At 58.7% G+C, this 57,671-nt stretch carries 24 protein-coding genes (1 of these 24 cut by a window edge); 12 read left to right on the forward strand and 12 right to left on the reverse strand.

Annotated features, from left to right (window positions below; all coding sequences use genetic code 11):
• Positions 1–582: 582 nt before the first annotated feature.
• The 6 genes from J3U88_RS15155 to J3U88_RS15180 all read right to left on the reverse strand — a co-directional run bounded on the left by J3U88_RS15155 (position 583) and on the right by J3U88_RS15180 (position 9,821).
• The gene (locus J3U88_RS15155; protein ID WP_207859712.1) at positions 583–2,256 is read right to left on the reverse strand and encodes a carboxypeptidase-like regulatory domain-containing protein; all 1,674 of its coding nucleotides are present in this window, start codon (positions 2,254–2,256) and stop codon (positions 583–585) included.
• Between the two features lie 181 nt (positions 2,257–2,437).
• On the reverse strand, positions 2,438–4,636 hold the full coding sequence (locus J3U88_RS15160) for an ATP-dependent helicase (RefSeq protein ID WP_207859713.1): 2,199 nt from the start codon (positions 4,634–4,636) through the stop codon (positions 2,438–2,440).
• Positions 4,620–5,588 carry a threonine ammonia-lyase gene (locus J3U88_RS15165; RefSeq protein ID WP_207859714.1) on the reverse strand — a complete coding sequence of 323 codons (969 nt, stop codon included), beginning with the start codon at positions 5,586–5,588 and terminating at the stop codon, positions 4,620–4,622. The genes J3U88_RS15160 and J3U88_RS15165 overlap by 17 nt, the downstream gene beginning before the upstream one ends.
• A gap of 131 nt (positions 5,589–5,719) precedes the next feature.
• Positions 5,720–6,130, reverse strand: a complete 411-nt coding sequence (locus tag J3U88_RS15170; RefSeq protein ID WP_207859715.1) for a response regulator — start codon at positions 6,128–6,130, stop codon at positions 5,720–5,722.
• Positions 6,131–7,230: 1,100 nt separating this feature from the next.
• Positions 7,231–9,129: a PAS domain S-box protein gene (locus J3U88_RS15175; RefSeq protein ID WP_207859716.1), complete on the reverse strand. Its 1,899-nt coding sequence runs from the start codon at positions 9,127–9,129 to the stop codon at positions 7,231–7,233.
• Between the two features lie 455 nt (positions 9,130–9,584).
• Complete coding sequence (locus J3U88_RS15180) at positions 9,585–9,821, reverse strand: hypothetical protein (protein ID WP_207859717.1); 237 nt, start codon at positions 9,819–9,821, stop codon at positions 9,585–9,587.
• Between the two features lie 191 nt (positions 9,822–10,012).
• On the opposite strand from J3U88_RS15180, the gene J3U88_RS15185 reads away from it, so the two are divergent.
• The 3 genes from J3U88_RS15185 (at position 10,013) to J3U88_RS15195 (ending at position 13,843) form a co-directional block, all read left to right on the forward strand.
• Positions 10,013–11,362 (forward strand): class II 3-deoxy-7-phosphoheptulonate synthase, encoded by a 1,350-nt coding sequence (locus J3U88_RS15185; protein WP_207859718.1) that lies wholly within the window; start codon positions 10,013–10,015, stop codon positions 11,360–11,362.
• 925 nt (positions 11,363–12,287) lie between these two features.
• Positions 12,288–13,262, forward strand: coding sequence for a phosphate acetyltransferase (gene pta / locus J3U88_RS15190; RefSeq protein ID WP_207859719.1), 975 nt, complete (start codon positions 12,288–12,290; stop codon positions 13,260–13,262).
• Positions 13,259–13,843: a DNA-3-methyladenine glycosylase gene (locus J3U88_RS15195; RefSeq protein ID WP_207859720.1), complete on the forward strand. Its 585-nt coding sequence runs from the start codon at positions 13,259–13,261 to the stop codon at positions 13,841–13,843. The genes pta and J3U88_RS15195 overlap by 4 nt, the downstream gene beginning before the upstream one ends.
• A 20-nt stretch (positions 13,844–13,863) precedes the next feature.
• Here J3U88_RS15195 and J3U88_RS15200 read toward each other — a convergent pair whose 3' ends face one another.
• A complete protein-coding gene (locus J3U88_RS15200) occupies positions 13,864–16,566 on the reverse strand; it encodes a TonB-dependent receptor (RefSeq protein WP_207859721.1) in 2,703 nt (900 codons plus the stop codon).
• A gap of 283 nt (positions 16,567–16,849) precedes the next feature.
• On the reverse strand, positions 16,850–20,635 hold the full coding sequence (locus tag J3U88_RS15205; RefSeq protein WP_207859722.1) for a UvrD-helicase domain-containing protein: 3,786 nt from the start codon (positions 20,633–20,635) through the stop codon (positions 16,850–16,852).
• Positions 20,636–20,725: 90 nt separating this feature from the next.
• Between J3U88_RS15205 and J3U88_RS15210 the strand changes: the two genes are divergently transcribed.
• Positions 20,726–21,328, forward strand: coding sequence for an HAD family hydrolase (locus tag J3U88_RS15210; protein WP_207859723.1), 603 nt, complete (start codon positions 20,726–20,728; stop codon positions 21,326–21,328).
• Between the two features lie 172 nt (positions 21,329–21,500).
• Here J3U88_RS15210 and clpB read toward each other — a convergent pair whose 3' ends face one another.
• The 3 genes from clpB to J3U88_RS15225 all read right to left on the reverse strand — a co-directional run bounded on the left by clpB (position 21,501) and on the right by J3U88_RS15225 (position 26,817).
• Positions 21,501–24,080, reverse strand: a complete 2,580-nt coding sequence (gene clpB / locus J3U88_RS15215) for an ATP-dependent chaperone ClpB (protein ID WP_207859724.1) — start codon at positions 24,078–24,080, stop codon at positions 21,501–21,503.
• 477 nt (positions 24,081–24,557) lie between these two features.
• Complete coding sequence (locus J3U88_RS15220; RefSeq protein WP_207859725.1) at positions 24,558–25,634, reverse strand: hypothetical protein; 1,077 nt, start codon at positions 25,632–25,634, stop codon at positions 24,558–24,560.
• Positions 25,635–25,641: 7 nt separating this feature from the next.
• The gene (locus J3U88_RS15225; protein ID WP_207859726.1) at positions 25,642–26,817 is read right to left on the reverse strand and encodes a type IV pilus twitching motility protein PilT; all 1,176 of its coding nucleotides are present in this window, start codon (positions 26,815–26,817) and stop codon (positions 25,642–25,644) included.
• Between the two features lie 410 nt (positions 26,818–27,227).
• Here J3U88_RS15225 and J3U88_RS15230 point away from each other — a divergent pair, with 410 nt between their 5' ends.
• The 6 genes from J3U88_RS15230 to J3U88_RS15255 all read left to right on the forward strand — a co-directional run bounded on the left by J3U88_RS15230 (position 27,228) and on the right by J3U88_RS15255 (position 49,317).
• A complete protein-coding gene (locus J3U88_RS15230; protein WP_207859727.1) occupies positions 27,228–27,974 on the forward strand; it encodes a hypothetical protein in 747 nt (248 codons plus the stop codon).
• Positions 27,971–29,359, forward strand: coding sequence for a formimidoylglutamate deiminase (hutF, locus tag J3U88_RS15235; protein ID WP_207859728.1), 1,389 nt, complete (start codon positions 27,971–27,973; stop codon positions 29,357–29,359). Before J3U88_RS15230 ends, hutF begins: the two co-directional genes overlap by 4 nt.
• A gap of 465 nt (positions 29,360–29,824) precedes the next feature.
• Positions 29,825–30,985, forward strand: a complete 1,161-nt coding sequence (locus J3U88_RS15240; protein ID WP_207859729.1) for an efflux RND transporter periplasmic adaptor subunit — start codon at positions 29,825–29,827, stop codon at positions 30,983–30,985.
• On the forward strand, positions 30,982–34,119 hold the full coding sequence (locus tag J3U88_RS15245; RefSeq protein ID WP_207859730.1) for an efflux RND transporter permease subunit: 3,138 nt from the start codon (positions 30,982–30,984) through the stop codon (positions 34,117–34,119). Before J3U88_RS15240 ends, J3U88_RS15245 begins: the two co-directional genes overlap by 4 nt.
• Entirely contained in the window at positions 34,116–37,208 is a 3,093-nt protein-coding gene (locus tag J3U88_RS15250; RefSeq protein ID WP_207859731.1) for an efflux RND transporter permease subunit, read from the forward strand. The genes J3U88_RS15245 and J3U88_RS15250 overlap by 4 nt, the downstream gene beginning before the upstream one ends.
• A 637-nt stretch (positions 37,209–37,845) precedes the next feature.
• The gene (locus J3U88_RS15255; RefSeq protein ID WP_207859732.1) at positions 37,846–49,317 is read left to right on the forward strand and encodes a pre-peptidase C-terminal domain-containing protein; all 11,472 of its coding nucleotides are present in this window, start codon (positions 37,846–37,848) and stop codon (positions 49,315–49,317) included.
• 383 nt (positions 49,318–49,700) lie between these two features.
• On the opposite strand, the gene J3U88_RS15260 is transcribed toward J3U88_RS15255, so the two are convergent.
• Positions 49,701–50,588, reverse strand: a complete 888-nt coding sequence (locus tag J3U88_RS15260; RefSeq protein ID WP_279382544.1) for a MotA/TolQ/ExbB proton channel family protein — start codon at positions 50,586–50,588, stop codon at positions 49,701–49,703.
• A 246-nt stretch (positions 50,589–50,834) separates the two neighbouring features.
• Here J3U88_RS15260 and J3U88_RS15265 point away from each other — a divergent pair, with 246 nt between their 5' ends.
• Together J3U88_RS15265 and J3U88_RS15270 are read left to right on the forward strand one after the other, a co-directional pair.
• Positions 50,835–54,353, forward strand: coding sequence for a serine/threonine-protein kinase (locus J3U88_RS15265; RefSeq protein ID WP_207859734.1), 3,519 nt, complete (start codon positions 50,835–50,837; stop codon positions 54,351–54,353).
• A gap of 252 nt (positions 54,354–54,605) precedes the next feature.
• Positions 54,606–57,671, forward strand: partial view of a protein kinase domain-containing protein gene (locus tag J3U88_RS15270; RefSeq protein ID WP_207859735.1) — the 5' portion only. 375 nt of this gene lie beyond the right edge of the window; the window shows 3,066 of its 3,441 coding nt (coding positions 1–3,066); the start codon lies at positions 54,606–54,608; its stop codon lies off the right edge, out of view.

Below are 57,671 nucleotides of genomic sequence, written 5' to 3' on the forward strand. Positions count from 1 at the left end.
GGCCGGCACCCGAAAACACCCGGGTATGGATGGGCGTCGACCTGGCGAACCCCAACATGGGTTCGCACACCGCCATCCGTGGACCACAACTAATTTGATCGTGAGCCGGAGGCGAGCCACCGCCGGTTGCGCTGAAGGCGCGTAGGCGCCTTCGGCGCCGGTGATTTCAGCCCAGATCAAATGGTTGTGCAACAACCGTTTGCTCTGGGTCCCCGGGGGTTCCCGTGGTGCAGACGCTGAAGGCGTCGGCCTCCCAACCATCAACCGCAACGCCCGGTTGATGATCCCGATCAAAAACGGACCGGAATGATCCCGATCAAAAACGGACCGGAATGATCCCCATCAAAAACGAACCGGAATGATCCCAACCAAAAACGGACCGGAATGAGCCCCACCAAAACCGAATCGGGCTGGTCGCCGCGAATTCGAACCGCGTCCCACCTGTGCCCCGAAAACCGAGGCGTGCCGAATCTGCACAGGGCGCAAGATCTGTGAACAGGCCAATGGGTTGCACACGCCCAAACAGAAAAAGCACAGCGCTTCCAGCGCTGTGCTTTTCGGGTAGAGGGGTTTGGGCCGGTCTCAGAACTGTAAGCGGACCTGGCCTTCGAACCATGCACCTGATTCAAGGTGTTCCCATGGTACGGTGTCGAGCAACCACCAAGCCGGAATATGGGGATGATTGCTTGCTTGGATTTCGATATGGACGTTGAGGTCCCGGTCACTGAAGGGGGACAGCTCTTGGGCGACGGTTAGTTCGGTCATCCGAAAGGCTGTCTCGTCGTTGTCGTGGTGACTGTACCGCAGGCGAATTTTGGAGCCAAGGCGCTGCGATACCAAAGCGTAATCTAGACTGCGAATGGTGAAGTCCACCTGATCTTTAAACAGGTGATTGGATGGTGCGACCTGGTCGGCAGAACCTCTTTGCTGCGACCAAGTGAGTTGGCTGTTCCAGTTACCGTGTTCCGTTTCAGCTTGGAACAGGGCGGTGCGGTCATGTTGTCGGTAAAAGCCGTGATTCACGAAGAGATGCACGGGGTTCTCGAGGTAAGGACCAAACACATCGTGCGTGGCCAAGGCACGGGCGTTCCGATCGTCCGTGTAGGAGGCACGCAAGGTAAAGAACCGCCCTTCCGCGGTGACCTGGTAGCGGTGAACCCAAGCGGACCACGTTTGCTCGTGGTGGTAGCCGAGTTGGGCGTCGATAGCCAGGGGGAGATTCGGTACCTGACGATGACCCGTCACCCACAGTTTTGCCGAGCTGTGCTCATCTTGGTCAACTTGAAGATGGTCGACCTCGCCGGCAAGTCCCAAAACAGCATGTTCACGAACCTTCCACGCGGTGTGAATGTTGCTTTGGCGTGCGAGACGGTTGCGGTTACGCTGCCATTCGCGGAAGCGTACACCGTGGGTCAAGGACTGTTCATTGAGCGTGTAGCTCACTTTCTGTGCCACGTCGAATTCTTGGTGTCGGTCCGCGGCGGCCCTTGTATCCGTTAGGGCGAGTTGGGTGTGAAACACCACTTCTTCGCCGTAAGTTCCATTGAATTTAACTTGTTCGCTGCGGTCCTGGGCCACCCCGTTTTGGTTGCGGATCGTTTGTGCTTCCAAATCGAAGGCCAGTGACGCGTAAAGGTAATTAAAGCCGGCGCGAATCGCCTGGGCATGGGTTTGACTGCCGTCGCGACGTTCGTCGCTCAAGCTGGAGTTCACCGAAAGGTTGTCGGAGAGCTGGGTTTGGATGGTAACCGAGGAGCTTTGCTGTTGATCGCCGCCAAGGCCGCGCCGTGCGCCGGTTTGGACTTGGGCGGTTAAGCTGTCGTCCCCCATGCCGTTCAGGTCGACGGGGGCTAATTGTTCGTGCGATAGGTCGCGGTAAGGTGCGCGGTTTGCGCCGCGGATCAGGCGTTTGTAGCGTTCGCCTGGGGCGTTGCTTTGGTAGAGCTCCAAGTCGGGCGGCAATTCGTGGCGCAGGGACACTTTTTCTTTGTGGTTGCGCAGGAGCGTTTTGGTGCGGACCGGGGCGTACCCTTTTTTGAGCACCAGCAAGGTGTAGTTGCCGGGCTCCAGTTTAAAGGAGTATTGACCGCTGCGGTCGCTGACGCCGCGTTGAATCAGGACTTGGGCCATCTCATGGAGCACAACAATTTTGGCACCGCTGATCGGCCGGCCGTCTTCGGACTGCACCAAACCGGACAGGTTGTTCGCCATGCATGACAAACTCGCCAAAAAGATGATAGAACACCACTTGGTCATGGTTGCTCCTGTTAGGACAATAACCCTTTCCTAAAATTAGGACCTTTGGGTCTTCAATATAATCGATATTGGGCGAAGTTGCAAACCGCGGGACCTTGTTCGGCACCCGATACAGCGCGCCGGCAACGGCCGCCTCCCCTCATACGCAAAAGCCAACTGATTGGCTTTGGCGGGTTTGGGACTACAGCTTTTTGAGGCCGGCCTTAATGACCAACAAAGTGCGAATTCCTTTGCCTGGAAAGCGAACGCTCACCTTTCGTTGCGCACCTTGGCCCATGACCACCGAAACGGTGCCCTCGCCGAAAGAGGCGTGTTCGACGCGGTCGCCCGGTTCCAGGTGCAGTTCGTCGCCGTCTTCGCTTTTGCCAAAGGTCTTTTTGATTTGGCGCGCATCAACGCCCAGTCGTTCCATCTGTAGGGTGAGGCGTTTTTGCTGGGTGGCGCTGTCGCCCCAGGGCGAGGGTTTTCGGGGTTTTTCCGGGAGCGGCCCACTGTCGGCGCCGGTTTTGGGAGGCAACAGGAAACGCGATTTGATGTTGCGCACGGTTTTTCCGTAGGTCTGTCGGCTGCGCGCGTAACTCAGGAACAGGCGCTGTTTGGCGCGCGTGACGGCCACGTAAAACAGCCGGCGTTCTTCCTCGACGGCATTGGGATTGTCGTCCAGGGCTCGTTGGTTGGGGAAAACGCCGTCTTCCAAACCCACCACGAACACGGTGTCAAATTCCAAACCTTTGGCCGCGTGGACGGTCATCATGTTGACCCGTGGTTCGTCCGGGTTCAAGTCGTCCTGGTCCGAGACTAAGGCGCTGAAGTCCATGAACTGCGAAAGTGTGGTGACGCCCTGGGCTTCTTGTTCCAGCATGCCCGTCATCAGTTCCTGCAAGTTGTCGAGCCGGCTGTCGGTGGTGGTGATGTCCAGCTTCTCAAGGTAGGCTTGGTAATCGAGGCGGTCGACCAACTTTTTCAACCATTCGCTGGGCTTGTCGGTTTCGGCCGAGGCGACCAGATCGCGGTAGAGGATTTGGAATTCCTTTAGCCCCTTCATCCCTTTGCCACTCAGGCGTTTGTCCTTTATGGCGCGCGCCATCACATCGGGGATTGGCGACCCTTCCTCGAAGTAGCTGTACAGCTTGTCTTGGCTTTTGGCGCCGATGCCGCGGGTGGGTACACCCAGGGCGCGTACGAAGCTGGTCCAATCGCGCGGGTTCACCACGATGCGCATGTAGGACAGCAGGTCTTTTATTTCCTTGCGGTCGTAGAACTTAAGGCCGCCGATGAGCTGGTAGGGGATGCGGTAGCGGCGCGCCGTTTCTTCCAAAACCCGCGACAGTGCGTTGGAGCGGAAGAGAATGGCGAACTGGTTATAGGCCAAGTTGTTGTTGCGCGAAAGGGATCGGATCTGTTGGATGATGTTCTCGGCTTCGATGCTCGCGGTGTACTCGTCTTTAATGATGATCGGCAGGCCTTCACCCGCGGCGGTCCACAGTTTTTTGGGTTTGCGCAGCTTGTTTTTGTTGATCACCGCGTTGGCGTAATCGAGAATCGATTGGGTGCTGCGGTAGTTTTGTTCCAGCTTAAACACCCGCGTGTTGCGGAAGTTTTTGTCGAAGTGCAGGATGTTGGTGATGTCGGCACCGCGCCAGCCATAGATGCTTTGGTCCTCATCGCCGACGACACACAAGTTGTGTTGTTCGTTGAGCAAAAGGTTGATCAGTTTGGACTGGATTTGGTTGGTGTCCTGGTATTCATCGACCATGATGTATTCAAAGCGATGGCGGTAACGTTGTTGGACTTCACCCCAGCGCTCGAGAATTTGGCAGGTTAGGTGCAGCAAGTCGTCGAAGTCGAGCGCGTTTTGCGCCAGCAACTCTTCCTGGTAATTTTTGTAGATCAACTGTTCCACGGGGTTGTTGAGTTCTCCGCCGAGGTCGCCCGCGTTTTTTAGGTAGCTGATGCGGCTTCGCAAGCGTTGGGCCGGGTAGTTCTTTTCTTCCAGGTCCATGTTGCGGATGACGCGTTTGAGGCACGAGGTTTGATCGCTGGTGTCGTAAATGACGAAATTGGAATCGCGGTCGAGGTAACCGATTTCACGGCGCAGGAACATGGCACAAAAAGAGTGGAAGGTGGTAATGGTCAAATCGCGGGCGTCGCTGCCCACGGCGCGTTCGATCCGCTCGCGCATCTCTTGGGCGGCCTTGTTGGTAAAGGTCATCGCCAGAATTTGGTAGGGGCTGACCCCTTTGTGAATCAGGTACATAATGCGCGTGGTGATGACCTTGGTCTTGCCGGACCCCGCGCCCGCGACCACCAGAACCGGGCCGTCGACGGCCTCGACGGCCGCGCGCTGCTGGGGGTTTAGTTGCTCAAGCTGATCCTGCATATTCACCTGCCGTCAATGTGCTGTAGGTATCCATGTTGATGTTGCCGCCGGAAAGCACCACCACCACTTTTTGGCCCGCAAATTGTTCGCGGTTGGCCGCCAGGCAGGCCAATGCCAGCGCGCCCGAGGGTTCCACGATCAATTTGAGGTAACGCGCCAAATCCCGCATCGCTTCAATGATGGTGGGATCGTCGGCGACCAGGCCGCCCGCCACGTGTTGTTGGATCAAAGCCCAGTTGCGATCACCCAAACACAGGGCACGGGTGCCGTCGGCAATGGTGGCCGAGAAGTTTATTGCGGTCAGGGTGCCGGATTCAAGGCTCTGGCGGGCGTCGTCGGCGGTTGTTGGTTCACAGGCGTAAACCCGTGTGGTTTGGCGCAGGGATCGAATGGTGAAGGCGTTGCCCGCGCACAAACCGCCGCCGCCGGTTGGGAGCAGTAGCGCGTCGAATTGGGGGAGTTCTTCCAGGATTTCCAGGGAAACCGTGCCTTGCCCCGCGATGATCGCCTCGTGGTCGTAAGGGGGGACGATCTGCGCACCGGTCCGTTCGGCGTAAGCGTGACAGGCATCGTGGCGATCCTGGGTGGTCAAGCCGGCAAACTGGACCTCGCCGCCGTAGTGTTTGACGGCCGCGACTTTGGCCGGGCTTGCGTCTTCCGGCATGAACACGGTCGCACGGCGTTGGTGGCGCGCCGCGGCCCAGCTGGTCGCCTGGGCGTGGTTGCCGGAACTGTAGGTGGTGATTTCATCCGCGATCGCCTCACGGGTCGCCAAAAAGTTGCTGACCCCGCGCGCTTTGAAGGAGCCGGTCTTTTGCAGATTCTCCGCCTTCAAAAACACCTCGCAGCCGAGTTGACGGTTCAGCGTTTGCGAACTGAAAATGGGTGTTTTGTGAATGAACGGTTTGATGCGGATGCGTGCCGCCAGGACGTCTTCCAGTTGGCGTGTCATACGAGCCCCCTTGGTTGGTCGGCCCATCTTACCTGAGGCGGTGGACAATTCCCCCAAAAATCGGGGCGCGGCCGGTGAGAAAAGAAAAAGCCGCACAAGGCGGCTTTGTTCGTGTTGCGATGAAGCGGTGGTTAACCGGCGTCGGAGCGGCGCTCCAGTTTTTCAAAGTCGGCGGTGTCGGCCAAATGAAGTTCGGCGACCGTGGCCAAAACCAAATCGGTTTTAAAGGGCTTGCGCAAAATGGCTTTAACGCCCGGCCATTTATCCATGTTGTATTTCGCGGTGTCGGTTACCCGCGTTGCCAAGATGATGGGTATGTGTTGGGTCTCCGGGCGTCGGGCCAAGTATTCGCAAATCTTGCGCCCTTTACCACCGGAGATTTCGGGTTCCAGGATGAGGATGTCGGGCATGATTTGATTGATTTGGGCACTGACATCGCGAGCATGTTTCACGTAAAAGACGGAAAAGCCTTCCTTTCCGAGAATCCGCTCGACCATGAAGTGCGTGATGTTGGCGGAATCAGCCACCAGAATTTTTCGCAATCGCCACCCCCTGAGTCGAACCCCTTCACGAAAATCGAGGAAAAAACGGTCTCCCCGGATCCCGTGCCAGAGTTCAATTTTAAGCCCGCTCTCTAGATATTGTGGTCACATTTTTATGGAATACTATATGTAGAGAATAGTGCGTGCTTAAAGCTCGGTTTCAATCAAGTTTAGTTTGTATATCGTCTTTTGGAAAGAACAAATCAAGGTATGGGACGTGATTTTTCGCATAAACCGATGGGGCGAATCCCGGAGGGGGTGGTCATTTTTGCTTTATTGGCAGGCGTTTGGGCGCGGTGTGGAAAAGGGAATGGGGCCATTGGCGCAAAGAATAGGATTATGCAGCATTAACAGACGGCATGTTTTTAATAGATTCAAAGACGGAAGGTTTGGAATAAGGAAGGGAGGAAATGGGCGGAAATATGAATCGGCCCGACGTACCCCGACGGGGAAGCCCGCGGGCATGAAACCCTGCATAGGCGAACAGCGTTCGTGCGTGTAGCAACGCGGGCGCGCACCCAGGAAAAGAACACCGGGCATGGACGGACGTTGTTCGGAAAGGTTGGAACGGGGGAAACGAACCCTGAAAGAAAAACGGTATGGATGGTCGTCATTCGGGTGGGTTGGCACGCGGGCACGCACCCTGGAAACAAAACCGGGCATGGACGGGCATTGTTCGGATGGGTTGGAACGGGGGACCGAACCCTGAAAACAAAACCGGGCATGGACGGGCATTGTTCGGATGGGTTGGAACGGGGGACCGAACCCTGAAAACAAAACCGGGCATGGACGGACGTCGTTCGGAAGGGTTGGAACGCGGGAATGAACCCTGAAAACAAAACCGGGCATGGACGGGCGTTGTTCCGGCGTACCCCAACGTGGGTACGCACACCCACATCTGTGGACCACAACTGATTTTAAACGGCGAGCCAAGGCGAGCCACCGCCGGCAGCGCTGAAGGCGCTGAGGATTTCAGCCCAGGGTAAATGGTTGTGAAACAACCGTTTACCCTGGGTCACCGGGGGTTCCCGTAACGCAGGCCGCTGAAGGCGCCGGCCCGACAAGACTGGACATCACCCTAGGGCCGTCCCCACAAGAACTCAGTTCGCTTTAAAGCGCAGGGTGGCCTTGGTGCCTTTGCCGGGGGCGGAGTCGATGCGCATCGTGGCGTCGTTGAGCCGCAAGATGTCCTTGGTCGCGTTGAGGCGAATGCCCGGGATGGATTTGCGGTCGTCGAAAACGGGATCCAGGATGCGGTCTAGCTCCTCGGGGGCCATGCCGCTGCCGTTGTCGATGATTTGCACCAAAACTTCGCCGTTGGCGAAGTGAGAACCCACGGTGAGTTTGCCGTTGGGTTGTTCTTCCAGCGAGTCGATGGCGTTTAACAGAAGGTTCAGAATGGCTTGGGTGATTTGCTGGCGGTCCAACAGCAGTTGCGGCATGTTGGGGAACAACTGGGCCATCCAAGCGATGCGGCGTGATGCCAAGCGGGCGTGCAGCAGGTTGTGCGCCGTTTCGATCAACTGATTGATGTTGGTTGGTTCGGTGGTGTTGGCCGGCGGGCCGCTCAATCGTTGCAATTCCTCAAACAACTGGTTGGTGTTCTCCGGGATGGCGGCCTGGTCGCGTGCTTGTTTGAGGAGGTCGGGCAGCAGGTTGGCGGTGGGTTCGTAACGTTGCAGGGCGTAAAGCATGGCGTTCATTTTGGTCATGAACGACAGGTCGCGTACGATTGCCGTAAAAGCTACGATGGTGTTGTTCTGGTTTTTGATGGGCGAAAAGGTGATGTTCACGGGGATGACCTCGTTCTTTTCGGTTTTGAGTTTGGTCTCAAAACCGCGCACCACTTTGCCGCTTACCACGAAGGTTAAGACGCGGTTCAAATCGGCCATGGACTCGTCGGGGAACAGAATGTTGATGTTCTGGTTGAGGACCGCCTCGCGCGGGTAACCGAACAACTCTTCCGCCGCCTGGTTCCAGTTTTGAATCAGCCACAGCTCGTTAAAGGTGACAATCGCCTCGCCGGCGAAGTTCACCAAGCTCTCCAGGAAGCGGCGGATTTTGAGGTTGTCCGCGTTGGATTTCTCCAGCTTCTTGTAAAGCGCGTTGAGTTCTTCGTTTTTCTTAGCAATGGCTTCTTTGCTTTTCTTGAGATCGCCGAACAGACGGGCCGTGTCCATGTTGGAGGTCAGCGCTTTTTTGAGCAGCTGCTCCTTGCCTTCCTCGTCGTCCTGGTCAATGTTGTGGGTGTATTTGAGGACGGTGCGGCCGGATCGTTCGGTATTGGTGTTTTCCACGTCGGGAATCTGGGCCGGGTCTTTTTTGACACCGACCACCTGCTTGGCATTGGCCAACAGCGAGGTTTCCAGCTTTTCGATTACCGAATCGATGTTTTTGATGCCCTTGGATAGCTGGTATTTTTCGAAAATGTAGCGCACCGTCTGTTTGACGGTTTCGGAAAAGGTTTCCAGAACGCCGAGCCCGTTGACCGCGACCCCCTCGAAGTAGGGCACATTGCGGAAATTGAGCTTTTGGTTGAGGGCGTCCACCGGCATCGCGTTGGGTAAGTCGCGTTTGTTGTACTGCAACACCAGAGGGACTTCCTTGATGTTGAGCCGGTTGGCCTGGAGGTTGTGGTGCAGGTTGTTAATGCTCTGCACGTTCTCCTGAATCTTGGCGGGATCGGAGTCGGCGATAAACACCACGCCGTCGGCGCCGCTCAACACAATCCGACGGGTTGAATCGTAATGGACCTGACCGGGGACGGTATAAATCTGAAGTTTAATGGAATTGCCGTAAACGTAACCGAGGTCCATCGGGAGCAGGTCAAAGAACAGCGTGCGGTCCTCCATGGTGTTGACACTGAAGAGATCGGTGCGCTGGTTGGGCTGCATCATCTCGTGTAACTTTTGGAGGTTGGTGGTTTTGCCGGAGAGGCCTGGGCCGTAAAAAACGATCTTGACCAGAATCTCGTTGTCTTTGGTATTGAATTGAACCATGAGGAACCTTAGCAATGAAGAAGTTGGGCATCGAGTCGTCGTGAAAAGGAAACAGGGGTGCGATCATGTTTCAGTGTCGCCCTGAAACAAATCAAGGGGCGCGGCCCGATTGATCGAACCTTGGTTCGGCGTCATCCGGGACGGCACGCCTGCACCTAAATGGTTGGAACCGAGACCTAATCCTAACCCGCGTCGTCAAAAAGATAAACGATGAACCTTTGGGTGAAACGCTTTTCACCGGGGCGCTTATTTCGGCAAACGTGGGTTCAAAGGGGATTTGGCGCTCATTAACCCTTTAATCTGCCAGTCTTTTGTGGGGGAGTCAAGCCTTTAAACCACTTGTGCACAACCGCTTGGAGACCTTGGCTGATCACCCTCCCACCCGAGTCGCCTTCCCCCGTGCAGGCTTCTATTTGGGCGGGCCTTGACGTGGGCCGGCAGCGGGCGACATGCACTTATTTTTTCCAGGAACATCGGCTCTTTTGGTGATTTTTGGTTTTGGAAAAAGGTGTCTTTGTCGTTATTTCTTTTTGGCTGCACCCGACAATGCCGATCTTTTCCCGTTGTTGGCCGGGGCGCGCCTTGTTTTCTTTTGATGTCGCCCCTTTTCCCACTTCGGTGGTCCCGCCCGCTGTTTGGTGAAAACCCTGTGAAACCGCGAATGATCCCATGACATCGCCCTTCTTTTTCACTATAATGGCGCCTCAATTTAGGCCGCTCGCAATCGCAAGCGCGGACCGGTGCGCCGAACACGCCGTGGGGATGGTGTCACTTGGGCTAGGAATACCCGCCGGGACCGCTGATGTTTGTGGGATTGGGTCTATGGTCGAGGTGGTGTATTGGGGAACCATCGCGGTCGATCAAACACTGAAGAAGGTGATCGATGAGTAACCAATGGCATTTGGATTCTTGGCGCGATTTTCCCGCGGCACAACAGCCTGAATACCCGGATCTTAAGGAAGTGGAGCAGGTTTTGGCTGAATTGCGACAACAGCCACCTTTGGTTTTTGCCGGGGAGTGCCGCAAGCTTAAAAAGAAACTGGCCGATGTCGCCGTCGGCAAAGCGTTTTTGTTGCAAGGCGGCGATTGTGCCGAGCAGTTTTCACAGAACCACGCCAAAATTATTCGGGAAAAATTACGCATTATCCTGCAAATGGCGGTTGTCCTGACCTATGGCTCCTTGAAGCCCGTTGTGAAGGTCGGTCGCATCGCCGGTCAATACGCCAAACCTCGCTCCAAACCCATGGAAAGGGTGAACGGCGTGGAAATGGCCTCCTACAAAGGCGATTCCATTAACTCGGTCGAGGCTGATTTCGATGCGCGCGTGCCCGATCCACAACGCATGTTGCGCGCCTACCACCAATCGGCCTCCACCCTGAACCTATTGCGGGCCTTTACCCACGGTGGTTACGCCGATCTCAACATGGTTAACGCGTGGAACCTGCAATTTGTGAAAAACAGCCCGCTCGGACAGCATTACGAGGATTTGGCCACCGAAATTCACCGCACGCTGAAGTTTATCGAAGCCTGCGGCATCGATTCTCGCCGCTTCCCGCAACTGAACCAAGTTGACCTTTACACCTCCCACGAGGGTTTGGTGCTGGGTTTTGAAGCGGCGCTGACCCGCTGTGATTCCCTCACGCAAAACTGGTACAACGTCGGCGCCCACATGGTGTGGATCGGCGACCGTACCCGCCAACTGGACGGCGCCCACGTGGAGTACTTCCGCGGCATCAACAACCCCATCGGCATGAAGGTCGGTCCTTCGTGCAGTGCCGACGAATTGATGAAGCTGATCGACGCCCTGAACCCCAACAACGAGGCCGGGCGCCTGGTCCTGATCACCCGCTTCGGTGCTTCCAAAATTGAGCGCATGCTGCCCAAGCTGATCCGCAAGGTTAAGGAAAACGGGCGCAAGGTGGTCTGGACCTGTGACCCCATGCACGGCAACACCTTTAACGCGGATACCGGCCACAAAACGCGCCGGTTCTCCGACATTCTTCAGGAACTCACCTTGTTCTTTAAGCTGCATCGTGCGGAGGGCACGGTGCCCGGCGGCGTTCACTTCGAACTAACCGGTGACAATGTCACGGAATGTTTGGGCGGCGTTGAAGACCTCAAGGAAGAGCATTTGGCCAACGCCTACGAAACAGCTTGTGATCCCCGTTTGAACGCGGCGCAAAGTCTGGAAATGGCGTTTAAAATTGCCGAAATGCTGCGTGAGGATGCCTAGGGTTTTTTGAAGGGGTCGGTTTCCCGGCGGGGTGAATCATCCGTCACGCCTGGGGTGCCGGCCTCACGACCGATTCACCGAACCGGGCGGAAAATGATCGTCACGGCACAACCACCGGGCCGGGGTGATCCGGCGGGGTGATTTTTCCGTCGGTCTCGGCCTCACAACCAATTCACCGAACCTGCCGGAAAATGGTTGTCACGGTACAAGCACCGGGCCGTGATGATCCCGGCGGGGTGGTTTTTCCGTCACGCCTGGGGTGTCGGCCCCTACAGGGCCTTCCCATTCGTGAACCCCATAGACCCAGGGTGCGACCATTTTCAATGGTCGTACCCGGGGCTAACCTATTGCATCCCTTCAGGATGCGTCCAGTGTGGCCAGGCTGCGCCCGGCGTTTATTCGAAGAATGGTCCTTGGATGGGGTGGTGCGACCCGCTTCGGGGTTCGCCGAATCGGTAGGCAGCCCCGCATGGGTTTGCCGGAATGGTATTCAACCCCGCGTGGGTGGGTCGGAACGGTAGGCAGCCCCGCATGGGTTTGCCGGAATGGTATTCAACCCCGCGTGGGTGTGTCGGAACGGTAGGCAGCCCCGCATGGGTTTGCCGGAACGGTACGCGGCCCCGTATGGGTTTGCCGGAACGGTACGCGGCCCCGTATGGGTTTGCCGGAACGGTACGCGGCCCCGCGTGGGTTTGCCGGAATGGTATGTAGCCCCGCGTGGGAGTGTCGGAACGGTACGCGGCCCCGTATGGGTTCGCTGGAATGGTATTCAACCTTGCGTGTGCCGCGGATCGGCGCGGGCTTGTTTGGATACCGGCCCAATCACCGAGCTGTTTTTTCCGCCTTCCTTGTGTAGCCGGCGGGGCGGGTTTGGTTGATAATGGAAGCACCCAACTGACATTGAATTGGGTGAGAGGGGGGACCTGTGTCCATTAAACAGGATCTGTTGGACCGTGCGGCTAAAGTAAACAAACGCATTGCGTTACCGGAAGGGGAAGATCCGCGCGTGATTGCCGCGGCGGTGGCCATGATTAAAGCCGGCACCGCGCGACCCCTGCTGTTGGGTGACGCCTTTGTGGTTGAACAACGTTGTGCCGAACTGGGGTTTTCCGGCTTCGATTTAGACGTTTTGGCGCCTGATCACGATGCCGACCGTTACGTGCCCGAGTTGATGGAGATCCGCAAGAAAAAAGGGTTGACCCGCGAACAGGCGACAACCCTGGCCGCCGACCCCTTGTTTAAGGCGGCGCTGATGGTGCGTGCCGGCGAGGTTGATACCTTTGTCGGTGGCGCCGTGCGCACCACCGCCGACACCGTGCGCGCCGCCATCCAGTGTATCGGGCCGCGCGAACGCACGGTTTCCAGCTTCTTTTACATGATCATGCCGCCTGGTGATCGCGCCCTGTTGTACGCCGATTGCGGCGTGATTCCTTTTCCCAACGCCGAGCAGTTGGCCGAAATCGCCACCGCCTCGGCGCGCAGTTGGCGCCAACTCAACGGCACCGAGCCACGCGTGGCCATGCTCTCGTTTTCCACCTACGGCAGTGCCAAACACGAATCCATCGACGTGATTCGCGAGGCCTTGGCGATTGCGCGGGAACGCGAACCCGAACTGAAAATCGACGGCGAGTTGCAGGTCGATGCCGCTTTGGTTCCCGAGATTGCCGCCCGCAAGGCGCCCGACTCCAGCGTGGAGGGGCGCGCCAACGTGCTTATTTTCCCCAACTTGCACGCGGGGAACATTGCCTACAAGCTCACCGAACGTCTGGCCGGCGCCACCGCCCTGGGACCTTTGCTGCAGGGTCTGAAATTGCCGGTCAACGATCTCTCCCGTGGCTGTACCGCCGAGGATATCCAGTTGGTAGCCGCCGTTTCGGCCATTCAGAGCGCGGATTCGTGAACCGACTGCCCCGCGAGTGGTACGCGCGCGACACCCTCACCGTGGCGCGCGCGTTGCTGGGCCGGGTGCTGGTGCATCAAAACGATCAGGGGGTTCGGGTCGGCGGGCGCATTGTCGAAACCGAGGCCTACCACCAGGACGGGGATGAGGCCGCCCACAGTTTTGGCGGCCAAACCGCGCGCAACGCGGTGATGTTCGGCCCGCCCGGCTTCCTCTACGTCTATTTCATTTACGGCATGCACCACTGCCTTAACGTGGTAACTGAGGTCGAAGGGGTTGGCGCGGCGGTCCTTATTCGCGGCTTGGAACCTCTGGAAGGTGAAAACCTGATGCAGCAACGGCGCGGTCCCAAAATCACCCGGCGCCAACTCACCAACGGGCCCGCCAAGTTGTGTGCCGCCTTGGGCGTGGCCCGCGAGCACGACGGCAGTGACCTCACCGGCACCGCCCTGTTCATCGAAGAGGGCACGGCGGTTGCCGATACCGAGGTGGTTACCGCGACCCGCATCGGCATCAGCAAAAGCGCCGATTTCCCCTGGCGGTTCTATATCAAAGGCAACGACTGGGTTTCCAAGCGGTAAGCTTTGACGGACGGTGCTGTTTAAAAAAGGTAGCTGAGTCGGGTATAAAACGAACCGCCGTTGAAACCGAAGGGGGCGGTGCGTCGCGGGTACACGAAAATCCCGTTAAACGACAGCCCGGGATTGTTTTCATCCGGGTAGGTATCGAACAGGTTGTTGGCGCCGAGGGACCAAGTCAGGTGGTGCCCGAAGCGAAGGCTTAAATCTAAGTCGACCAGGGTTTTTGCGCCGAAAACTTGGTCGCGAGACGGGTCGGCGGCCGACTCCACGGTTTTCACGCTGCCGAAGCGGTTGGCGCGCGCCGTGATCGTTAGCTGTTTCACTTCATAGGCCGCGGTGAGGCTGATTTGGCTGCGTGGCTGGGCCGTTTCAATGCGTTCCCGTTCGATGCGGTTAAACAGGGTGGAACCAAAACCTTCGAGCTCAGCCGGTGTTTGGGGTTCGCCCACCACTTGGGTATCGTTCCAATTCGCCGCGGCGGTTAGCCGCAGTCGTTTTTCTTCGCCCAGGTCGAACCCGTAAGCGATCACCAGGTCGCCGCCTTGCGTTTCGGTGTCGACCGCGTTGGTGAAGAATTGAGCCGCGCTGACGTCGAAGGGTTCGAGGAGGGCCGCGATTTGCGGATCGGCCGAGGCCTGGAATTGACCGGAAATCACAATGCGGTCGTCGATATCGATTTGGTACATATCGGCGGTGATGGATAGGTTGCGGCTCGGTTTCCAGGTGAATCCCGCGCTCAGGTTCACCGAGGTTTCTTCTTTCAACTCGGGGATGCCGAATGCTTGGGTGACCGGGTCGTTGTTGCGGAAGGTGCCGACTTCAAAGGGAACCAGCTCGTTGCTGACCTCGTCGGTGACGAACTGGGTCGAGGTGTTGTTGAAGAAGGATTGATGGAGGGAGGGCGCGCGAAACCCGGTGCTCGCGGAGGTTCGGAACGCAAGATTTTTGTGGGCACTGTAGCGGAACGCCAGCTTGCCGCTGAAGTTGTTGCCGAAATCGCTGTAATCCTCAAAACGGCCCGCGAGGGAGACCAGCAGGGGTTCGCTGAGGTTGGTTTCCAGCTCGCCGTAAACCGCGATGTTGTCGCGGTCCGCGTCGACCTCGTTGCCGGGCCGGAAGCCGGGGAAAACCTGAATACCGGGTGCCGCGCGACCGCCGGCTTGGTTGGGGACGCCGCCGTCGATCCAGGAGGCTGTCTCACCGGCGCCGATTTGGTAACTGTCCTCGCGCCATTCAAAGCCAAAGGCCAGGTTGACCGGGCGCCCGAAATCGACCGTGCCGAAGAGGTCCGCGCCCAGGGTGGTTTGGTTGAATTCCAGGCTGCCGGCGAAGGCCTCGGTTGGGCTTGCCGCGCCCAGCGAAACGTTGACCGAGTTGTTGATGTCGAAGTCGAAGCTGTTGCCGCCGGTGGTGGCGCTGATGTCGAGGACCCAGTTGTTGATCAGCGTTTTGTAGCCGATGGAAAGGGACTGATCGTCGACGGTGGTGTTGATGAGCGGCAAAAAACCGTCGGGGTAGATCTCGGGTACATTGCGGTTATCCAGGGCGCGGCGGTAGAAACCGCCCGATTCGCCCTCGCGTTCGGTGATCCCGCCGAACAGGTAGATCTCGCTGTCGATGCCGATGGGAAAGGAGGCATTCACAAACAGGCCGAGGTTTTCGGAATCGGCGTCGCCGTAGCGGTGGTTCAAGCGGTCAAAGCTTTGCTCGCGCGGGTCGGGGCTTCCGTCGGGAAGGGCCGGGTACTGCGGCCGCGGGTCGAGACCGGCGCGGTTGGTGGCGGCGCGGTCGCGGAACTCGCCGGTCAGGTTGAGGAACCCGCGTTCGCCGATGCGCCAGCCGTGGTTGACACTGCCGGTGAGGGTTTCGCCGTCTTCCTCATAGGTTTGCCCCGCGTTGATGTCGAAGCTGGTACCGATGTCGTTTTTGAGGATGAGGTTGATCACACCCGCGATGGCGTCGGAACCGTATTGGGCGGAGGCACCGTCGCGCAGGATTTCAATGCGTTCGATGGCGGCGCCGGGAATCGCGTTGAGGTCGACACCGGCGGTGCCGCGGCCGACCGAGCCGTTGACGTGAACCAGGGCGCCGGCGTGGCGGCGTTTGCCGTTGACCAGCACGAGGGTTTGGTCGGGGCCGAGCCCGCGCAGGGTCGAAGGGCGTACGATATCGGTGCCGTCGCTGATGGTGGAGGTGGAAAAGTTAAACGAGGGGGCCAGGAATTGCAGCATGCGGCTGGTTTCCACCATGCCGGTTGCCTTGAGTTCTTCCGCGTGCATGACATCAACCGGGACCGGCGTTTCGAGGGCGGTCCGGGCCGCGCGCGAACCGAGCACCACCAGTTCCTCGCCAAAGTTGGCCAGTGACGCGATCATGTGCACATCGAGTTCGCGGGTCCCGCCGGCGGCGATGTCGGTGTTGAGGTAGGTGGTTTCAAAGTCGGGGTGGGAAACCATCAGTTGGTAGGTGCCGCCTTTAAGACGCAGGCTAAAGGAACCGTTGCGATCCGAGACCACGATTTTCTGATTGTTGATGACCACGATGTTGGCGCCGCTCACCGCGTTTTTGGTGTTGGCATCGCGCACCATGCCTTTCAGGAGTCCGCTTGCACCGTCTTGGGCGAATCCGTGAGCCGGTGCGAGCAGTAAAAGCGCCGGCAGGAGTCGCCACACCGCGCCAAAGATGCGATGCGTGAGATGGGACAAAGGCTGGGGTTGATGCATGATTGGAACTCCTCTCGCGGGGCGTGGCGGCTCGGGGTGGCCTGTGTGATTGGGTGGGATTCGCGCGGTGCGGCAAAAGCCACGAAAAAAGACCCCGTTTTAAACGGCCGGGCCTTCACTTAAGCAAGGTTTTTGAGGGGTTAGGTCGTGAATACCGGGCATCTTAACACAGGCGCCGAAGAAACCCTTTTGGATTGTCACCCATCGAGGATATGCCAAGGTGGTCGGGGGCGAGGAGATTCGCCCGGAACCATGTCAATACCGAGGAGCGTCACAACCCGGCTTACAGGTCGAGGCTGGCGATCAGGCGTTCCCAGGCCGCGACCAAGGGGTCGTCTGGGTTGGCTTTGCGCAGCTTGGATGCGATGGAGACCAGCTTCTCGTAATACGTGTTTTTGAGCTTGGGTTGGTCTTCGATCAGCGTTTGCAGGTAGGCGGCGGCGTCGTCGTGCTCTCCAAGCATCAAGGTGTGGCGGAGGAAGTCGGTCCACAACTCTTGATCGCGGCCGTGCTGGTACAAAATGTCGCGCCACTTGCGGCGCAAACGGGGGTCCCCGGAGCGGTCCAGCCAATCGTGGAGTGCGTCGAAAAGGTCGCCGTGCTCCGCGTAGTTGAGGGTGATGTTGTATTCCTGGTTGGTGTGGTATCCAAAGTTGTAATCGTTGATGAGGAACCGGAAAAAGATGGGGAGTTTGTCAAACACAAGGCTTTCGGTGTAGGCTCGGGGAAGTTGGTAAAGGGGCATTTGCAGCCACGCTTGGCGCATTTGGTCCCAGCGTTGGTAATTGGCGTGAATGATTCCCTGACGACCGTGGTCGCCGATTGCCTCGTAACCGATGAGGGCCAGGTCGTCGCGTTTCGCCGCCAACCATTCGCCGGAAACGGCTTCGCAGGCCTTGGGGTCGTTTACGCACAGGATTGACAAGAGATCGTGCACCTTTACCGCCGCCAAATCCGCTTCGCTGAGTTTGGGGAGGGTGCGCAAGGCCGCGGCGAGATCGATCGGAATCAGGGCGTCCACCAAACGGCGGAAGTCGCCGGCCTCGCGAAAGTGATCGGCGGCTTCGTCGTAGTTTTTGAGCAGCATAAAGGCGTCGCCGGCGGCGACATGGTCGTCGGTTTCGTCCAGCAGAATCGCCGCGGCAAAGGCCCGGTCTTGCGCAAGGGCCGCGCGCCCCAGGGCGATGCGTTCCGCTTCATCCAGATGTTGGACGGCTTGGTAGGCGGCTTTGAAATCGTTTTTGACCGCGAAGATGTCGAGTAAGGGCTCGACCTGTTTGGTTTTTTGGTACACCCGAATCAGCCCTTTGGTGTCGCCCAAGGCGCGGAACAGGCGCTCCGCATCCGTGTGGCGTTCCGCGCGGTAGTAATTCTGCGCGGCGGACGCCCGGTTACCACCGGCTTCAAACATGGCGGCCGCCTCGGCGAACAGCGAACCTTTTTCGAAATATACCGCCGCCTGCTCCGGCCGGTCCAGGCGGTCGCGGTACAGCTCCGCCGCTTCACGGTAGGCCTTGGCGCGCACGTACAGGGCCGCCGCCTCCGCCACCTGATCCAGTTCCAACAACAGCATCGCCGCCTCGTGGAAACGGTTGGTGCCCAGGGCGACCGCCACCCTGCAGCGTTTGACGCCGGCCTCATCGCCAACCGCCTCGTACAGGGGCATCGCCCGGACGGGTTGTTCCGCCCGTTCGAAGTTGGCGGCCGCCTCCGCTGAGCGACCGACTTCCGCGAAGGCCTCGGCCGCGTGCTCCCAGCGTTCCTCCTCCTGGTAGTGCAGTGCCGAGGCGGTGAGGAAGCCGTCTTGATCGTCGGCGTTTTTGAAACACTCGCGCGCGGCACGGTAATGACCGCGTTCCAAAAAGTAACGCCCCTGGCTACGCCATGCTTCTGGTGTGGTGGTGACGTTCCAAATGGTGTCGATAAAGGCCGCGTCATCGGTGGCCACCAGCTTGCGCGCGAACAGCGGATCGTTCCAAATCACCGAACCCGCTTCGCCGTCGTAAATCAACAAATCCCCGCGCGCCCGCGTGATTCCGACATACAGCAGGTTGATGTCGTGGCGGATGCGCGCCTCGGGTAAGTCCTCCAGTTCGTCTTTGAGGATCAGTCCCCATAAATCGCGGGCCGTGCTGTCGTTGGCAAAACCCCACAACAAGACCGTGTCGAACTCCAAACCCTTGGCTTCGCTAATGGTAAACACCAGTTCGGTATCGAGCTTTTTTTGGAGTTTCTCTTTTTCCGCCTGGTTGCGAACCAAAATCGTGCGGTTGGCGCCGGTGGCGGCCACGCTTTGCAGCACCCGCCCCGGGCTGAGCCCGCGGATGAGCAGGGTCGGCCGGCCCTTGAATTTCCAGTCCTCGGCCAGCTCACTTTTGCGCACGCCTAAAAGTTTTTGCTTCAGGTGCAACAGGGTGTTGGCAATTTCCACGATGGCGCCCGAACTGCGGAAATTCAGCGACAGGAAACGCGGGTCGGGTACCTTGAGGTCGCGGTCGAAGAAGTGGCGGCGCAGTTCTTCCCAGCGGAAGCCGCTGGGGTTGATGATTTGTTTGGTATCGCCACACAAAAATTGGTTGTAGGGGTTGCGTACCCAGGAGAACAGCAACTCGTGTTGGATGTCGGTGAGATCTTGAATCTCGTCGCCGATCACAAAATCAAAGCGAAAGCGGTCGTCCTCGTTGGCGTTGAGCAACGCGCCGACCTCGCGCGCCAGATCCAGTTCGTCCCAGTAACCCTCGCGGTCCAGCAGGTCCTGGTACCAATCGAACATGGCGTAAATCTGTTTGCGGTCGAAGGGGAAGCTGGGTGCTTTTTTGCGGCCGATGGATTCGTATTCAAACGGGGTGAGGTAGCGACGGCGCGCCTGTTGCGGTTCTTTGTGGAAAAACTGGAGGCAGGCGTGCAGCACGGTTTGCACCCGCTCGGGGGTGGCGGCCACGTGGTGCTCCAATTGGCGGGCAAAGGTGGTGAGATCTTGCTTGAAGGCCTTTTGGACCGCTTTCTCGATGGGTTGGGCACTTTCCAGGCGGGCGAACTGGTGAAACTGGAGTTTGAGTTGGTGGCAGTCGGCTTGGCTAAGGCTGCCGCCCTGCAAACGCTGGTGGGTGGCGTGAAACAGCTTGAGGTTGGTGTGGGGCAGGGCGCCTTTGATGATGGCGCGAATCTCTTCCCAAACCAAGGTTGCCTCGTATTTGGCCGCGTGGGGGCTGTTGGGGAACAGGCGTCGGAAGCGGCGGAAATCCATTTCCTTGTCGCGCGGAAAACGCTGTTTCCCCTCGGCCGCGATTTCCAAACACAGGTTTTTGAAGGTTTCGAAGCGGGGCGGGGTCCAGTCGGCAACGTCGTCGCGTTCGTTGAGCAAACTCTCGTACAGCCGCCGCGAGTAATCGCACAGGTAGCGGTTGTAGGTGACAAAAAGTTTCTTCTGGTGGCGCATCACGCTTTTGAAGAGGTAATACACGGCCAGCGTGGTTTTGCCGCTGCCCGCGGTGCCTGAAACCAGCAGGGGCGGCGGGGTGCGCAGGATGTCGTTTTGATCGGGGGTCAGGTGGAGGAAGAGTTCGAAATCGTCGTGGCTGTATTTGGCGAGACGTTGCCATTCGGGTTCGCCCAGGGGGTGCCAGCGTTGGCCCGCCGCGTCCTGATCGATGGGGTCCGCGATGGTTTCCTGGGTGAAGTAGTCGGCGTCGAGGTCGTCCAAAACGACGGATTCAAACAACTCTTCCTGGTACTGATTAAACTTCAAAAAAGGTACGTTGTCGGGCACCACAACCCTGGCTTTTTTATCGATATCGTCGTGAACAACCACGCCCCAGACGTAGACCAGGGTGACGTCGCCCTCGGCCTGTTGTTCCCGACCGAGTGTGAAAATAATGCGGTTACCGCGATCAAGGCGTCCTTCCAGCACGGTCTTGGACGAGGTGCCCTTCAGCTTTTTAACTTTTAGCCCCGAATCCCATAGCCCGTTTTCCAGGTACTCGAACTTGGCGCGCAGCCGCTTGCGCTGGGGTGGCGCCAGTTTGAGAAAATAATGTTTAACCGTGTCGTTGATGAGTACTTGAATCAATTCGGAACGCCTTGGTGAGGATACGGGGGTGAGGTCTTATAATGAACCCGGCGAATGGAAAAAGGAATTGGAACAATCGGGGGAACAGCGATGCCTTGGTCGAATCGCAAAGCATGGGTGTTCGATATGGATGGAACCTTGACCCATGCAGTCCATGATTTTACAGCAATTAAGCGGCAACTGGGTTTGCCGACCCACCAGCCGATTCTCGAATCATTGCGGGCGATGACGCCCGCGCGGGCCGAGCCGATTGAGAAGGCGTTGGCCGATATCGAATACGAGATTGCCGGAGAGGCCGAGGCGTCGCCCGGTTGCGAAGCGTTGCTTCAGCGTCTTCAGGAGGCCGGTTGCCGGATGGGTGTTTTGACGCGCAACACGCGCCGCAATGCCTTGCGGACCTTGGAAGTATCGGGTCTCAGATCCTATTTTGAGGACGATTGGATTTTGGGTCGCGACGAGGCCGAACCCAAACCCGACCCCGCCGGGATCCACCATCTGCTAGAAGCATGGCAAATTCCCGCGCGGCAAGCCGTGATGCTGGGCGATGCGATTTTCGACCTGCAGGCGGGACGGGCCGCCGGGGTGCTCACGGTCTACGTCGACCAAGAAGGCACCTTCGAGCACCGCCGTTGGGCCGATTATTGCGTGCGTACCCCGGAAGAAGTCGAAACCCTTTGGGCGGGTGTCGGTTAAGGCCGTTTGCGCCAATGCCGCGATGAATCGCCTCGCCCGCCTCTTTCACAAGGCTTTCTGCTTCTCGCGACGAATCCTTGTGAAAGAGGCGGGCTCGCGGGAAAAATCACGCCACCAACCACGCCCGGACGATCAACCCTTCCCTGATTGATCGCCCGGGGCGCTCGGCGCATCATTCGAAATGGAGCCCGTGTTCTTGGTCGCGCACCACCTGGATCGTTTGGCCTCTGCTGAAGCGGCCTTGCAGCAGATCCTTGGCCAAGGGGTTGAGTACCAGTTGCTGGATGGCGCGTTTGACCGGACGGGCCCCGAAGGCCGGGTCGTAACCCACCTCGGCGATGAGGTCCAAGGCCTCGTCGCTAAAAGAGAGCTTGAGTTGTTGCTCCTCCAGGCGTTTGTCCAGGCGCGTCAGTTGGATGCGTACGATGTCGCGCAGCATCTCCGCGGACAGGGTTTCGAAGGGGATGATTTCGTCGATGCGGTTGATGAACTCCGGTCGGAAATGGTCCTTCATCGCCGCCAAGAGTTTGGTTTCTTTTTCCACCGCATCCAGATCGGGACGGGCCGCGATTTCCGAGGCGATGTTGCTGGTCATGATGATGACCGTGTTGCGGAAATTGACCGTGCGGCCTTTGCCGTCGGTGAGGCGGCCGTCGTCGAGGATTTGCAAAAAGGCGTTAAAGACCTCGGGGTGGGCTTTTTCGATTTCGTCGAAGAGGATCACCGCGTAGGGCGAACGGCGGACTTTTTCCGTAAGTTGCCCACCTTCCTCGTGGCCGATGTAGCCGGGGGGCGACCCAATCAGACGCGAGACCGAGTGTTTCTCCATGTACTCCGACATGTCGATGCGGATGAGTTTCTTTTCGCTGTCGAAGAGCAGGTCGCTGAGGGTGCGGGCCAACTCCGTTTTGCCCACGCCGGTTGGGCCGAGGAACAGGAAACTGCCCAGCGGGCGGTCCGGGTCCTGAAGGCCCCCGCGTGAGCGGCGGATCGCATCGGCAATGGCCTGAACCGCGCGGTTTTGGCCGATCACCCGTTCGTGCAAGCGGGTTTCCAGGTGGAGCAACTTCTCTTTTTCCGATTCGAGCATTTTCGAGATCGGGATGTTGGTCCAGTTGGCGACCACGCGGGCGATGTCGTTTTCGGTGACTTCTTCACGCAGCAGGCTGCCTTCCGCCTGTAAGGTCTTGAGGCGTTCTTCCACTTGTTCCGCCTGCTTCTCGGATTGGATCAGCTGACCGTAACGGATTTCGGCCGCGCGGTTGTAGTCGCCGGAGCGTTCCGCGTCGTTGGCCGCGTGCTTGAGTTGCTCGGCCTTTTCTTTGAGGGCGCGCAGCTCTTGAATTTGGTTTTTTTCGTTTTGCCAGCGCTGCTTCATGGCCGCCAGCGATTCTTCCAGGTTGGCGATTTCCCGTTTGACCTCTTTGAGGCGTTCGCGGTTGGTCGGCGTGTCCTCCATGTTGAGGGCTTCGCGCTCGATTTCCAGTTGGCGCTGTTTGCGCATGCCTTGGTCGATTTCGAGCGGCATCGAATCGATTTGGGTGCGGATGGTGGAGGCCGCTTCGTCGACCAGGTCGATGGCTTTATCGGGCAAAAAGCGGTCGGAAATGTAACGTTGCGAGAGGTGGACCGCCGCGATCAAGGCCGAATCGCGAATGGTGATGCCGTGGTAAACCTCGTAGCGTTCGCGCAGGCCGCGCAGGATGGCGAGCGCCGCGCCCTCGTCCGGTTCGGCGACCTGGACCGGCTGGAAACGGCGTTCGAGGGCGCTGTCTTTTTCGATGTGTTTTTTGTATTCGTTGAGGGTGGTGGCGCCGACGCAGTGCAACTCGCCGCGTGCCAGTGCCGGTTTGAGCATGTTGGAGGCGTCCATGGCGCCCTCGGCCGCGCCCGCGCCCACGATGGTGTGTAACTCGTCGATAAAGAGAATGATGTCGCCCATGGAGGCGGTCACTTCTTTGAGCAGGGCCTTGAGACGGTCCTCAAATTCACCGCGGAACTTGGCGCCCGCGATCATTGAGGCTAGGTCGAGGGTCAGCACGCGTTTGCGTTTGAGTCCCTCGGGGACGTCGCCACTGACGATGCGCATCGCCAGTCCTTCGGCGATGGCGGTTTTGCCCACGCCGGGTTCGCCGATGAGGACCGGGTTATTTTTGGTTTTGCGGGAAAGCACTTGAATGACGCGGCGAATTTCTTCTTCACGGCCGATGATGGGGTCGAGTTTGTTGGTACGGGCCCGGTGGGTGAGGTCGATGGTGTACTTGTCCAGTACTTGGTACTTGGCCTCCGGGTTTTGGTCGGTGACCGAGCTTTCGCCGCGCAATTCGCGCAGGGCGAGCATCACCGATTCCTCGCGCACGCCGCGTTCGTCGAGGCGGCGGGCCAAAATGTTGTGTTTTTCGCGGAGGATTTCGAGAAACAGGTGTTCCGTGGAGGTGTAGGTATCCTGCATCTTGCCCGCGGTTTTTTGGGCGGCGGTGAGCAGGCGGCCCAGCGAACCGGAGATACGAGGCTGTTGGTTGGCCCCGGAGACCTTGGCGGCGCGGTCGAGGTGTTGGTTGATTTCGGATTGCAGCTGGGGGATGGGTACCCCGATTTTTTGCAGTAAGGGTGGCACGATGGAATCGTTTTGTGCGAGAAGGGCGGCGCTGAGGTGCTCGATGGTGACCTCGGGTGCTTCGCCTTCGGTGGCACGGGCGAGGGCGTCTTGGATCGCTTCCTGGGCCTTGATGGTGAATTGGTCGAACCGCATGGGTCCTCCTTTGATTTGATTGAACAAATCTTATAGTGGATGACTAAAGAAATCTACTTTTTATTTGTGAAAATTTATAAACACGTCGTGAATGCTCGGCGTAATGGGGCGGCACGCGGGGGGCGTCCGGTGTCTTCCTTGCCTATCGGCGCGCGGCTTCAGCCCATGCGAATGACGGACAAACCTTGCCTGACTGGAAACGGAAACAAGGCGGACGCCGCCCGAACCGGAGCGAACGCTGCTTGAATCGGGACGAACGCACGCCGCTATGCCTGGCCCCTCGCTTATTTGATGTGAGCCAAAGGCGAACCACCTTCGGTTAGGCTCCCCACGGCACTTTATCGGCGATGCCGGCGTAAATGAGATTTCAGCTATGGGTAAATGCTTGTGAAAAAACGTTTATTCTGGGTGCCCGGGGGTTCCCATCGTGGAGGCTGCTGAAGGCGCCGGCGCCACAACCAACCGGTCAAACCCAGGTCAGGTGTAGGCGTACATATCCGCGATGTACTCGTTGAGAATGGCTTCCTTGAGTTCCAAAATATCCATCAGAATTTCGTCCAAGCGTTCCAAGTCCTTGGTATGGATATTGATATCAATACCCCATTGATAAAAAACCTGGCTTTCGGCCGTGGTGATCCCGGGGGTAATCATCGCGATGGTTTGACAGCGGCGGATCGGCAACGAAATCTGTTTGATCTTGCCCAGCAAGGCCTGGCTGTCCGAGGCGTATTTCAGCATGCGCTGATCCACGATCACCAAGTGGTAGGGCTTTTTGGCGATCTGCTCCAGCGTGGCTTCCAGCGAGGTCACCGGGTTGAGGGTGAACCCGCGTCGCTGCAAGGTCGCCTCGCAGTTTTTGATCACGGTCGCGTTTTGGGTTGCCACCAACACCTGGCTCTCCAGAAGGCGTTCGTGGACCTGGGCCTGAAACGCTTTTTCTTTTTTCTTTTCCGTCTGGGCCGTGCTCATGCCGGGCGGCACGAAATTACCCTGATCCGCCTTGAGCCGGTCCTCCAGCATGCGCAGGCGACCTTCCATCTCGTTGCGCAAGTCGGCCTTGGTCCGGTCCAGTTCGTTTTGAAACTCGCGGCGAATTTGTTCGATCACCTGGGCCGGCACACCCGCCGTTGCCGCGCTTGGGGTCGGTGTCGGTGGGCGTTGCGCGGTTGGTTGCGGTGCGGGCGGGCGTTGGGCCTGCGTGGGCGGACGGTGGGTCGGCCGCTGCTGGGCTTGGGCTTGTTTCGGTGCTTGGGCTTGCTTCGGTGCCTGGGCTTGTTTGGGGGCCTGGGCTTGTTTCGGCGCCTGAGCTTGTTTGGGAGCACTCCCCGCGCTGGAGAAGATGTTGTCGATGGCGTTGTCGAAATGAGTGCCCATCGAATCACCCGGCGAAGCGTAACCGGATTGTTGGGGAATCGGCTTCGCCGCCTGGGGACTGTAGTCGTCACTCACCGGGTTATCGTGCCCGCAGGCCGGGCATTTTTGGGTGTAGTCCGCGGGAAGCGGGATGTCGGGTACGACGATAATGCGACCACAACGTTCACAAGCTTTGTTCATCAGGTCCTCACGGCATGTCGAGACCGAGCGCCGGCATTTGGTCGATGGTCATGGAATCGTCCGTTGAATCGTCGGGGGCGGCTTCGGTTTTCAGAATCCCCAGTTTGAGACCGAGGTTGTTCGGGTTGGTGGCGTAACGCATCGCCGTGTTTTTGTCGATGACGCGTCTTGAAACTTTGTCGAGCAAATCCATATCAAAAGTCTGCATGCCCTCGTGGTGGCCGTCCGCCATGGCGTCTTCCAGGCTGCCCGCCGCTTGCGCACCCTTGAGGATGTAGGTACGGGTCCGATCATTGGAGCGCAAAACCTCGACCGCCGCGACCCGGCCTTTTCCGCCAGGTTTGGGCATTAACCGTTGCGAAATAATGTAGCGGAAGGTCTGGGCGAAGCGGCTGCGAATGACCGTTTCCTGGTCCTTGGGGAAGACCCCAATGATACGCTCAATCGTTTTGGCCGCGTCGATGGTGTGCAGCGTCGACATAATTAAATGGCCCGTTTCCGCCGCTTCCAGCGCGATTTCAATACTTTCCACATCGCGCATCTCCCCAACCATGATTACCTGCGGCGCCTGGCGCAGACCCGCGCGCAACGCGGCCGCGAAGGTGTCGGTGTCCTGGCCCAGCTCGCGCTGGTGGATCATGCTTTTGGTTTTGGGGTACAAAAATTCAATGGGATCTTCGATGGTGATGATGTGGTAGGCGTACTTCTGCGCCATGAGGTTGATCAAGGCCGCCATGGTCGAACTTTTGCCGCTTCCCGTCGGTCCCGTCAGCAGTACGATGCCGTTTTTGAGGTCCAGCGAACCCAGTAAGGACTTCGGTAGCGCCAACGATTCGAAGCTGGGAATCAGCGTGGGAATCACCCGCATGACGATGACCAGGCTGTTGCGCTGCCGGAAGCAGTTGGTCCGAAAACGGCCGGTTTTTTCCAGCGTGTAGGAAACGTCAACCGAACCCGTACGCAAAAAGGTCTCCATCGCCTGGGGTTTGTCCTTGAGCAGATCCAATACCAGCATTTCCGTTTGGTAGGGGCTGAGCGGGCGCAGGTCCTTGAGCGGGACCTCCGTGAGCGTGCCGTCCACCATCACCTTGGGTGGTGAGCCGGGACTGAAAATGATGTCCGAAGCCCGTGAGGCGACACTCATAATGCGTTTCAAAATCGGTGCAATGTCGTAGGGATTCAAGCCGCCCATCCTTCAGGTGTTGCGTTGATTGGAAAGCTGTTGGGCCCGAGGCGGTGAGCCCCGTGATAACAAGAAGCAGGCCCCCATCATACCCCAATTTTCTCTGGCTTTTGTGATGATGCATGCAACGCTTTGGGTGATTGTCGCCCACCCGCACGAGCGCCTTTGGGATAGCAAACCTTTTTCTGTCTATCGCCCTCCCACCGGAATTCTTGAGCTTCGTTTCCGCCTCTTCGCAGCCCTGGGACGGGTTAGGGGTTTTCTTTGATCCGATTTCCACGGATAATGCGGGCTAACCCGTTCGTTCGCCGCGTTTTTCACATCAAATGCTTGCATATTCGGCGCGGGGCCGGGGTTGGTGTTCTGTTTCAAAATGCGGTGCCGAAGGAATGGTTTTGGGAGGCGATGCCATGCTTCTTGGCAAAGAAACCGTTGTGAGCCAGTGGTTTGGCGATGGGCGTTGGGTGCCTGTCCCAAGTCTTGCCGTGTTGGACGGCGACACCACGCCGTGGCCGATGGTGCTTTTATTCGTTTGGGCCGCGGTGGCGTTGACCTGGGTGACGGCCTGGCTCATGACCCGTAAAATCCGGCATCGCCGCGATGAATTAACGCTTTCGCTGGCGAATCAGAGTCGGCGCTTGGCCGACAAAAGCGAGGAACTTTCCGCGGTTTGCGAGATCCTCAACTGTTCCCTCAACAAACCGGAACAAGCCGCCGAGTTTGCCCTGCAGCGCATGATCCGCCTGATTCCCAACCTTTCGCGCGGTGGCCTGTTGGTGCGCGGTCCCAAGGATCGCCGCTTCCGCATTATCGCCCACACCGGGTACCGCGATTTTGTGTTTTCCCGCCTCGATTTCACCTTTGAAGAAATTATTTCCCAATACGCCGAGGGGACCGAGGAACTGGCCGACGGCGTTTTTTTGGTGCGCTGTCCCAATTTAGAAGGGACCGACCTACCGCGCGCCACCTTTATGGTTGCCCTTGTGCTCGAGTTTCGCGGTTTGCTGCGCGGCCTGCTGGTGTTTGACCACGAAATCGATATCGGCGTGGTGGGTGAACTGGAACTGGAGCGGCTGAAACGGTTCCGCATTTATGCCGGTGACGTTTTGGCCAGATTGCGTATTGATCAGGAAGAACGTCGCCGGAGTTTGGCATGAAAACCTACGCCTTTGAACGACTGTACCAGGACAAACAATGCTGGATCGCGCCCGCCTACGTGACCGTGGACGCGGCCGGCACCATCACCGCGGTGGGTTCTGAAGCGCCCGACGACGGGACACCCGTGGAACACCACCGCGGCCTCGTGCTGCCAGGTTTCCAGAACGCGCATTCCCACGCGTTTCAGTACGCCATGGCCGGCTTGGCGGAGTTTGCCACCCGTCCCGATGATGATTTTTGGTCTTGGCGCACCGCCATGTACGACCTCGCCCTGCGCGTGGGGCCGGAGCAACTCGAGGCAATTGCCACCATGCTGTACGCCGAAATGGTGCGCCACGGTTATACCGCGGTAGCCGAGTTTCATTACCTTCACCACGATGTCGACGGCCGTCCCTATGCCGAGCCCGCGCTTTTGTCCCATTGCCTGATGCGGGCCGCCGCGCGCGCCGGCATTCACCTGACCTTGGTGCCCATGTTCTACCGCCTCGGTGGTTTCGATCAACCCGCCACGGCGCAACAACGGCGTTTCTTGTCGCCCGATACCGACGCCTACCTCGATTTGCTCGCCGCCGTCCACAAAACCGCCGCGTCCTTCGCGCACGTGACCGTGGGTGCCGGGGTGCATTCCTTGCGCGCCGCGAGCCGCGCGGATATCCAGTTTTTGCTGGGCGAGGCCGATTTGCGTGGGCCGCTGCATCTGCACATCGCCGAACAGACGGGCGAAGTAGCCGCATGCGAGGCGCGCTGGGGACAACGCCCGGTTGCCTGGCTGCTTGATCATGTGGCGGTGGATGCCCGCTTCCATTTGGTCCACGCCACCCATGTGACCGAGGCCGAATGGCGCGGTATGGTTAAGGCCGGTGCCAACGCCGTTATTTGTCCTTCGACCGAGGGGAATCTGGGCGACGGCTTTTTTCCGATTGACGATTACCACGCCGCCGGCGGTGCCTGGTGTATCGGGACCGACAGCCACGTCGGCCTTTCACCGCTGGAAGAACTGCGTTGGCTGGATTACGGCCGCCGTTTGCAGCGCCGCCGTCGCAACGTAATGTGCCCCGACGTCGGCGCCGACGGCGGGGTCGAAATGGTGGACCGCGCGTTTCACGGCGGCCGAGCCGCCATGGGTGCCGCGGCGCAAAAGGGTTACTTCGCCGTGGGCACGCCCTTCGACGCCGTGCTCGTCGACAGCGATCATCCCTTGCTTGCCGTCTGCGAACCGGACCGGTTGATCGCTACATTAATATATGCCGGCGATGTGACCTTCATCCGCACCCTGTTTCAGGCCGGTACGGTACGTGTCGAAAACGGTCGCCATCGCGAGGCCGACGCCATACGCGCGGCATTCAGCAGCGCGCTACGTGCGCTTAACAGCCGTGGTAACTAAGGTCATCTTTAAAGGGATTCCGAATAACGACGGCGTGGGGCGAATGGTTTAGAAGAAATCACGCTTTTTTTGGTTTTTCGGCCTAATTTGGCAAACACAGGGTTGATTTTTGCGTATATCAACAACGGATGCCCCTTTCTTCAAGTGAACGGCGCCTTATCAGGCCTTCGGACCACCGGGAGAATTGGGTCCGGCGACAGCTCCCCATTGCCGGCATACCGAATGACCCAGTCCGTGGTGCTCACAAGGGATTCCGCGATGAACCCGAATCTCTTGTGAGCACCATGGCCAGGACAAGTTTTAACGTTTTTTGCCTTTACCTTGGATCCATAAACACGACCATGGCGCTTGAAGCAACCGTGTTCTCAGTTCTTGGGGCCGCCCGACTTTGCGAATGCCCCCCGGTTTTATGGTCGTCGTGCTAGTTTTGAATGCCGAGCAATTTCAGTGACATTGAGGGTTCCCATGACTTTCCGTTCCTTCTCTTGGGCGACCGCGCCTTTTTCTTCCCGCGCCGTTACCTGCCTTGCCGTTTTGGTTTTAGCGGCACTTTCCGGTGCTTGTGCACAAGAAGCAGCATCCACGGCGCCTGCAGGCGGGGCCAAGGCCAAAAAACAGGCGGCCAAGCCGACGCCGGTCGCCGTGGCCGCGGTGACCGTTGGCGACGCCCAGTCGGTTTACACCACCACCACCACGATTCAGCCCGAGTTTAACGCCGAGATTTTGTCGCGTACCACCGGCGCCGTTCGCGAACTACATCACGAGGAAGGTGATGTGGTGGAAGAAGGTCGCTTGCTCCTGACCATTGACGATCAGGACCAACAAATGGCGCTCAAGCAGGCCGAACTCACTTTGGCCCACCTGCAGACCGAATTTAAGCGCCGCGAAAAGATGCAAAACGCCGGGATTTTGGCCTCTCAAGAGTTTGACGACATTCGCAACCAAATCGAAAAAGCCGAGGCCGATGTGGATGCCGCCAAGTTAACCCTCGCTTACACGCGCGTGCGCGCCCCCTTCACCGGACGCATCATGCGGCGTTTGGTGGACCTCGGTGCCAACGTGTCGCCCGGTGTGGCCTTGTACCAAATTATGGACGTCGACCCCATGCTCGTGCGTGTGTGGGTGCCCGCCAATCGGTTGGGCCGTGTCGCGCCCGGTCAGAAAATTCATTTGAAGCGCGATGCCGACGGCGCCGAATTGGCAGCCGTTACCTATCTGGTCAGCCCGATGGTTGACCAAACCACCGGCACTGTCAAAATCACCGCGCGGATTTCCGGCGGCCCCGCTGATTTGCGGCCCGGCGATTTTGTCGAGGCACGCGTGGTGACTGAATTGCGCGAAAACGCCTTGCTCGTGCCCAGCGTGGCCGTGTTTGAAGAGCAGGGCCAAAAAGTGTTGTACACCGTGGTCGACGGCAAAGCCGTGCGGCAGGTGGTGACCGTGGGTTTCATCGAAAGTGGTCGCACCGAAATTTTAGAGGGCATTAGCGAAGATGCCTTGATTGTGGTCAAAGGTCAACGCAACTTGCGCGACGGCATGCCGGTCTCCGTCAAAGAAGGACCGGGTGCCGAGGACAAAGCCGTGGCCGAGAAAAAGTCCTCCGGCTTCACGGGGGCTTCGCTTTGATCCGCGACCTCGTTACGCTTTCCGTCTCGCGTCGTGTCACCGTTGTGGTGGTGATGGCCGCCTTCATTGCTTTCGGGACTGTCGGTTTGTCGCGTTTGGCGATCAACCTGCTGCCCGATATCAGTCATCCTTCTTTTACCGTGCAAACCGATTTTCCCAACGCCGCGCCCGGTGAAGTGGAGAATTTGGTGACCGAACCCGTGGAGGAGGCCATCGGCGTCCTCAAGGGTTTGCAAGACGTGCATTCGGTTTCGCGTGCCGGTATTTCCGAGGTGACCCTGCAGTTTGCCTGGGGTACCGACATGGACGACATCGCGATGGACATTCGCGAAAAGTTGGATCGGCTGATTTTGCCCGACGAAACCGAGAAACCCATTGTTTTGCGCTACGATCCCGCGCTTGATCCCATCATCAAAATTGCATTGGTCGGCGCCGACGACTTGCGCCTCATGCGTTATGTCGCCGAGAAAAAGGTGAAGGAAGAACTGGAGAAAATTCCCGGCGTCGCCTCGGCCCAAGTTAAGGGTGGGGAAGAGGACGAAATTCACGTCAACCTCAACCAGGGCCGTCTGGCCGCGATGAACATTACCCCGGACCAAATTTCCCGGGTTTTGTCCGCCTCGAACATCAACCGCCCCGGTGGTTCCCTGAAAAGTCGCGACAGCCAGTACCTCGTGCGAACCCTTAACGAATACCAGGATGTGGGTGAGATCGCCCAACTGGTGATCACCCCGCCGGGTCAACCGCCGGTCAAGTTGGGCGATGTGGCCGAGGTCGTTTGGGGCGCCAAGGACCGCGAGGAGATCTCGCGGGTGAACGGTCAGGAATGCGTCACCATCGAAATTTACAAGGAAGGCGACGCCAACACCGTTTTGGTTGCCGAGGCTGTTCAAGCAACCATGAAATGGTTGCCACGGGAATTGCCCAAGGGCATGAGCATTGAACCGCTGTTTAACCAAGCCCGTTTTATCAAGCAATCGATTAACGAGGTTCGCGACGCGCTGGTGATTGGCGGCGTGTTGGCGATTGTGATTCTTTTGTTGTTCCTGCGTGACGTTCGCGCCACCGTGATTATCGCCACTTCCATTCCGCTCTCCGTGATGGTGTCTTTTCTGTTGATGTACCAAACCGGCGTTTCCCTGAACATCATGTCCCTGGGTGGTTTGACGCTTGGTATCGGCATGCTGGTCGACGCCTCGATTGTGGTCCTGGAGGCCATTCACCGCCAACGTGAGCTGGGTCTCTCGCGCCGACAGGCCGCGATTGAAGGGACCGCCGAGGTCGGCGGCGCCGTGATCGCCTCGGTTTTAACCACCATCGCCGTGTTTGTGCCCATCATCTTTGTGGAAGGCATTGCCGGCCAGCTTTTCCGCGATCAATCACTGACCGTGACCTACAGCTTGATCGCCTCGTTGATCGTGTCGATCTCGTTGATTCCCATGTTGGCTTCCCTGGGACGCGGCGGCAAACCCAAGGCCAGGCGCGACGAGGAAGAATCGCTTGGGTTGCTTTCGGTTCTGTACGAACGCCTCCTGCGCGGCGCCTTGCGTGTGCGTTGGTTGACCTTGGCCACCGCCGCGGCGGTATTCGGCGCCAGCCTGTACCTGTGGCCGCAAATTCCGCGCGAGCTGATCCCCGAGCTGACCGAGGGCGAGTTCTTTTACGAGGTCACCATGCCCGAGGGCACCTCGCTGGACGCCACCAATGCCGTCATGCTTGAAATGGAACGCATTGCCGGGGCGCAAAGCGATGTGGCCACCGTGTATTCCATGGTTGGAAGCCGCGGTGTGTCCGGTGGTTTGTCGCTTAAAACCAAGGACGAAAACCTCGGCCAGTTGAACCTGGTGATGAAAGACCGCGGCGACGAGGCTTTGGAACGAAGCGTTTCGCAAAACTTGCGCGACCAATTCGGCGTGGTGCCCAATCTGGAAACCAAGCTAGGCCGCCCGTCCTTTTTCAGCCTCAAAACCCCCGTCGAGGTGCTGTTTTTCAGCGAAGACCTCGTGCTGTTGCGCAACTACACCGAGCAGCTGCGGGAACGCCTGCAAAAGATCGAGGGTTTGGTGGATCTGCGTTCCTCTTTAGAATCCGGGAACCCCGAGTTAACCGTCGTTTTTGATCGCGACCAAATGGCCCGTATGGGTTTTGACGTCCAAACCGTGTCGACCACCCTCCACGACCGCATCAACGGCACCGTGGTTTCCCGGTTTCAGGACGGTGACCGCCAGATCGATATCCGCCTGCGCAACCGCGAAATTGACCGCGACAGCATCGGCGACATCGAAAACATCGTGGTCGGCACCGCCAACGGTTTTCCCGTGACCCTTAAAGCCGTCGCCAAAATTGAACCGGCGCGCGGTCCCTCCGAAATCCACCGCATTCAACAGAGCCGCGTCGCCATCATGAGCGGTGCGCTCAAGGGGCGCAGCCTCAACGCCGTGATGGTCGACATTGAGGCCGAAATCGCCGCCTTCCCGCCGCCCGCCGGCATTGAAGCGCCCCAACTCGGCGGTCAGAACAAAGAAATGCAAGCGTCCTTTACCAGCTTGTTTTTCGCCATTGGTTTGGCCGTGTTCCTGGTGTACCTGGTGATGGCCGCGACCTTCGAGAGTTTGGTGCATCCGTTCATCATTCTGTTCACGATTCCACTTGCCTTTACCGGCGTGTTGGTCGGTTTGGTGATCAGTGGTTTGTCCGTCAGCATTATCGCCTTCCTCGGCGCCATCTTTTTGGTGGGCGTGGTGGTGAACAACGCGATTGTGTTGGTTGACGCCGTCAACCGCGGCCGTCGCGAGGGTTTGGACAAACTGGAAGCCGTGGTACGCGCCGGAAAAATTCGCCTGCGCCCCATTTTGATGACCACCTTGACCACCGTGCTCGGTTTGTTGCCGATGGCGATTGGTTTCGGCGAGGGTTCCGAGTTACGCCAACCCCTGGCCGTGGTTGTGACCGCGGGTTTGGTGGTTTCCACCTTGCTCACTTTGGTGGTGATTCCCGCCGCTTACATGATCGTGCCCTCGCGGGTGCGTACCTACGAGGAAGAAGCCGAAATTGAGGCCGTGGTGGCCGAGGCCGCCGCGCTCGAGGCCGCCGAACACCAGGCCGCTCTGGCTTCCGAGGAGCCCGCAACATGACCTTACCCGAACTGTCGATTCGGCGGCCCGTCACCGCCTCCGTGCTGTTGATTTCCATCTTCGTGCTCGGCTTGATTGCGCTGCAAAAACTGCCGTTGGCCTTTATGCCGGAGATGGAAGAGAAGCAGATTTTCGTCATCGTGGATTATCCCAACGCCTCACCGGCCGCCGTTGAGCGGCTGATTGTGCGGCCGATTGAGGAAGCGATCAGTTCGGTCAACGGCGTGCGCCACATGTGGTCGGTGAGCGACAGCAACGGCGGTCGTGTCAGCCTGAACATGGATTTCGATACCGACATGCACCGGGTACGTACCGAAGTGTTGGAGCGGGTCGACCGCGTGCGTTCCGAGTTGCCGGACGACGTGGAGCGCATCCGCATCTCGCCCTCGTGGAACCCGCGCGAAACCGGCGAGACCATTATGGAAGCGCGGTTGTCTTCCGGGCGTGACCTCAGCACCGATTACGACCTGTTGGAACGCAAAATTATTCGCCCCTTGGAACGCATCCCGGGCGTGGCTTCCGTGTTGTTGGACGGCGTCAATCCCCGTGAGGTTAAGATCAACCTGCGGCTCAACGCGTTGAAGGCGCACCGGCTTGACGCCCGCATCGTATTGGACACCCTCAACAAAAACAACCTCGACAAGTCGATTGGTGTCTTGCGCAAGGACGGTTCTCGTTTCACCTTGCGCACGCGCGGTTCCTTCGCCACCACCGAGGAAATCGCCCAATTGCCCATTGCCGGCACCAACCTGCGCATTCGCGACGTCGCCAACGTGACCTATGTCGAACCACCCCTGGAGTACGGCCGTTTGTTGGACGGCGAGTTCGCCGTCGGCATCAGCATCACCAAGGAATCCTCCGCCAACACCGTCGCCGTGTGCGACGCCATTCGCGCGCGGGTTGCCGAGATGGGCAATGACAGTGAGTTGGACGGCATTAACTTCCTGGTGTGGGAAGACCAGGGCCGCGAGATCATGCGCACCTTGGAAGAACTCAAAAATACCGGTTTGGTGGGCGCCATTCTCGCAAGCCTGGTGTTGTTTTTGTTCCTGCGCCGGGTCGGAACCACCTTGGTCGGCGTGTTGTGTATTCCGTTTTCGCTGATTGTGGCCTGTTTCATTATTTGGGCGCAGGGTAAGTCGCTCAATACCATTTCCTTGTTGGGTTTGATCGTCGGTATCGGCATGTTGGTGGACAACGCCGTTGTGATTATGGAGAACATCGACCGGTACCAGCGCAAGGGCTACAACAGCCGCGTTGCCGCCCTGCTGGGCGCGCGTGAGGTGTCCGTGGCCGTTATTGCCGCCACCCTGACCTCCGTGATTGTGTTCTTGCCGCTGATGTTCTCGGCGCCTTCCGAGATGAACACCATCCTGCGCGAGTTGGCGTTTACCGTCGCCTTCACCCTGCTTGCCTCGTTGTTTATCAGCCAAACCTTGATTCCACTCGCCACCGCTAAGTTCTTGAGATCCAAGGCCGAACCGCGAAAACCAGGATTTATTATGGTGCGGCTTGAGCGTTGGTACGCGAAAGCGCTGGGGTGGTCGTTGCGGCATCGCTGGACGGTACCGCTGGTCGGGTTGGCCGTGATCGGCTCCGCCTATTACCCTTATGAAAACGTCGAAATGAACCTGCAACCCAACAAATCGGAAATGTTCGTGGGCATGCGGTACCGCTTCAGCGAGAGTTTGTCGTTGATGCGCAAAAAAGAAATCATTATCGGCGTGGAAAACGAGTTGGCCAAGTACAAGGACAAGTACGAGGTGAAGTCGATTTACAGTTGGTACAGCGAGAATTGGTGCCTGACCCGACTGTACATGAAAGAAGAATTCACCCACGAAGAACACATCGCCATGGTGCGTCGCGAGTTGCCCGCGCTTCTGCCGGAAGTAGCCGGGGTGCGCATCGAGGTGCAGGACAACGCACCCTTTTGGCAGCGCAACCGCGGCAAACGAGTTGCTTTTGAATTACAAGGTCCCGACAGTGAGAAACTTGCTGAAATCGCGCGTGAGGCGCAGACCATTCTCGAAACCATTCCCGGTTTGCAGGATATTTACTCGACCGCCGAGGGTGGCAGCTTGGAGTTGCACACCGAGGTGGACCGCGAGCGGGCGCGGGCCTATGGGGTCGATTTGGCGCGGCCCGCCGAAACCGTTGAACTGACGTTCCGCGGCCGTCGTTTGCCGCGCTTCAAGGGACCGGACGGTGAAGTTGAGATGCGGCTGGTGCTGGAAGACCAAGCGTTCGACAGCATGGACCGGCTCAAGGATTTACCGATGCAGCGCGAGGGCGCCGCCTCGGTACCGCTCGAGAGTTTTGCCGAATTTGCCGTGCACAAGGGCCCGGACCGCATCCGTCGCAACAACAAAATAACCGGCATTTGGGTCGGCGCCAAATACAGTGAGGGCAAAAAAGAAGATTACCGCAAGGCGATTCGGGCCGAGTTTGAGGCCATGGATCTGCCCTACGGCTACCGCTGGGATTTCCAATCCTTCCGCCGCGAGGAGCGCGAGACCCAAACCGAAATGATGATTAATATGGCGCTGGCGCTGTTCCTTATTTTTGGTGTGATGGCCGCTTTGTTTGAGTCGGTTTCCCAGGCGATCTCGTTGACGGTTGCGCTGCCCTTCGCCATTGCCGGTGCCCTCTGGGCCCTGTTGTTTTTCGATACCGGCTTTGACCAGCCGGCCTTGGTGGGCACCTTGCTGTTGCTGGGTGTGGTCGTGAACAATGGGATTGTTATGATCGAGCACATCAATAAATACAGGCGCGAGGGCTACCCGCGCGAAAAGGCGATGATCCGCGGTGGCCGCGAGCGTTTGCGCCCGATCCTGATGACCGCCATGACCACGCTGATGTCGTTGATTCCGATTGCCGTCGAAAAACCGGCGCTTGCCGGGGTTTACTACTACTCCATGGCGTATGTGTTGATGGGTGGTTTGATGGTTTCCACCGTGTTGACCACCCTGTTCCTGCCCGCGACCGTGACCATCATTGAGGACATCATTGCCTGGATCGCTCGGCGTTTCCGTGCGCTGCGCGGTCGTTTGCGGTTCGGTGCAGGCCCCACCTTGTCCACCGATCCCTAGCCCGCAATTCTTACAACGATTCATCGCGAGAAGCCAAAAGCCTTGTGAGTTCGAAGATGACGACCAAGCGCAAGCGGAGCGGGGCCGACCCTTCGGCGTAGCAGCGCCGCGTCGCGTATTGCTCGACCGAGTGCAGCGGAAGGCCGCCTCCTCGTAATCGCATGGGTTACCCCGCGGCAGAATTCCTTGTGAGAAATACGGGCTAATCGCACACCTCAGGCGAACGGGTTTGTGCAAGCGTTTTGATTTAGTGTGATTTACGTCACTCGAGGTTATCTCGCATTGCACGGTGTCACCCACCCGCTTTCGTTGTAAGGTCCGGTTTTGGAATCCCTTTTTTGCCGATTTTTCTGCGTTCTCGAATCGGGTTTGAACGGCTTTTCCACCACCTTTTTGTAACCGATGTATTCTCTTGCTAGAAAACGCCTTAGGTAAATAAATCCGGTGTGTCGGCCGTGCCTATTCTCGGGTTTGGCTTTAGCTTATGAAACGGAAATCCGAAAAAAAGGTCATGCTGGAAATTAAACCGACCGGCCGATTCGATCCTTAATGGGAGACGCGCGTGCTGCATGCGACGGCAGTCCGTGCGTTCACAGGGATCGCAACGGCGGCGGAATCGACACACGGATGGTCACCTATGCCGCGCTTCTCTCCTGCAGGTTGTACCCGCACTTTTAAACTACTTTTGCTCCTGGTTTGGATCAACTTGCCGCTTTGGGCGGCCGAGTTTCGGGTGGTAACCACCGATCCCCAGGGTTTTGGGTTCAACGATGCAACCGCGGCCGTGCCCGTCGGCGGCAATGACGGGGCCACCCTGGGGGAGCAGCGGTTGAACGCCGTTCAGCACGCCGCTGATATTTGGGGTAACCTGCTCGACAGCCAATACACCTTTACCATTGAAGTTTCCTTCGACGGGAGCCTCGCCTGTGATTCCAGCGTCGCCACCTTGGCCACCCCGGAACCCTTGCAGGCCATTTTGCGCAACAATGTGTGGCACACCGAGGCGTTGGCCAACGCCCTTGCCGGGGCCGACACCGATCCCACCACCAGCGGCGACGTGGAGCTGCGTTTTAACCTCAACCTCAACGGCGATGCCGGTTGTTTGGCCGGGGCGCGCTGGTACTTGGGCCTGGATCGCAACGCCGGCTCCGATATCGACATGGTCACCGTCGCCTTGCGTGAGATCGCCCATGGTTTGGGGTTCCACAGTTTTATTAACCGAAGCAATGCCCAGCTGCTTTCCGGGTTTCCCGATGTGTTTAGTTCGCTGGTGCTCGACAAAACCCTGAACCAAACCTTGACCCAAATGAACACCACCGCCCGTCAGGGTGCCATTGTGAACGATGGTAATTTGGTGTTTACCGGGGCCAACACCGCGGCCGCCGCGGCCGGCTATACCGGTGGGGTGGACGAACAAAACCGTCCCGAAATTCACGCGCCCAATCCCGTGGACCTCGAACGTTCCCTCAGCCATTTCACCAACCGCTTGAATCCCGGTGACCTAATGGAGCCTGGCTACAATGGGCCCAACCATAGCCCGGGTTTGGCGCTGCAGGTGCTTTACGATTTGGGTTGGTCGCCACCCTTGGAGGCAGACTTATCCTTAGAAATCAGTTCCAGTCCCGGCTTGTTTGACGTGGGCCAAACCGCCGCCTTTGAACTGACCTTGCGCAATGGCGGACCGGGTGCCTTGGACGATGTCCAGGTTCAGGTGAACGTACCCGAGGGTTTTACCGTGCTTTCGGCTTTCCCGGGAACCGGTTCCTACACCATCCCGACCGGCTTGTGGCGGCTTTCCATGAATAATGGCGCGACCGTTGTGTTGACCCTCAACCTGCGCGCCGATGTGAGTGGTTACAGCGATTTCAATGCCGAGGTGACCACGTCTACCCGAACCGACCCCGATTCGACGCCCGGCAACGGGGTTGAAAGTGAAGATGACTATGTCGCGCGACAATTTACCGCCGTTCAAACCCTCCAAAACGGGCAACTGATTACCAACATCGCCGGCGACGAAAACGAATGGCGTTTGTTCCGTTTGGCCGTGCCGAGCAGCCAAGCCACCCTTCAGATTGAGACCTTCGGTGGTGGCGGCGATGCCGATTTGTACGTGCGCCCGGTGGATATTCCCACCTTGGATAGCTTTACCCAGCGTCCCGCCGTGGACGGCAACGATGAAGCCGTTCAAATGACCCAACCCGCCGGGGGCGATTGGTTCTTTGGGATGTATGGCAACCTCGATTACTTTAACGCCAACATTTTTGCCACCTTCAACGAGTCGGGTCTGCGCGCCGAGGTAACCCGTGTTTCGAGCGTGGGCTGTCCCAATATTTTGGTCGAGGTGACGGTTTCCAACAATGACGGGACCCTCGGCGGTTTGACCGCCGGCCAATTTCAACTCAGTGAAGACGGTGGACCGCGTTTCGCACCCACCACCTTTGTTGAACGGGGTGGCGGTCGCTACGAATTGACCTATACCACCACCGGTCTCGACGCCGGCGATCACTTTCCCGCCGTGAGTGTCACCATTGACGGCGATACCGCCGCGGGGATTGGCGTGTTTAACAACTGCACGCCCCAGGGTGGTGCCGCCAACATTTGGATGGGTCGCGATTCCTTGGTGTTCCCCGATTCACCGGTGATTGTGCCGGTTCGCGTTCAAGCGATTGACCGCGATTACGATGTCAGTTCCTTTGAAATGGATTTGCGTTACGACACGAACTTCATGAGCTACGAGGGCATCGTGCTCGACGGCACCGTGATTGCCGACTGGGATTTGGTGTTTGATAACGAACCCAGCGACGGGCAACTGCGTTTTAACGCCGCCAGCACGCGCGAATTCGTGATGGACACCACCACCGACGACATCTTAATCGGCATGCTGTTCAACATTCCCGAGGGTTTGGGCGGCGGCGTCTGCTCCGAAATCGTGATCGAACGTTTTGTCTTTAACAACGAAAAACCCATCCCCGTTACCACCGATGGGCGTTTGTGTACCCCGAGCGGCGGTGGTGTCGGCGGCCAAGCCGACCTGAGCATGCGCAAGCTTGTCGATAACCCCATGCCCGTGGAAGGCGAAACCGTAAAATTCCAGCTTACCGTGTTTAACAACGGTCCCGATGCCACCTTTGGCGTCGAGGTTGAGGACCAATTACCCGAGGGCGTGAACTTCGTTTCCAGTGAAGGCGACGGCAGCTACAACCCGACCACCGGGATTTGGACCGTGGGCACCATTTTTAGCGAGAGCCGCGCCAACCTGGATATTTTTGCGGCGATTCCCCTCGCCGGAACCTATACCAATACCGCCGAGGTGATTGCCTCAGCGTTTCTGGATCCCGACAGCACGCCTGACAACGGCGATCCGGCAGAGGACGATATCGCCAGTGTCGTGGTGCAAGCCCAGATTCTCGGTTCCAACGATTTGAGCGTGACCCTTACCGCCGACAATACCGGTCCCACCGTGGGTGACGACGTTTTGTTTCAAATGCGCGTTGACAATGCCGGCCCTAATGAGGCGATCAACACCACCATCGTCAACCGCCTCTTCAACCAATCGCCCAGCGGGATGGCCTATGTCACCCATTTCGGGACCGGCGAATTTAACCCCTCTACCGGGGTTTGGGATCCCGGCACCATTCCCCCCGGCGAGTTTCGCCTGTTAAACCTGGTCATGACCCTGGAAACAACCGCTGCCGTGACCCAGGTGATCGAGGTGCTTGCCACCCATCGTCCCGATCCCGATTCCACGCCGGACAACCAAATTGCGACGGAGGACGACCAGGACGAGGTCACCATTCAAACGCCCGCCGCTGATTTGAGCCTGATCAAAACCGCCGACAAAGAACAGGCCGCGCCGGGTGAACTGGTCACCTTTTTGATCCGAGTCTTTAACGAGGGGCCGACCGATGCGTCCAACGTGGCCGCGGTGGATCTGTTGCCGCCCGGCCTTGAGTACGTGACCCATGTTTCCGCCGGCCCCTACCAACCGGAAAGCGGCGTGTGGAGCATCGACTGGCTGCACAGTGGTGGCTCGGCGACCTTGCAGTTGCAGGCGCGCAAAACCACCTTTGAACGCGTCACCAATGTGGCCGAGGTCATCACCCAAAACGAGTTGGATCCCGATTCCACGCCCAACAACCACATCCTCGAAGAAGACGACATGGATTCGGTGACCATCACCACCCCGATTTCCGATTTGAGCCTGAGCGCCGATGTCAACAATGAGGCGCCCCAGGTTGGCGACCGGGTTGACGTGACTCTGACCATTCGCAATGACGGCCCCGATCCCAGTGTCAATGTGGCGATTGACGCGACCTTCAGCGCTTTTGACGTGACCGGGACCCAACGACTGGATGTGCCGCAGCTCTTCCCGGGCGAAACCGCGAATTTTGCCCTGAGTGGGAGGCGCGTGAGTTCGACCACCCTTGCGCCGACCTTTGTCGCCGAGATTTCGGCAAGTTCTTCCTTTGATCCCGATTCCACCCCGGCCAACGGCAACCCCAACGAGGACGACATCGTCGCCTACCGCTTTGGCAGCGCCGACCTTGCCCTGGCCTTCCGTGAGAGTTCCGTACCGACCACCGACGGACAGCGGGTTACCCTCAACTTGGATTTGACCCATGAAGCCGGTGACCCCACCACCGGGGTGCAAGTGCGGGTCATCAGCCCCGGTGATTTGCCCTACACCCGTTTCACCGGTGACGGGACTTTTGACGCTGCTACCGGTTTATGGGATATCGACAGCATCATTGAAGGGCAAACCCGCACCGCGACCTTCCAGTACACCGCTGTGGGCATTGCGCCCAAATCCGTCACTGCGGAAATCGTCGCCAGCCTGTTGCGCGATCCCGATTCCTTGCCGGACAACAACAATCCCGGCGAGGACGACTGGACCACCGCGAGTGTGACCGCCTCGTGTAACGGCAACGCGCCCACTATTACCATTCTCAACGGCGACGGGCCCGGCGAAGGTTTTAACGACACCACGCCGGTTACTCCTGTCGGCGGCAACCCGGGTACGACCTTGGGGCAACAACGCCTCAACGCCTTCCAATACGCCGCCGATATTTGGGCCGCCGGCTTGGATTCCACCGTGGATATCGTGATTGAGGCGCGTTTCGACAATTTGGCCTGCTCTTCCTCAAGCGGCATCCTTGGTTCCGCCGGCCCCAAATCCGTCAGCCGCGATTTCCTCGGTGCACCGAAAAACAATACCTGGTACCCCGTCGCCTTGGCCAACCGCCTGTCGGGTAGCGACTTGAATGGTGGCCAGGCCGAGGTGTCGGCGACCTTTAACGCCGCCATCGACAACAACAACGCCTGTCTCGCCAATGTAAGTTGGTACTACGGCTTCGACCGCAACGGCGGCGCCAACATGGACTTTGTCACCGTGCTGTTGCACGAGTTGGGTCACGGTCTTGGTTTCCTGACCCTTGCCAACCAAAACGGCCAACGTTTCCTCGGCCGTGACGACGTGTACATGGATTTCCTAGAGGATGCGAGCAACGGCCTCGAATGGGATCAAATGACCGACGCGCAGCGGGCCGCCTCCGCGGTGAATACCGGCAACCTTCAGTGGAACGGCGAAACCGTGCGCACCGAGTCCAGCGGTTTAACCGGCGGCCGTGCCGGCAACGGCAATGTCGAAATGTTTGCGCCCAACCCCTACCAACAAGGTTCGTCGGTTAGCCACTTCAGTACCAGCTTGGCTCCCGATGAACTGATGGAACCCTTCTACACCGGTCCCAATCACAATCCCGGTTTGGCTTTTAGTTTGTTGACCGATCTCGGCTGGACCTGTTCCTCCAGTCCCGACCAGTTCTCCGACCTCAACCTCAGCCTGGCCGTGGATCCAACGGCGCCTGAGTTCGGGAATAATTTCAACCTGACCGTTTCGATTCGCAACAACGGGCCCGACGTCTCGGACGCCCAGCGGGTGAACATCAGCTGGCCCGCCGCCGCGCAATTCGTGACCGCCACCGGTGCCACCGGTTTTGACGAAACATCCCGCGTGTGGGAACTCGGCAGCTTGGCCTTGGGTGAAACCAAATCGCTGGTGATCACCTTTAATCCCGTACAAACCGGTAACCTGCGTTTCGCCGCCGAGGTGGTTTCCGCCGCCAATACCGATCCCGATTCCACGCCGGGCAATGGGGATGCCGCTGAGGACGACCAGGCCGTGTTGGATGTGGCCGTCAGCGGTGATCGGGTGGCCGATCTGTCCCTCGAGAAAACCGTTGACCGGGTCCAAGCCGACGTGGGTAGTAGCGTAACCTTTAACTTGACCCTGGTGAACGACGGACCCGACGCCGCCAACAGTGTCTCCGTACGTGATCAGCTTCCCGCCGGTTTGACCCTGATCTCCGCTTCTTCACTGAATTACGACCCCGGCACCGGCGTGTGGGATGTCGGCACCATGAATTCCGGTGCCATCGAGCAGTTGACCCTGGTGACCCGGGTCGACACCCAAGACGCCGTGGAAAATGTGGCTGAGGTGGCGAGTTCCAGCGCGGGCGATCCCGATTCCACGCCGGACAACGGGGTGGTTAGCGAGGACGATTGGTCCTCCGCGACCGTGAACCCCGGTGGTTTGTTGGCGGCCGACCTCTCCTTGACCATGGTCAGCCCCACCGTGAATCCCTCGACCGCCGACGACATCGCGTTGGTGGTGGCGCTGCGCAATGACGGACCGCGCGACGCCGGCGGCATCTCCGTGCGGCTTCTGTTACCGCCGTTCCTCGAGTACGGGTTCGGTGACGGTGGTTATGATCCGGGTTCCGGCTTATGGACCGTTTCCAGTCTGGCCGCGGGTGGCGAGGCCGAACTGAACCTGACCTTGGTGTCAACCTCGGTTGGGACCGGTCAAATTACCGCGGATGTTGAAACCAGCAATATCAACGATCCCGACTCGGTTCCCGGCAACCTGAACCCCAATGAGGATGATTACGCCTTTGTTCGGGTCTCGATCAGCAGCGGCCCCGTGGGTTGTACCGATTGTCTGGGCATCGATATGATCGTGGAAGATCAAACAGGATTTGGCTTTAACGATGAAACACCGGTGGATCCTGTCGGCGGTAATAACGGAACCACCTTGGGTGAGCAACGACGCTTGGCCTTCCGGCATGCCGCGGCCTTGTTCTGCGAAAAATTCCAGAGTCCGATTCCGGTGCGGATCGCCGCCCGTTACTCCACCTTGACCTGTGATCAGGATGAGGCGCGACTGGCCGTGACGCGGGTGCTCAATTGGTCGAAGGATTTCCCCAATGCGCCGCTGGCCAATACCTGGTATCCCTCCGCATTGGCCGATGCGCTGAGTGGTGTGGAGCAAAACCCCGGCGATTTCGATGTTTCTATGGTTTTTAACAATCTTCCCGACGCGGCCTTTACCTCCGCCTTTTTGGAAGAGGGTTGTCAAAATCGTCAAATGAACTATGTGGTCGAGAACCGCGGCAACCGTGTCAAATACGAAGGCGCTTCCACCGGCTTGGGTGAAGACCGCACTTGGATGCGTGACACCTTCGAAATCGATGTAGAAGGTGCCGGGCTTTCCGTGGATGTGTCGCTCAAGGCGGGTCGCGGCGCGCGCACCGTGACCTTGGTCGGTGCCGGCGATTCCGTGATGGTTCCCAGTTTAGGGTTCCGCGTTAAGCTGGTTTCCATCAACGGAAATCGTTATGTGTTCTGGGTAACCTCGGAATGTAACTTCAAAGCCTTGAGCAATGTGGAGTTTAATTTCGGTTCGGGTTCCAATGTGACGGCCCCTAGCCAAAATACCTCGGTTCTTCGGCTCGAATGCGACGGGCGCTGGTCACCTGAGTGCAGTGATGACGAGCCTGGTGACGGCGGCGACGGTGGAACCGGGACGGACGGCGGTGACGGCGGCACGGGAACCGACGGTGGCACGGGTACGGACGGCGGTGACGGCGGCACGGGAACCGATGGCGGCGACGGCGGCACGGGAACCGACGGCGGTGACGGCGGCACGGGAACCGACGGTGGCGACGGCGGCACGGGAACCGACGGTGGCGACGGTGGAACCGGCACCGACGGCGGCGATGGCGGTGATGGTGGCGACGGCGGCGAAGTCGTTGATCCTTCGGCTTGTCTGTCGGGTGCGCGTTTCTACTACGGCCTCGACGGCCAAGCCGGCGGCGACGTGGACTTTGTGACCGTGGTCCTGCGCGAGTTAATTCGCGGCCTTGGTCTCAGCACCCCGGTTGATTTAAATCCCGGCACGACCTCTCCCGGCGTCCAGTTGCAAGATACAACCGACGTCTTCTCTTCCTTCCTGCGGGACGGCAGTACCACCTTGGATTGGCCCGACATGACCGATCAGCAACGCTTCGATTCCGCGCGTGATGTGGACGACCTGTTCTGGACCGGCATGATGGCGACCACCGCCGCGGAAGGCCTGCTGAATGCTACCAACGGCGATGGGTTGCTGCGTATGTTTGCCAGTGATCCGATTCTGGTTGATCGCACCGTGGTCAGCCTGCATCCCGACATCACACCGCGACAGTTGATGTTGCCCTACTACCAAGGCGCCAATCATCGACTGGGCTTGGCCGAGTGGATGTTGCGTGACCTGGGTTGGCCGGCAAGGGGTTGTATTGACCTTAACCTGACCATGAGTGTGGTGAACCCGGATCCCCAGAGTTCGGAGCGGGCGACCTTCACCTACAGCTTGACCAACGAGGGACAGCATGCCGCCTCGGGTGTTCAGGTTCAGGTTTATCCCGATAGCGGTCTTACCCTGTTTGCCATTGTCGGCAATGGTGATTATGACCGCGACAACGCGCTGTGGCGCATCGGTGATGTGGATCCTGGTCAGACCGTGGAACTGGTGCTGACCTTTACCAAGGGGACCGGTGGTAAGTTGATGCGGGCCGAGGTGGCCACCGCCAATGAGCCGGATGTGGATTCGGTTCCCTCCAACCTCAATCCCCGTGAGGACGATTACGCGCAAATCTCGATTGACAGCATTGATCTGAATCTGAGCAAAACCGCGTCGGCCTTAACCGTGGAACAGGATCAGTTGGTGACCTTTACCCTGGAACTCAACAACGAGGGTTTCGACCCCGCCACCAACGTGGTGGTCGGTGAGCAACTCCCGGCCGGTTTGGCCTACGTGGCCCACGAGGGTGAAGGTCGCTTCGACGTGGCAACCGGTTTGTGGTCGATTCCCACCGTTGCCGCCGGCGAGACCACCACCCTTTCCCTGATTACGCGGGCGACCGCCTTGGGGAATTGGACCAATCGGGTAGAGGTGCTTGCCGCCGATCAGCCGGATGTTGATTCGACGCCGGACAATGGCAACGCCGCTGAAGACGATGACGCCCAAGCAACCGTGAGCGTGGTTGAACCGCCGCCACCTGGACCGACCACCCTCACCGTGTTCGGTGTCCAGTTGGTGACCTGTCCCACCATGCGTGTCAAGTTGCGTGTAGAGCGCGACGGGGAGGGCCTGTGCTGCCTCACCCAACAACAGTTCAGCCTGAGCGAGGACGGTCGTCCCGTGGCCTTTACCCTGATTAACGGTGATCGGCCAGGGGAGTACTGGCTCGAGTTTGAGGCTGTGACGCCCGATGGTTTGCAGCATGTGATTGACCTGGCCCTTGCACTGGATGGTGAAGCGCCCGAGGTTCTGCGTGCCGTGGCCGCCTTCACCACCTGCGAAACCGAGGTTTGCACCGAACTGGAGAATCAGCAGGTGGTCAGCCATTTGAGTGGGTTCCCCAACAGTTGGCGCTGTTTCTTCATTACCGTGCCGCCCGGCCAGCGCATCTTCACCGTCGACACCTTCCTGGGTGACGGCGACGTCGATCTCTATGTCAGCTATGGTGATCCGCCCACCTTGGACGATTACGATTACCGTCCCGATGTGGCCGGCAACACCGAAACCGTGGCAGTCGACTATCCGCGCGGTGGGACCTGGTGGATTGGTTTACACGGCTTTGGTGAGTACCTTGAAACCAACCTGCGTGCTGCTTACGCCAACTCGGTTTTGACCGTGAACATCGACAGCATTTTCACCGATGCCTGCCCCGAACTGACCACCGTTGTCACCGTATTGCGCGATGGGGAGCCGGCTTACGCCTTGCCCGAAAGCGCCTTCCGACTGCTGGAGGACGGGGTTAACCGGAACTTCACCTTCCGCGCGGGCGATGCACCCGGCCAATATGTCCTGACCCATACAACCGATATTCTGGACGGCGGAATCCACTACCTTGCCGTGGCTGTTTCCTCGCTCGGCTCCTCGGGGATCGGCACCTCCCAATACCGAAACTGCCGCAATACCGATTGCATCGAGCTGGCGAACAACGTCATCGTGCCGGATGTGTCGGGTCAGCAGCGCAGCTTCCGCTGCTTCCGTATCGACGTTCCCGAGGGTCAAGACCTGTTGACCGCGCGGATTTGGGGCGGTAGTGGTGATGCCGACCTGTACCTGAAGTTTGGCGAGCCCGCCGGTTTGACCACCTTCGACCAGCGCTTGGCCACTTTCGGTAACGACGAAACCATCGACTTGGCGACACCCCAGGCCGGGACCTACTACCTCGGGGTTCACGCCTTCGAGAGTTATACCGGCTTAAACGTGTTGGCGCGTTACTACAGCCTCGAATTAGGACTCGACATTGAAACCGTATCCGTGGCCGAGTGTCCCACCATCGGCGTCACCGTGCGTGCCACCGCCGACGGCGAACCCCTGCTTGGTATGAACGCGAGCAACTTCCTCGTCAGTGAAAACGGATCGAACGGCTTTGCGCCGAGTGAGGTCATTGATCTCGGCGGCGGCGTCTACTTCCTTAAATTCGATACCAGTTTCTTCCTCGGCCAAGACGTGGCCTTCACCCTGACGCTGGTTCATGACAACAAATTTGCCGTGGACGATGCGACCTTCGACAACTGTACCCGCTACGGGGCCGCCCTGGATGTCTGGATCAACGAGGAGCACGGTGGACCGGCCGGCGGCGTGGTGACCATTCCGATTCTGGTAGAAGGCATCGAGGCGATTTACAACATCACCGCCTTCGAGGCCCAGGTCGATTACGATCCCAGTTTGTTGACCTACCTCGGTTTCACCACCACCGACAGCTTGATTGATGGCTGGGAGATTATTGACGATACCGCCTCTACCTCGGGTTCGGTTCGCTTGGCCGCCACCAACGCGCAGCAGCTTAGCTTGGTTGGGACCGGTGAAAAAATCCTGATCAACATGGAATTCGCCGTGGACGAGTTCGCCGTGTTGGGAGCCTGTTCCGAACTTGATTTGGTACAGGGTGCCTTCCGCTTCAATTCGGGAACGCCCTTCGCCGTGCTGACCGACGGACGGTTCTGTGTGACCGCGGGTTGTTTTGCGGCCATTGGTGATGTGGATGCCGACGGCAACGCGCAAGAAGCCTTCGACGCCTTGCAGGTGTTGCGGCACATGACCGAAATCCCAACTGTCTACGATCCCATCCCCATTTGTGTCGCCGACACCAACTGCAACGGTGAAATCGCCACCATTGACGCCGTCAACATCCTGCGTCGCGGTGTCGGGCTCCAGGGCGCTTACTGTAGCGGAACCGAGGCGGGCACACGTTCGGCGCCGTCCCAGTTCAGGGTTGCCCTGGGTGACGGCGGTGACGTGATCGAAATTGAGCCGGGCACCCAGTTCGAAATACCGCTCAGCCTGACCGAGTTGCCGCAAGGTGCGACCTACGGCTACACCTTGGCTTTGGTCTACGATCCGAATGTGATCACCTTCACCGACCAGCCGGCCCGTGAGGGAACCCTGACCGAGCGTTGGGGTGATGCCATCGTCAACAACCAGCCTGGCCGTTACCTGGTCACCCACATCAATCCCCTCAGCGAGATCGATTCAACAGGTGTCTTGCTCCGCCTGCGGGGTCGCGCCCTGCGCGACGACGGCATCACGCAAGTCACCTTCGAGCGCTTCCAGTTGGCAGAAAACACCGAACCGACCTTTAGCTTCGGCCCCTACACCATCGAGGTAAACCAAAACTTCTGCTACAGCGAAGCCGAGTACTGGCGCCTGGTATCCAGTTGGGGCGGCCGGGTGATCACCGTGCTCGATATCCTCAACCACACCGCCTGCACCGAACAGTAACCAGAGCAAAACAAGCGACGGGAGCCACGGGGTGAAACACCACCCCGTGGCTCCTTTTTTTCTGTATTCCGTTATTTAAAATCGGCCTCTGACGTCGGCCCCGCCAGGGCCTTCCCGTTCGTGAACTCCCGGCACCCAGGGTGCGACCATTTTCAATGGTCGTACCCGGGGCTATATTATGGCCCCCCTCCAGGGGGCGTCCAGCGTGGCCGAGCTTCGCCCGGCGTTCATTCAAAGCATGGTCCTAAGATGGGTTGGTGCGGCCCGCTCCGGGGCGCGCCGGGTCAATTCAGGTCCAAGCAGGTGGCCGTGGATACCGCGCAAGCCCGGAACCGTGCCCTTGTCACCGCACCCATTCTTGTGGGGTCACCCGCCGTGCCGCGTCAAATCGGGAGCAGCACCTGCTCGCCGAAGAAGATCTTGCGAATCTGGGACCCCTTCAACGAGGTTAGCAGCGTTTCCACCTGCTGGTAGGGGAGACGGGCGTCCGCAATCAGCAGCACCGAGGTGAACCCACTTTGTTCCCAGGCGCCGATTTCCTCGGCGCGCCCCGCGGGCTCGATTTGCTTGCGTTCACCGCCCGGATACTGAACATGCCAAAAATCATCGTGCAACGTCATGTACACCACCACCTGATCCCCGCGGGTCGGCTGAAAGGTGGCGGTTTTTAACTTGGGGGTTTGGATCGATTCCGAACCACGGCCTCGGTAGAAGGGAAACAAAAACAAAAGAATGCAACAAATGATCGTGAGCTGGTAAAAACCCGCACCTCGGAAAAACGGTTTCAACGGTCGCCGTGGGATGGTGCTAAACAGGCGGCCGTTGGCCACGGTTTTTTCGCCGCCGCCTTGCTCCGGTTTGAGGGCACGCTCGGCACGGCCGAGCTGCACCACCAAGGCGGTTAGGCTCCCGCCAACCCGGTTCAGGTTCGCTTCCATCATTTCCACGCCGCGTTTCATCAGCGCGTGGGCAAAGCTACACAGCAGCGCAACGGCCAATCCGGTAAACAGGGGCAGCAGTGCTTGGGTGAGCACCAGCGGGATGCGCTGGGCGGCAACCAACTCCTCAACGGCCTCAAAGGCAAACACCAAATAGAGCGCACTCCCCAAACAGCCGAGGCTCACCGATAACCGCGTGAGCACCGCGAGCTGGGTCAAGCTGTTGAAAAACGGCTGCAAGTAGTGGGCGACCAGCCGTTGCATCGTCCTCTGAGATCGGGTTTTCTGCCTTATTTTCACCAGACACCTCGGGTTCAACCTTCTTCTCAACATGGTAGTTTCTCACGTGAAATGCAAGCCGGCAAAGCTCTGGGTTCCACGGTTTAAAAACGGGGAACCGTGAGGAAAGGTTGTTTTCTTTGATTCGTTACGAACGTTGACGGTTTTTGACACGTATTATTTGGGTAATGCAGGATAATTGCCGAATGGTCAGACATGGCCCTGTTAGATTCTGTGATGGCCGGCATGATTTTTTGGGTGTTTTACCATCGATGTACGCGGTTCTAGGTTCTTTTGGTTATGACTGACAACGATTTGACACAACTGCCGCCGGCCGGTAAATCCGAGGCTCCGCAACCCGGGCAAAACCACGCCCCGGCGGAAACCATCAGCGTTTCCCTGGGCGACCACCCCTCCTACCCGCCGTTAACGACCGCCCAGGTGTTGCAACCGGGCGACGAATGTGGGCCCTACCGGGTGCTGAAGCTCATCGGTCAGGGGGGCATGGCCGCCGTTTACCTGGCGGAACGCACTGATGAGATACAGCGGAAGGTCGCGCTAAAAGTGCTCAGTTTTTGGACGCCGAAACGCAGTGACCTGTTCCAAAGCGAGTGCCGCATTTTGGCCGGCCTGGAACATCCCGGCATTGCGCGACTCTATGACGCGGGCAGCCATTTGCAAGGGCAACCTTGGATGGCGATGGAACACATTGTCGGTGAACCCCTTGATCAATACCTGAAACGGGTTCGGCCGGATTTAGACACGCGCTTGAGGCTTTTTGCCGAATTGGGCGATGCACTCAGCCATGCCCACCAACAAATGATCATTCACCGTGATTTAAAACCTTCCAATATTTTGGTGACCGAGACGGGCAATCCAAAGCTACTGGATTTCGGGATCGCCGCGACCCTCGATCCGGGCACCGGTGAACAGGAAGGCCTCACCCTCGTCAATGAACGCATCATGACCCCGCAATATGCTTCCCCCGAACAGGTCAACGGTAAACGTTTGTCGGCCGCCTCCGATGTTTACAGCTTGGGGCTCATTCTTTACGAAATGGTCACGGGTCGCAGGGCTTACCAAATCGAAGGGCGCAACATCGCCGAGGTTTTGCAGGTGGTCAACCACGAAACGATCACCAAACCCAGCGAGCAACGCAAGGGCGACAAGGATTACCACAATCCCTTCGGCTCCCGTTTGCGCGGTGATGTGGACACCATCATTCTCAAAGCACTGGCGCGCGAACCCAAGGCGCGTTACGTGTCGGTAGAAGCGATGGTCGCCGATGTTCGCGCCTATCTGGCGGGGTTGCCGATTCAGGCCCGGCCGACGTCGCGCCTTTACCGGCTGCGCAAGTTTGTGATGCGCAACCCTTGGCCGACCGTTTCCGCGCTGGTTTTGGCTCTGTTAATGCTGGGTTTTTCCTTTTATGCACGCTATCAAAATCAGCGGGTCATGGCGGAACGGGATTTCGCCCGGCAAGAGCAGCGCACCGCCGAGGCGGTCACCCAATTTATGGTCGGCTTGTTTGAGCGGGTGGACCCCAATGTGACCAAGGGCAAAGATCTGCGCGCCTCGGAACTGCTCGAAAGCGGGATGCTCCAAATCGACGCCGATCTCGATCAGGAACCGCGCGTGAAGCTTGCCTTGTTGCAAACGATGGGTCGGGTTCATGCCTCGCTCGGTGAATATCGGCGCGCGGCCGATCTGTTCGAGCAGGCCCGCGACCTGGTCGGCGATGATCCCCTTGCCCATGCTGAAATGAGCAAGCAGTTGTTGCGTGCCCTGATTAAAAATGGGACCTATGCCGAGGCCCATCGCGAGCTCGGCGCAAGCGAGCGCTGGTACCTTGCGCGCGACCGTGTGATTCCATCGGTGCTGGTCAAGTTACGCGGCGATACCTGCGTCGAACTCGGGCGTTTTGTCGAGGCTGCCGAGGCCTACGATCAGGTTTGGAACAAGGCCGATCTGTCCGCCGAGGAACGCACCGAACTGAAATTCGCCCAGGCGCGCTTGTACGAAATGTGGGGGTTCTCCGAGCGCGGGATCGGCCTTTACCAAGAGGTGGTTGCGGCTAAAAAGCAGCGCTACGGCTTCTTGCATTCCGAGGTCGCCGACAGTCTGTTCGCCCTGGCCGGGGCCACCGCCAACATGGGGCGTTATTCCGAGGCGGAAGTGCTTTTTGCCGAGGCCGGCAACATTTTGGAAACCCTGTATGCGCCGGATCACATTCGCTACGCACAATTGCTACAAAGTCAGGCGTTTAACTACTTTAAATTGGATCAATACGAGAAAGCGCAAGCGCTGTTTGATCGCGCCGTCGCCATTTATGAATCCCTGGAGGATCCCGACCATCCCGAATACGCCATGTGCCTCAATAAGTACGGGGTCTTGTTGCGCGAGCAGCGCGATCACGCCGGCTCCGAGCGGGCCTACCGCCGTGCTTTGACCATGTTCACGCGCAGCTCTGGAGAAAACCACCCCAACACCCTCACCGCCCAATACAACCTCGCGCTTGCCTTGCGGGATCAGGGCCGCCCCGAGGATAGCGAAGCCATGCTGGCCGACGGCCTCGGCAAAGCGGGCCGTCATTTGGGTGATCATCATCCGCTTTTTGCGACCTACCTGTATTCCATTGCCGTGAACCATCACCGTGCCGGCCGAATCCCCGAGGCTTTGGAAGCCGGCGAACGCGTTCTCGCGATCCGGCGCCGCGCTTTGGGCGAGCGCCACCCGCGTACCATCAGCGCCGTCGGTTTTATCGCGCGGCGCTTGGAACATTTGGGGCGTTTCCCCGAGGCGGTTGCCGCCGCCCGGCATACGGTGGAACTTTCCAAAAACCACGACGGGGTCAAGCCGCGTTTTCGGTGGCGTTACCAACGGCACTATGCGCTGTACCTGGCCAAAGTAGGCCGTTTAGACGAGGCGCTGGCGGTTCAAGCGGCCGTCGACGCGGATGTTCGTCGCCATGGGGTGAAGGGTTATGCCGAGGAATTCGCCAACCGCCTCAACCTCGGCGACATTTACCAGTGGTCCCACCAGTGGAAGGACGCGATTGCGGTTTACGGCGCCTTGCTGCCCGATGTGGCGGCCCGGCGCGGCGAAAAACATCCCCAACATTCCAAGGTTCGACGCGTTTTGGCCTACAGCCTACGCCAGGATGCGCGGTGGCAAGCCTCCGAGGCCGCTTATCTTGCCGAAATTGCAGCCTGCGAAACCTATTGGGGCAAGGACGCCTTCGCGCTTGCCAAAGTACGTCAGGATTACGGCTTGATGCTGCTGCAAAACAACCGCTATGCCGAGGCGGAACAGCAACTGGCCGAGGCGATGGCGATTCTGCGACGCACGGGTAAGGCCCGTGGTCGCTTGAACGGGTTGCGGGCCAACCATGCGTTGGCGGTTCTGTTCCAAAATAAGACGGGGGACCGGGACGCCTCGGCACTGAGCGCCGCCACCGCGGAGGCCGAACGCGAGCTGGGCTCGCAATCCATGGCTTTTGCCAATTGGCTGTTTTGGCGGGTCGAGAAGTTGGTGGATCACGACCATTATCAGCTCGCCAAACCCTACTGCGCGCGCATGCTCACCATTTACCTAGCAGAAGAGACGGTCCCGACGTTTCGGGTGATTCTCGGTAAGGCGTTGCAGGGTGTCATTGCCGCCTCGGAAGGCGACGCGGCGGGCATGAAGCTGCAGTTCGACGAGGCGCAACGGCATCTGGCCCAAAACTTTTCCCAAACGGACCATTGGTTGGCCGGGGAGGTTGCCAAGTACCAACAACGCGCCAAGCGGTTGTTGGCGGGAAAAAAAGAAGTGCTGTAAGCAGGAAGCCCCCTGTCTGGGCTAGCAAGGTGGCGGAAATGTGAGAAAAGGCGGTTTCGGTTGATCTAGCGCCGCGTTCGGCGCATTTTGATGGGGAATATTTGCGGGGCGCGGGATAATTGCCGATAACAGTTACCGTGTCGGGACGCCGTCTGGGGCGCAGATTTTTTTAGGGGCAAAGGGGCTAGGTTCTTTTTTATGACGGGAAACGATTCAAAAAAGGTCCCCGGACCCGAGGATGGGTCATCGCCCGTGGAAACCATCAGCGTCACCCTCAACGATCATCCTTCCTATCCGCCCCTGTCCAGCGTCCATCTGTTGCAGCCGGGCGATGTTTGTGGGCCTTATCGGGTCGAGCGGCTGATCGGCCAAGGCGGTATGGCCGCCGTGTACCTTGCTGAACGCGCCGACGAAATCCAGCGCAAGGTTGCGCTCAAAGTACTCAGCCATTGGACGCCGAAACGCAATGATCTGTTCCAAAGTGAGTGTCGGATTTTGGCCGGGCTGGAACATCCCGGCATCGCCCGGCTGTACGACGCGGGTACCCATGTTCAAGGCCAACCGTGGATGGCGATGGAATTCATTCAGGGTGAATCGCTGGATGTTTATTTGCGGCGGGTAGCGCCGGATCTGGACCAACGGCTTTTGATTTTCGTGGGGTTGGGCGACGCCCTCAGCCATGCCCACCAGCAAATGATCATCCACCGCGATTTAAAGCCCACCAACATTTTGGTCACCAAGGACGGCGTTCCCAAGCTGCTGGACTTCGGCATTGCCTCAACGCTGGATCCCGGTACCGGTGAACAGGAAGGGCTGACCCAGGTCAATGAGCGCATTATGACACCGCAATACGCCTCGCCCGAGCAGGTCAACGGCAAACGCTTGTCGGCCGCCTCCGATGTTTACAGCCTGGGCCTGATCCTTTATGAAATGGTGACCGGTCGCAAAGCCTACCTGCTTGAAGGACGCGGCGTCGCCGAGATTCTGGACATTGTCAACAACGAACCGATCACCAAACCCAGCGAGCACAGCACGGACGCGCAAGGAAAACGCCTTCATTATGTGGCGCGGCTGCGCGGTGATCTGGACACCATCATCCTCAAGGCGTTGGCCCGCGAACCGAACGCGCGTTACAGTTCGGTGGAAGCCCTGGTTGCCGATGTACGCGCTTATTTGGCGGGGTTACCCATTCAAGCGCGGCCCGCATCGCGACGTTACCGACTGCGCAAGTTCCTGGCGCGTAACCCGTGGCCGACCTGCTCGGTGGGGGTGCTGGTGGTGTTGATGATCGGTTTCTCCTGGTACGCCCGCGTGCAAAATCAGCGGGTGACGGCCCAGCGCGACGTCGCCCTACAAGAGCAGCGCACCGCCGAGGCCGTTACCCAATTTATGATCGGCCTGTTCGAACGGGTTGATCCCAACGTCACCAAGGGCAAGGACATCCGTGCCTCCGATTTACTTGAGAGCGGCATGTTTCATATCGCCGAAGATCTCGACGAGGAACCGCGTGTACGCCTCGCCTTGTTGCAGACCATGGCGCGCGTCCATGCCTCGCTGGGCGAATACCGCCGCGCCGCCGATTTGTTCGAGCAGGCGCGCGCCTTGGCGGGTGAAGATCCCGACGCCTTTACCGACCTCAGCAAACGCTTGTTGGAAGCGCTTATCAAAAACGGAACCTATGCCGAGGCGCATCGTGAATTGAGCGAAAGCGAGCAATGGTACCGGCTTCGTGGGCTCGCAATCCCCCATCCCCTGATCAAATTGAGCGGCGATACCTGTGTGGAAAGCGGCCGTTTTGTGGAAGCTGCCAAGGCCTATGACCAGGTATGGGCCGTGCCGGATCTCTCCGCGGAGGAGACCGTCGCCTTGACCTTTGCCCAGGCCCGCTTGTACGAAACCTGGGGGTTCTCCAACCGAAGCATTACCCTGTACGAGCAAGTGGTGGCGGCTAAAAAAAAGCGCTACGGCCCGCTGCATTCCGAGGTTGCCGACAGCATCTTTGCGCTGGCCAATTGTCACGGCCACCTCGGCCGTTTTCACGAGGCCGGGGCCTTGTTTGCCGAGGCGGCCGGCATTCTGGAAACCCTGTATTCACCCAATCATATTCGCTATGCACAGGTACTTCAGGCTCAGGCGTTTAATGCTTTTCGGCTCGAGCAGACGGCACGCTCCGAGGCGTTGTTCCAACAGGCGTTCGCCATCTACGAGGGCTTAAACGATCCCAACCATCCCGAATATGCCATGTGTATCAACAAACAGGGCATTTTGCTCCGTGACCAGGGTGACCATGTCGGCGCCGAAAAGGCCTACCGTCGCGCGCTTGCGATGTTCCAACAAAGTTATGGCGACAGCCATCCCAACACGCTCTCCGCGCAGTACAATCTCGCCCTTTCTTACCGCTCCCAGGGTCGCAAAGCGGATTGTGACCGGCTGCTGGTTGACGGGCTCACCAAGGCGGGCCGTGCGCTTGGCGAGCACCATCCGCTGTTCGCCACCTACCTTTACAGCACCGCCGTAAACCATGATCGTGCCGACCGCACAGGGGCCGCCTTGGAGGTGGGTCGTCGGGTCGAGGCGATTCGCCGTCGTTCGCTCGGTACCCAACACCCACGTACCATTGGGACCATTGCCTTCGTCTCGCGGCGCCTGAGCGAGTTGGAACGTTTTCCCGAGGCCTTGGACGCGGCGCGCGAGGCGGCCGAACTTTCTGAAAACCACGTGGATGTGAAATCCGAGCACGAATGGCGGTACAAGCGTCGTTATGCGTTGTACCTCGCCAAAACGGGGCTGCTGCAGGAAGCGCTGACCGTTCAAGCCGAAATTAACGAAGATGTCCGTCTCAAAAAGCCGAATGATTACCGGCAATATTACCTTAATGAACGCAATCGGGCCGAAATTCACCAGTGGTGTCATCAATGGGACGAAGCTGTCGCGATTCACGAGGCGTTTTTGGAAAAAATCATCGCCCATCGCGGTCTGGACCACCGCGAAACCTCGCGAACCCGCATGCAGCTGGCTTATTCCCTGCGCAAAGCCAAGCGATGGGCCGATGCCGAGCCATATTTTCTGGCCGAGACCGCCTACCAGAAAAAGAAGCAAGGCTACCGTTCTCGGGCGCACGCCACCCGACTGTTTAACCACGGTTTGATGCGCCTCGATGAGGGACGTTTTGCCGAGGCGGAACAGATGATGGCCGAAGCCCATACCATTCACCGCGGTTTGGGGCGTTCGGAGAAAGAGATAAACGGCTTGCGGGCGAGCCTTGCCGTAGCGCGTTTATTCCAAGAATCAACCAGCGCGGCGGGTGCCTCCGAACTC

Source organism: Acanthopleuribacter pedis (genome assembly GCF_017377855.1).
GTDB lineage: Bacteria > Acidobacteriota > Holophagae > Acanthopleuribacterales > Acanthopleuribacteraceae > Acanthopleuribacter > Acanthopleuribacter pedis.

Coding starts and splice junctions, on each gene's coding strand:
- J3U88_RS15155 (WP_207859712.1), bottom strand. CDS start 2,256: ATGACCAAGTGGTGTTCTATCATCTTTTTGGCGAGTTTGTCATGCATG.
- J3U88_RS15160 (WP_207859713.1), bottom strand. CDS start 4,636: ATGCAGGATCAGCTTGAGCAACTAAACCCCCAGCAGCGCGCGGCCGTC.
- J3U88_RS15165 (WP_207859714.1), bottom strand. CDS start 5,588: ATGACACGCCAACTGGAAGACGTCCTGGCGGCACGCATCCGCATCAAA.
- J3U88_RS15175 (WP_207859716.1), bottom strand. CDS start 9,129: ATGGTTCAATTCAATACCAAAGACAACGAGATTCTGGTCAAGATCGTT.
- J3U88_RS15185 (WP_207859718.1), top strand. CDS start 10,013: ATGAGTAACCAATGGCATTTGGATTCTTGGCGCGATTTTCCCGCGGCA.
- J3U88_RS15200 (WP_207859721.1), bottom strand. CDS start 16,566: ATGCATCAACCCCAGCCTTTGTCCCATCTCACGCATCGCATCTTTGGC.
- J3U88_RS15210 (WP_207859723.1), top strand. CDS start 20,726: ATGCCTTGGTCGAATCGCAAAGCATGGGTGTTCGATATGGATGGAACC.
- clpB (WP_207859724.1), bottom strand. CDS start 24,080: ATGCGGTTCGACCAATTCACCATCAAGGCCCAGGAAGCGATCCAAGAC.
- J3U88_RS15220 (WP_207859725.1), bottom strand. CDS start 25,634: ATGAACAAAGCTTGTGAACGTTGTGGTCGCATTATCGTCGTACCCGAC.
- J3U88_RS15230 (WP_207859727.1), top strand. CDS start 27,228: ATGCTTCTTGGCAAAGAAACCGTTGTGAGCCAGTGGTTTGGCGATGGG.
- hutF (WP_207859728.1), top strand. CDS start 27,971: ATGAAAACCTACGCCTTTGAACGACTGTACCAGGACAAACAATGCTGG.
- J3U88_RS15240 (WP_207859729.1), top strand. CDS start 29,825: ATGACTTTCCGTTCCTTCTCTTGGGCGACCGCGCCTTTTTCTTCCCGC.
- J3U88_RS15250 (WP_207859731.1), top strand. CDS start 34,116: ATGACCTTACCCGAACTGTCGATTCGGCGGCCCGTCACCGCCTCCGTG.
- J3U88_RS15255 (WP_207859732.1), top strand. CDS start 37,846: ATGCCGCGCTTCTCTCCTGCAGGTTGTACCCGCACTTTTAAACTACTT.
- J3U88_RS15260 (WP_279382544.1), bottom strand. CDS start 50,588: ATGTTGAGAAGAAGGTTGAACCCGAGGTGTCTGGTGAAAATAAGGCAG.
- J3U88_RS15265 (WP_207859734.1), top strand. CDS start 50,835: ATGACTGACAACGATTTGACACAACTGCCGCCGGCCGGTAAATCCGAG.